This window comes from Microcoleus sp. Pol14D4 (assembly GCF_036701245.1).
Classification (GTDB): Bacteria; Cyanobacteriota; Cyanobacteriia; order Cyanobacteriales; family Microcoleaceae; genus Microcoleus.
Genome location: NZ_JAUBQM010000044.1, coordinates 1 through 52,517, shown reverse-complemented (window position 1 = coordinate 52,517; position 52,517 = coordinate 1). Strand labels below are relative to the sequence as shown.

General features: G+C 45.3%; 37 protein-coding genes and 3 pseudogenes. 21 read left to right on the top strand and 19 right to left on the bottom strand.

Annotation, left to right across the window (positions count from 1 at the left end; genetic code table 11):
* Positions 1–20: 20 nt before the first annotated feature.
* Positions 21–1,463 carry an AAA-like domain-containing protein gene (locus QUA33_RS16765; RefSeq protein WP_445243255.1) on the bottom strand — a complete coding sequence of 481 codons (1,443 nt, stop codon included), beginning with the start codon at positions 1,461–1,463 and terminating at the stop codon, positions 21–23.
* A gap of 35 nt (positions 1,464–1,498) precedes the next feature.
* Here QUA33_RS16765 and QUA33_RS28265 point away from each other — a divergent pair.
* Positions 1,499–1,954 (top strand): annotated as a pseudogene (locus tag QUA33_RS28265) (hypothetical protein); the annotation flags it as partial.
* A 155-nt stretch (positions 1,955–2,109) separates the two neighbouring features.
* Positions 2,110–3,024 carry an NF038130 family PEP-CTERM protein gene (locus tag QUA33_RS16760; protein WP_333099456.1) on the top strand — a complete coding sequence of 305 codons (915 nt, stop codon included), beginning with the start codon at positions 2,110–2,112 and terminating at the stop codon, positions 3,022–3,024.
* Between the two features lie 123 nt (positions 3,025–3,147).
* Here QUA33_RS16760 and QUA33_RS16755 read toward each other — a convergent pair.
* A pseudogene (locus QUA33_RS16755) lies at positions 3,148–3,741 on the bottom strand (AAA-like domain-containing protein); the annotation flags it as partial.
* A 27-nt stretch (positions 3,742–3,768) separates the two neighbouring features.
* Positions 3,769–7,356, bottom strand: a complete 3,588-nt coding sequence (locus QUA33_RS16750; protein WP_333149635.1) for a WD40 domain-containing protein — start codon at positions 7,354–7,356, stop codon at positions 3,769–3,771.
* A 166-nt stretch (positions 7,357–7,522) separates the two neighbouring features.
* Between QUA33_RS16750 and QUA33_RS16745 the strand changes: the two genes are divergently transcribed.
* Positions 7,523–8,149 carry a Uma2 family endonuclease gene (locus QUA33_RS16745; RefSeq protein ID WP_333149633.1) on the top strand — a complete coding sequence of 209 codons (627 nt, stop codon included), beginning with the start codon at positions 7,523–7,525 and terminating at the stop codon, positions 8,147–8,149.
* On the opposite strand, the gene QUA33_RS16740 is transcribed toward QUA33_RS16745, so the two are convergent.
* On the bottom strand, positions 8,150–9,439 hold the full coding sequence (locus QUA33_RS16740; RefSeq protein WP_333149631.1) for an AAA-like domain-containing protein: 1,290 nt from the start codon (positions 9,437–9,439) through the stop codon (positions 8,150–8,152).
* 684 nt (positions 9,440–10,123) lie between these two features.
* Between QUA33_RS16740 and QUA33_RS16735 the strand changes: the two genes are divergently transcribed.
* The 3 genes from QUA33_RS16735 (at position 10,124) to QUA33_RS16725 (ending at position 16,876) form a co-directional block, all read left to right on the top strand.
* The gene (locus tag QUA33_RS16735; protein WP_333149629.1) at positions 10,124–11,677 is read left to right on the top strand and encodes an ATP-binding protein; all 1,554 of its coding nucleotides are present in this window, start codon (positions 10,124–10,126) and stop codon (positions 11,675–11,677) included.
* Positions 11,678–11,782: 105 nt separating this feature from the next.
* The gene (locus QUA33_RS16730; RefSeq protein WP_333149627.1) at positions 11,783–15,463 is read left to right on the top strand and encodes a GAF domain-containing protein; all 3,681 of its coding nucleotides are present in this window, start codon (positions 11,783–11,785) and stop codon (positions 15,461–15,463) included.
* A 195-nt stretch (positions 15,464–15,658) separates the two neighbouring features.
* A complete protein-coding gene (locus tag QUA33_RS16725) occupies positions 15,659–16,876 on the top strand; it encodes an adenylate/guanylate cyclase domain-containing protein (RefSeq protein ID WP_333149639.1) in 1,218 nt (405 codons plus the stop codon).
* A 49-nt stretch (positions 16,877–16,925) separates the two neighbouring features.
* On the opposite strand, the gene QUA33_RS16720 is transcribed toward QUA33_RS16725, so the two are convergent.
* Both QUA33_RS16720 and QUA33_RS16715 read right to left on the bottom strand, forming a co-directional pair.
* A complete protein-coding gene (locus tag QUA33_RS16720) occupies positions 16,926–18,206 on the bottom strand; it encodes a recombinase family protein (RefSeq protein ID WP_333149625.1) in 1,281 nt (426 codons plus the stop codon).
* Positions 18,207–18,209: 3 nt separating this feature from the next.
* On the bottom strand, positions 18,210–18,569 hold the full coding sequence (locus QUA33_RS16715; protein ID WP_333149623.1) for a VOC family protein: 360 nt from the start codon (positions 18,567–18,569) through the stop codon (positions 18,210–18,212).
* Between the two features lie 175 nt (positions 18,570–18,744).
* On the opposite strand from QUA33_RS16715, the gene QUA33_RS16710 reads away from it, so the two are divergent.
* From QUA33_RS16710 to QUA33_RS16695, 4 genes are all read left to right on the top strand, one after another.
* On the top strand, positions 18,745–20,889 hold the full coding sequence (locus QUA33_RS16710) for a SpoIIE family protein phosphatase (protein WP_333149621.1): 2,145 nt from the start codon (positions 18,745–18,747) through the stop codon (positions 20,887–20,889).
* Between the two features lie 156 nt (positions 20,890–21,045).
* Complete coding sequence (locus QUA33_RS16705) at positions 21,046–22,281, top strand: adenylate/guanylate cyclase domain-containing protein (protein WP_333149619.1); 1,236 nt, start codon at positions 21,046–21,048, stop codon at positions 22,279–22,281.
* 31 nt (positions 22,282–22,312) lie between these two features.
* Entirely contained in the window at positions 22,313–22,921 is a 609-nt protein-coding gene (locus tag QUA33_RS16700) for a DUF6272 family protein (RefSeq protein WP_333076887.1), read from the top strand.
* Between the two features lie 66 nt (positions 22,922–22,987).
* Positions 22,988–23,341 carry a slr1659 superfamily regulator gene (locus tag QUA33_RS16695; RefSeq protein WP_333076885.1) on the top strand — a complete coding sequence of 118 codons (354 nt, stop codon included), beginning with the start codon at positions 22,988–22,990 and terminating at the stop codon, positions 23,339–23,341.
* 123 nt (positions 23,342–23,464) lie between these two features.
* Here the strand turns inward: QUA33_RS16695 and QUA33_RS16690 are convergent, their stop codons facing one another.
* The 4 genes from QUA33_RS16690 to QUA33_RS16675 form a co-directional block, all read right to left on the bottom strand.
* Complete coding sequence (locus QUA33_RS16690; protein WP_333183029.1) at positions 23,465–24,946, bottom strand: ATP-binding protein; 1,482 nt, start codon at positions 24,944–24,946, stop codon at positions 23,465–23,467.
* A gap of 244 nt (positions 24,947–25,190) precedes the next feature.
* Positions 25,191–25,442, bottom strand: a complete 252-nt coding sequence (locus QUA33_RS16685; protein ID WP_333149615.1) for a hypothetical protein — start codon at positions 25,440–25,442, stop codon at positions 25,191–25,193.
* A gap of 12 nt (positions 25,443–25,454) precedes the next feature.
* Positions 25,455–25,619, bottom strand: coding sequence for an alpha/beta fold hydrolase (locus QUA33_RS16680; protein WP_333149637.1), 165 nt, complete (start codon positions 25,617–25,619; stop codon positions 25,455–25,457).
* A gap of 75 nt (positions 25,620–25,694) precedes the next feature.
* Complete coding sequence (locus QUA33_RS16675; RefSeq protein WP_333149613.1) at positions 25,695–25,982, bottom strand: hypothetical protein; 288 nt, start codon at positions 25,980–25,982, stop codon at positions 25,695–25,697.
* Between the two features lie 82 nt (positions 25,983–26,064).
* On the opposite strand from QUA33_RS16675, the gene QUA33_RS16670 reads away from it, so the two are divergent.
* Together QUA33_RS16670 and QUA33_RS16665 are read left to right on the top strand one after the other, a co-directional pair.
* Positions 26,065–26,265 (top strand): hypothetical protein, encoded by a 201-nt coding sequence (locus QUA33_RS16670; RefSeq protein ID WP_006634481.1) that lies wholly within the window; start codon positions 26,065–26,067, stop codon positions 26,263–26,265.
* A gap of 152 nt (positions 26,266–26,417) precedes the next feature.
* On the top strand, positions 26,418–28,316 hold the full coding sequence (locus QUA33_RS16665) for a BamA/TamA family outer membrane protein (RefSeq protein ID WP_333149611.1): 1,899 nt from the start codon (positions 26,418–26,420) through the stop codon (positions 28,314–28,316).
* Positions 28,317–28,574: 258 nt separating this feature from the next.
* Here QUA33_RS16665 and QUA33_RS16660 read toward each other — a convergent pair whose 3' ends face one another.
* Together QUA33_RS16660 and QUA33_RS16655 are read right to left on the bottom strand one after the other, a co-directional pair.
* Positions 28,575–29,909 carry a HEAT repeat domain-containing protein gene (locus QUA33_RS16660; protein WP_333149610.1) on the bottom strand — a complete coding sequence of 445 codons (1,335 nt, stop codon included), beginning with the start codon at positions 29,907–29,909 and terminating at the stop codon, positions 28,575–28,577.
* A 45-nt stretch (positions 29,910–29,954) separates the two neighbouring features.
* Positions 29,955–30,530, bottom strand: coding sequence for a CPBP family glutamic-type intramembrane protease (locus QUA33_RS16655; RefSeq protein ID WP_333149608.1), 576 nt, complete (start codon positions 30,528–30,530; stop codon positions 29,955–29,957).
* A 59-nt stretch (positions 30,531–30,589) separates the two neighbouring features.
* Between QUA33_RS16655 and QUA33_RS16650 the strand changes: the two genes are divergently transcribed.
* A complete protein-coding gene (locus tag QUA33_RS16650) occupies positions 30,590–30,880 on the top strand; it encodes an acylphosphatase (protein ID WP_333059409.1) in 291 nt (96 codons plus the stop codon).
* A gap of 133 nt (positions 30,881–31,013) precedes the next feature.
* Here QUA33_RS16650 and QUA33_RS16645 read toward each other — a convergent pair whose 3' ends face one another.
* On the bottom strand, positions 31,014–31,661 hold the full coding sequence (locus QUA33_RS16645) for a phosphoribosylanthranilate isomerase (protein WP_333149606.1): 648 nt from the start codon (positions 31,659–31,661) through the stop codon (positions 31,014–31,016).
* A gap of 133 nt (positions 31,662–31,794) precedes the next feature.
* Here QUA33_RS16645 and psaK point away from each other — a divergent pair, with 133 nt between their 5' ends.
* From psaK to QUA33_RS16625, 4 genes are all read left to right on the top strand, one after another.
* On the top strand, positions 31,795–32,079 hold the full coding sequence (gene psaK, locus QUA33_RS16640) for a photosystem I reaction center subunit PsaK (protein ID WP_333040629.1): 285 nt from the start codon (positions 31,795–31,797) through the stop codon (positions 32,077–32,079).
* 80 nt (positions 32,080–32,159) lie between these two features.
* The gene (locus QUA33_RS16635; RefSeq protein ID WP_333149604.1) at positions 32,160–33,356 is read left to right on the top strand and encodes a site-2 protease family protein; all 1,197 of its coding nucleotides are present in this window, start codon (positions 32,160–32,162) and stop codon (positions 33,354–33,356) included.
* 62 nt (positions 33,357–33,418) lie between these two features.
* The gene (locus QUA33_RS16630) at positions 33,419–35,395 is read left to right on the top strand and encodes an adenylate/guanylate cyclase domain-containing protein (RefSeq protein ID WP_333149603.1); all 1,977 of its coding nucleotides are present in this window, start codon (positions 33,419–33,421) and stop codon (positions 35,393–35,395) included.
* Between the two features lie 17 nt (positions 35,396–35,412).
* Positions 35,413–36,213: a DUF928 domain-containing protein gene (locus QUA33_RS16625; RefSeq protein ID WP_333149601.1), complete on the top strand. Its 801-nt coding sequence runs from the start codon at positions 35,413–35,415 to the stop codon at positions 36,211–36,213.
* A gap of 50 nt (positions 36,214–36,263) precedes the next feature.
* Here QUA33_RS16625 and QUA33_RS16620 read toward each other — a convergent pair whose 3' ends face one another.
* Positions 36,264–37,043 carry a biotin/lipoate A/B protein ligase family protein gene (locus QUA33_RS16620; RefSeq protein ID WP_333149599.1) on the bottom strand — a complete coding sequence of 260 codons (780 nt, stop codon included), beginning with the start codon at positions 37,041–37,043 and terminating at the stop codon, positions 36,264–36,266.
* Positions 37,044–37,187: 144 nt separating this feature from the next.
* Between QUA33_RS16620 and QUA33_RS16615 the strand changes: the two genes are divergently transcribed.
* Together QUA33_RS16615 and QUA33_RS16610 are read left to right on the top strand one after the other, a co-directional pair.
* Entirely contained in the window at positions 37,188–37,514 is a 327-nt protein-coding gene (locus tag QUA33_RS16615) for a thioredoxin domain-containing protein (RefSeq protein WP_333149597.1), read from the top strand.
* A 229-nt stretch (positions 37,515–37,743) separates the two neighbouring features.
* Entirely contained in the window at positions 37,744–38,961 is a 1,218-nt protein-coding gene (locus QUA33_RS16610) for an LL-diaminopimelate aminotransferase (RefSeq protein WP_333149595.1), read from the top strand.
* A gap of 253 nt (positions 38,962–39,214) precedes the next feature.
* Here QUA33_RS16610 and QUA33_RS16605 read toward each other — a convergent pair whose 3' ends face one another.
* Positions 39,215–39,613: a hypothetical protein gene (locus QUA33_RS16605; RefSeq protein ID WP_333149594.1), complete on the bottom strand. Its 399-nt coding sequence runs from the start codon at positions 39,611–39,613 to the stop codon at positions 39,215–39,217.
* Positions 39,614–39,740: 127 nt separating this feature from the next.
* Entirely contained in the window at positions 39,741–40,547 is an 807-nt protein-coding gene (gene surE, locus QUA33_RS16600; RefSeq protein ID WP_333149593.1) for a 5'/3'-nucleotidase SurE, read from the bottom strand.
* 396 nt (positions 40,548–40,943) lie between these two features.
* On the opposite strand from surE, the gene pheS reads away from it, so the two are divergent.
* Positions 40,944–41,948: a phenylalanine--tRNA ligase subunit alpha gene (gene pheS, locus QUA33_RS16595; protein ID WP_333076865.1), complete on the top strand. Its 1,005-nt coding sequence runs from the start codon at positions 40,944–40,946 to the stop codon at positions 41,946–41,948.
* Between the two features lie 239 nt (positions 41,949–42,187).
* Here pheS and QUA33_RS16590 read toward each other — a convergent pair whose 3' ends face one another.
* Positions 42,188–42,634 (bottom strand): hypothetical protein, encoded by a 447-nt coding sequence (locus tag QUA33_RS16590; protein ID WP_333149592.1) that lies wholly within the window; start codon positions 42,632–42,634, stop codon positions 42,188–42,190.
* A 414-nt stretch (positions 42,635–43,048) separates the two neighbouring features.
* Entirely contained in the window at positions 43,049–46,573 is a 3,525-nt protein-coding gene (locus QUA33_RS16585; protein WP_333149591.1) for a response regulator, read from the bottom strand.
* Between the two features lie 1,719 nt (positions 46,574–48,292).
* Between QUA33_RS16585 and QUA33_RS16580 the strand changes: the two genes are divergently transcribed.
* Positions 48,293–48,916: a GNAT family N-acetyltransferase gene (locus QUA33_RS16580; RefSeq protein ID WP_333069860.1), complete on the top strand. Its 624-nt coding sequence runs from the start codon at positions 48,293–48,295 to the stop codon at positions 48,914–48,916.
* A gap of 648 nt (positions 48,917–49,564) precedes the next feature.
* On the opposite strand, the pseudogene QUA33_RS16575 reads toward QUA33_RS16580, so the two are convergent.
* Positions 49,565–52,517, bottom strand: a pseudogene (locus QUA33_RS16575) (DUF4347 domain-containing protein); the annotation flags it as partial.

Sequence of the window (52,517 nt, the reverse complement as noted above, 5' to 3'; positions counted from 1 at the left end):
AATTTAACCGGCTTCTCAATTCACTTATCATAGACCTTTAGTTTTGTCAAGTCCGAATACTGAACTGACGCCCTAGAACTTTTTTTCTCTACAGCTAGTCTTTTTTGTTCTTCTGTTAGTCTGGCTTCAATTTCTTTAGCCCGTTCTGCTTCCAATCCTACCTGCATTTCTCTTCGGTCTAATTCTTCAGAAGCGCCTAAAAACTGATAATCTAAGTCACTCAAACTTTTACCCTGGGCCCAAGCTTGAGCATTTTTCAATGCCTCTCCGCGCAACAGTCGGGATTTATCGGTCTGCTTGGAAGTTATCCAAGCATCAAAGGCTTGAGAGTATGGACGCAAGGAAGCGAGATGTTTTTCTACCCATTTTTTGTTAAATACTTCTTGATAAATCTGGTTTCTTACCTGTAAAAAACCCTGGTATTTTACTACCAAACCAGACAGCAATAGTTCTACCTGTTCTCGCGAGTCATCCGTTGGTACTTCCACTCCTTGTAAGATTTTTTGATAGATGCCTAGTAGTCTGCCAGCACGTTGCTCATTTCTCAGGATGCGATCGCGTATCGTTTTTAAATGCTCCGGTTCGTCTTGAGATTCCCAATTCTCGATGATGCGCGATCGCACGACCGATTCCACAAAAAATCCTTCTGTTCCAGGTGGAATCATCAGCAGGTCAGTGTGAGATTCTCGCGTCGCTCTTACTATCAATTGACACAGCTTTTGGCTCAAAAATGGTTGCCCAGAAGTCCAAGCTAATATTGATTTGATAATTGCCTCGGCATTACTAACTACACTCTCTAACCCTTGAGTTAAAGGAGAGGCTTCTTCTAAGGAAAAACCGGGCAAATCGATTGCTTGTCCGATATTAAAAGGTGTCCGCTTTTTATCGGCGATTAAATCGCTGGGCGTAGCTACTCCGAAAATCGCGAAGGTAATTCGGTTGTATTCTGGATTAATGGCTCGTTGGTTGTAACAATAACGAATCAAGGCGAAAAAGTCATCTACGGGAAAATCTAAGCTTAAAATACTATCAATCTCATCGACAAATATAAAAATTCGCTCTTCCGGAAATCTTGCTAATAATATCTCTTCAATAAATTGACTCAATCTTTGCAGGAGAGAAACTTCTTCTTGTTCTTGCCACCAGGTTTTTAAATTGACTTTTCCTACAAGATGGAAACTGCGCCACAAATCCCCAACGATTCCTTTGTACCACTGTAAGGGAGTAATGTTTTCGCTGCCGATGCGGGTCATGTCGATCGTGCTGCATTGAAATCCTTCGGCTTGCAGGCGGTGCAGGGTGCGAACGAGAAGGGAAGATTTGCCCATTTGTCGCGAATTGAGAACGTAGCAAAACTCGCCGAGTTTTAAGGCTTCATAAAGTTCGATATCTGCTTGTCGTTGGACATAGGTAGGCGCATCAGTTGTGAGACTGCCACCAATTTGGTAAGAGTAATCTTTCATAGTTGATATTTAATTGTTATCGTGTAAAATGAGCAGGAAAATATTACCATATAAGCACTTTGGAGATTGAATCTGAACGATCAATGACTCGCCTTAAATAAATTTAATTTATAAAGTTGTTTAGGAAAGACTTTAAAAAAGAAGACTATAGAAATTATATTTTAAATTATATTTTATATCGGCAATAGCCGTCCAACCTTAAAGAGAAAAGAGGCAAGTCGAAGTGAATTTATCACCATTCACGATGTTCATTGGGGCATTGAAACTTTCATATAGCCGTCAAACAAGTATGTGCAATTTGTCGGTTCATGGTGAGAGACACCTTCGCGATCGAGACTCACATATTTTCCTCACTTCACGCCTTTATCAAATTGGAGTTGATGCGCTCTAAAAAGATAATTAGCAATTGGTATGAAGTCCAAAGAAATCTGTTCACTTTAGTTGTCCGTGAGTATATTTTTGCGAACCTTAGCAGTGATGGCACGATGTAGAACGCATAGATAATGTTTTTTGTCAATCCTTAAGTCCTAGATTTACCTAATCTTTACATTTTCCCCACCAAAAATTAGCCCAACCTTTACATAATTACACCCAAAAGAGAGTTACAAATATAACAGACAAACAGTCATCCCTCGGAGGTATTATTATGGCAAAGGCAGCGTGGAAATTTTTAATGAGCACTTCATTAGTGGCTAGCATGAGCGCAATCACAGCGGCCTCATCTTTTGCTGCCTCTTTAACAAACCCTACTGTCTCTGGAACAGCCGGCACTGACTACTTGCTCTACAAACAAGTTGGTAATCAAACGGTTCGCGACGACTCAGCCTCTTTATCCACTGTATTAGAAGGTTCCGCGGCGAGCCCTGGTGGGAACGTCGAACTGTTTGCCAATAGCGAAACGAGCTTGTACACGACTCCCTTTTCTTCTGTCGGTCTTACCAATTTCAAGACAGCTCCCATTACGAGCTTGACTGGCTCCCTCTTCGGCATGAATCTTATCCTCAGCAGCCTGAATGGAGCAGACTGGTTTACAACCAAAAAAGGTACCTATGACACCAGTTATGGGGCAGATAACCTCGCTAACAGATGGTTTAAAGATGTCTTTGCTGCTAACGGGTTCAGCAGCGTGATTAGTCTATTCGGTTCAACCATCTACAATACCGGTTTAAATGCAGGCGTCTTCCAACGATTCAGTGACTCCAACGTTTCTTATGTGAATCAGGACACCGCTACCAGTGATATTAAGATTGGCTTAGCCGGTCACTTCGATGCAAAAACACTATTACTAAAATCCCTACCGTCTAGTGTCGTGGGGATATTGGGCACCAAACCGCTACAAGCGAGCGAAGTTATCAAAGTGACCTACGGCGGCGTGACTCAATACAAGTACAGTTTTAACGCCACTGGGTCGGGACTTACAGCAGCAGACGACGGAATTTCTCACAACGGCAACTACGAACTCACAGTCCAACCAGTACCAGAACCCACCACGATGTTAGGACTTGCTCTTGGCGCAAGTGGTTTGTTGGCGGCTAAGCGCAAGCGGACCAAAATCTCCTAAATTTTTTTTACTAAACTCCTTTTTGTTGTGAAACCGCAGTTCAACGCAGATTATGAACTTTTCATCTGCATTTACCTGCGGCTTTTTTATAGCAACCGCCTTGGCGGTTAAGCCATAGACTGAAGGAGTGCGATTTTTATCTACTATTAAATCGCGGGGCGTAGCTACCCCGAAAATCGCGAAGGTAATTCGATTGTATTCTGGATTAATGGCGCGTTGGTTGTAACAATAACAAATCAAGGCAAAAAAGTCATCAACTGGAAAATATAAACTTAAAATACTATCAATCTCATCGACAAATATAAAAATTCGCTCCTCCGGAAATCTCGCTGATAATATGTCTTCAATAAATTAACTCAATCTTTGCGGGAGAGAAACTTCTTCTTGTTCTTTCCACTAGGTTTTCAAGTTAAATTGCCCTAAAAGATGAAAGCCACGCCCTAAATCCCCAACGATTCCTTTATACCACTGTAAAGGAGTAATGTTTTCGCTACCGATAGGGGTCATGTCGATCGTACTGCATTGAAATCCCTCTGCTTGCAATCTATGGAAGGTGCGAACGAGAAGGGAATATTTGCCCATTGGTCGCGAATTGAGAACGTAGCAAAACTCGCCTCGTTTTAAGGCTTGATAAAGTTCGATATCTGCTTGTCGTGCGACATAGGTAGGCGCATCAGTGGTGAGACTGCCGCCAATGTGGTAAGAATAATCTCTCATAATTGATAGTTCATGGTTGCGGATAATTTAACGATCGCCCACTCGATCGCACAAATGTCTGTCCTCCTCCTTCACATCAGCATTTGTTCGCAAATAATCTCGCACGCGATCGCATCCAGAGGCTAGTACCCGATCTAACTCTACACTCTGCTCTAAATTCCAGAGAATTACTGTTTTATCCTCTGAAGCAGAAGCAAGAGTTTTACCATCAGAACTAAAAGCCAAAGACCCAACTCGTGCGCTATGTCCAATTAAAGTGGTAATCTCATTGCCGTCACGTTGCCAAAGTTTAATCATACCGTCACTACCCCCTGTAGCGATCGTTTTATTGTCAGGACTAAAAGCCACACTCCAAATTCCAGAAATATGTCCCTTGAGAGTGTGTAGCAACTTACCATCACGACTCCAAAGTTTAGCCGTTTTGTCATCACTCGCCGACACAATTACCTCACCATCAGGGCTAAAAGCTACGCCAAAAACTAAACTCTTGTGACCTTGAATGGTCTTAATTAACCTCCCATCAAGCCGCCGCCAAAGCTTAACAGTCTTATCTCCACTGGTTGAAGCAATAACCTCCCCGTCAGGACTAAAAGCTACCCCCCAAACCCCAGCTTTATGTCCTCTGAGGGTAGTCAATTCGGTTCCGTCTAACTGCCAAAGTTTGACTGTTCTATCCCCACTGGAAGAAGCTATGATTTTGCCGTCAGGACTAAAAACAACTCTCCTCATATCAACTCCTCCTGAGAGAGTCTTCAATAAGGTGCCATCAGCACTCCAAAGTTTAACAGATTTGTCTGCACTAGCTACAGCAATAATTTTGTTATCGGGACTGATGCCAACACCACTAAACGCAGAGTTACGCCCCTCAAATCGCCTCAGTAACTTACCGTTTCTGTGCCAAAGAAAAACCTCGTTTCCACTTGATGAAACAACTAATCCTTGATTTTTGCTTAAAGCTACTCCCCAAACGCCAGCAGTATGTCTCCGTAGAATTGTCAGCAAGGAGTTGCTTAATTTCCAAAGTTTAGCGGTGCCATCAAAAGATGTCGAGGCCAGATATTCGCCATTGCGACTAAATGAAAGATCGCTAATTGCGCTGTCATGTGCTTTGAGGGCGGTGAGCAAGGTGCCGTCAATGTTCCAGAGTTTGAGTATTTGGTTATCAGAACCAGAGGCGATAGTCTCTCCATCAGGGCTAAAAGCTAATGCCTGAATTCCTGCCTCATGGGCGGCAATAGTTCTTAACAAAGTGCCGTCACGGTTCCAGAGTTTAATAGTACCGTCTCCAGTGCCCGCAGCGATCGCATTACCATCAGGACTAAAGGCAATAGATAAGACTGGAGATTGAGGTTGTGAAAGCGTTTTCAGCAAGGTGCCATCACGTCGCCAAATTTTTACAGTGCTATCTTCAGAAGCGGAGGCAATTAACTTTCCATCGGGGCTAAAAACTGCTTTCCTGACTACGCCAAGATGCCCTGTTAATGTTTTGAATAATGTGCCATTGCGCCGCCACAGTTTCACCGTACTATCTTGGGAAGCTGAGACAATCAATTCTCCATCAGGGCTAAACTTGACGCTGTAAATTGGAGCTTTATGTCCTGTGAGAGTGTGTAAAGGTAGTGCTGCTTTATCTGTGCTACTGTTAAGCTGCCAGAGTTTAATTGTTAAGTCTCCACTCCCAGAAACAATAAGCTGACGATCGGGACTGATCGCAATTCCTATAACTGGTGCTATATGTGCTTTGAAAGTGCGAATTAATCTGCCATCTTGATGCCAAATTTGAACATTTCCGTCGCTTGTCCCCACAGCGACAATCTCATCATTAGGACTAATGGCTAAGGCATTCATCCAACCACTATTGCCTGAAAAACGGTTATATTCAATTGCTCCATAAATTGCTCGACGTAGCGCCGATTCAACCATGCCATTTGTCTGGCGATCTGTGCCTTTTAATAGTTGTAGTTCTTTTCGGGCTTTGAGGGCTTCTATTAAGGCATCTAACCGCTTATCTAAGGCAAATAGGGCTTCGGAATACCGCGTTATGCTTTGAATTTTACCAATTTTTTCGTTGCGTTGGCTTTGATTGGCTTGATGATATTGTGAAAAGGCGATCGCTCCCAATCCTAAAGCTAAGATTAATGCCATACTCAGTGTTACTATAAAGTGTTTTTGTCGTTTGGCATTTTTTTTCTGCTCGAACAGTCGTGCTTCAACTTCTGTTAGTCGTGCTGCTTCTAGTGCTTGTTGCACTTCGATTCGGTCTAATTCTTCACTTTGGGATAAAAACTGATAATCTAGGTCACTTAAACTTTTTCCTCGCGCCCAATTTTGAGCGTCTTTCAATGCTTGTCCCCGCAATAGGCGCGATTTATCTTGTTGTTTTGCCGCCCACCAGGCATCTAAGTTTTGCGAGTAAGGACGTAGTAATCCTAATTTGGTTTCGATCCATTCGCTGTCAAAAACTTTTTGATAAATTCGATTTTTTACTTTCAATAAACCTTGTCTTTTTTCTACCAAGCCACTGAGTAGCAATTCTATTTGTTCTCGACTGTCATCGGTTGGCACTGGCACACCTTGCCAAATCTTCTGGTAAATTCCCAGCCATCTACCCATGCGTTGCTCGTTTCGCAAGATGCGATCGCGGATTGTCTTTAAATGCTCGGGTTCATCTTGCGATTCCCAGTTATTGATGATGTTTTCTGTCACCACCGATTCCACAAAAAATTCCTCGGTTCCCGGTGGGATTTTTAAATCCCGGCTGTGGGATGCGCCCGCTATTCTTACCACTAATTCACATATTTTTTGAGTTAAAAATGGCTGCCCTTCCGTCCAAGCTAAGATTTCTTTGAGAACTGCTTGCGGATTGGCTATGACATTTTCTAACCCTTTCGCTAAGGGTTGCGCTTCTTCTAAGCTAAATCCTGACAAATCAATTGCTTGTCCGATATTAAAAGGTGTCCGATTTTTATCGGCGATTAAATCGCTGGGCGTAGCTACTCCAAAAATTGCGAATGTAATCCGATTGTAGTCGGGATTAATGGCGCGTTGGTTGTAACAATAACGGATCAAAGCAAAAAAGTCATCCACGGGAAAATCTAAACTTAAAATGCTATCAATCTCATCGACAAATATAAAAATTTGATTGGTAGCAAAGGTTTTTAATAAAATTTCTTCAACAAATTGACTCAATCTTTGCAGGAGAGAAACTTCTTCTTGTTCTTTCCACCAAGTTTTTAAATTAACTTTTCCTAACAAATTGAAGCTGCGCCACAAATCCCCAACGATTCCTTTATACCACTGTAAAGGAGTAATATTTTCGCTGCCGATGCGAGTCATGTCGATCGTGCTGCATTGAAATCCTTCTGCTTGCAATCTATGGAAGGTGCGAACGAGAAGGGAAGATTTGCCCATTTGTCGGGAGTTGAGGACGTAGCAAAACTCGCCTCGTTTTAAGGCTTCATAAAGTTCGGAATCGGCTTGTCGCACTACGTATGTAGGCGCATCACTGGCGAGACTGCCACCAATTTGGTATGTTACCTGGGTCATGCGGTTGATGGGTGGGTTGAAAGGTGAAAGTTTATAAAAAGAGGTAGTCCGATCCTTAATTTTTGTCACCCTCCCTACTTAATTATAATCCCTCCTTAAAATTTACGTTTTCAGAGTAGTTTGTTTAAAAATAATATTGACCCAGTAACGAGTGGAAGTTATTTTACAATATAAATCGCATAATGTTATTAATTTATATTAACATTGAAATTAACAGCAAACAAGGAGAATCAATATGCTCGTTCAAGAACAACCGACCCAGTATAAACAAATGACCCTAGACGAGTTTCTGGACTGGTATCCAGAGGGTGAAGGTCGCTTTGAACTACATGATGGAACTGTTATAGAAATCCAAGCAACTGGAACTCGCGAACAAGTAGGGGGCTTCCTCGCCCTTGAAGTGGGAGTAGAAATTAAACGTTTGGCTTTGCCCTATTTCATTCCCAGACAAGGAATTATTAAGGCTATTGATTCTGATAAGTCTGGCTACAGCCCAGATGTGATGGTATTAGATTGGCAACAAATCGAAACGGAACCAATGTGGAAAAAGCGCTCGACTATTACCAGAGGTGAAAATATCCGTTTAGTCATCGAAATCGTGAGTACGAATTGGCAAAATGACTACTTCATAAAGTTGGCAGAATATGAAAAATTGGCAATTCCTGAATACTGGATTGTCGATTATTTAGGTTTAGGTGGCAGAAGATATATTGGCAACCCCAAGCAACCAACTATTTCCGTAAACCAATTGGTTGATGGTGAGTATGTAGTTAATCAGTTTAGAGGTGATGAGATGTTGCGATCGCTCGCTTTCCCGGATTTAAACTTAACGGCAGAACAGATTTTTCAGGTGGGGCAATAACTAAATAAAGTTGTGCGAACCAAAATAGAGGCGGTACAACTCGCAGCTTAGCGTACAGCGGTTGTTATCGATATAAATCAGCCCCATACTAAATAATTTAGAAGCCACTATCGGATCTAATTCCACTCCGTGTTCCGATTTTACCACTTGTTTAAGTGCAACCCCAAGTTCGGGATACTCTTGCAATGTTGCCCAAAAACTCCGCAAGTAATCTTTATAAATTCCCGCTATTGTGGGAGCTTCTTGTAGTAGCTGATCTAGGGTTACATTGTTTTGACAGAGGTGGTAAAGAGCTAGCCGCACCAGATAAGGATGTCCCCCCACCATTGCCATGAGTCGATCGGCATCGGGGCTATCTGTCCAATCCAGTCCGTGACGCTGGGCTAAAGCAAGTATCTGCTCTTCTGTAAAATAGGGCAATTGCAGCGGTAAACCGACATTAAAAGGCGATTCAGTGAGCTTTAAAGGAATATAAATTTCTGTGGAGTGAAGAACGATTAACCGCAGTTTTCCCAAAGTTGCAATCCGCTTTGCTTCTTCATGCCAGCTTCGCAGCAGCGGCAAAAATTCTCGGGCAATTTTTGGATACTCAAAAATTCTATTTACTTCATTTAAAGCTAACACAAGAGGGGTACTCATTTCTGCTAAAATATATTGTTGCAAATAGATGGTGCAGCTTACTTTGCTACCCATGTCTTCATCCCAATAATCATCTAATAGAGGTGGTAATTCTAGGTGACGGCTGATGTTGGCACAAAACCAGCGTAAAAATTTATCGATATTGGCTAAGACAGCTTCCTCGGCTTGCTGAAAATCTAAACTTACAGTTCGATAGTCAAGAGAAGTCGCGCGCTCTAAAATCCGTAGCAGAAGGGAACTTTTTCCCATCTTCCTGGGAGCTTTAATCCGCAGCACACTTCCGGCTTTAGTAATCTCTCGATAGGCGAGTTCTTCAATTAGCGGGTGAGGGATATAAAATGGCGAATCTAGGGGCACGGGAGAGCCGGGAAATTCTAAAGGTGTTGCTAGGCATTTGCTGCGGGTGAATGCTTCAATTAATTCTCGTTCCTCTGTAGTCAGGGAACGTGATTCTACACAAGAGCGAAAATTTGATTTGCTAATAGATGTCTGCAAGATTTGAGAGAGAGATTGCCACAAGGATGAGGCGATGTTTCTCAGGTAATGCTCTCCGTAATGAGAGGCAGATGCGATACTTGTATAAGTCTTTCCTTCCCAAACTTGGCGGAGTATGATTTCTTGTACGGGATATAAATCTTTTTGTAATCGCACACGAGTTAGCTGTAGTACCTCATCTATCGTCATAACTGGCAATAACCATATAAGTGTATCGTTGATATTATCACTTATGATTGAGTGTAAAGCTCCGAGCGATCGCCTATTGGATTGCGACACGATCCTGTAGCGACATTGTTCGTGGGGTAATTGGTCAAATTGGTTAAATCTCCCCCGAAGAGTATCACTATCAATAAAGAATTCCCTCGCGGGGAGGGGGCGGGTGTATTTAACCTGCCTGCACTCTTCAAGGGTACAAGAGTAAACCCACCTCTACAGGTTTTTGATAAAGCTTCTCTTCATTAAGTTAAATCCGTGAAATCCGTTAAATCAGGTGATTACCCCGTTGCGTGACCGATCGCTGAGTGCTATAACCTAATTTCAATGGGCGCTGGCGCTCCTACTGGAAAGGGATTTGCGCTCAGTTTTTCTCGCTAGCTGGCGAAAATGTCATGCCGGTGTCACAGTTGGTAGTGAAGGCAGAATTAATAATGTGACAGTTGACTTTGCTAAAGCTGAGTCGATTGATGTTACTTTAATTAACAGTAGTTTCATCTTGCTGCATCTACTCATCACAAGTGTTAAGTCCGAAACTCTAATTCTTATTTTTCTGCCAGCCGTTTTTAAAATTATCCTGTAACCAGCTTTTAAAAAAAATTAGCAAATAACCGAGTTAATTTGATGCAAATGGTTGATGAAATGTTTTCAAACTATTTTATTCCTCACGGTCATTGCTACTTGTGGAAGCCGGGATTAGTGGGGCTACACGTTTTGTCCGATGGTTTGATAGCTGTCGCTTATTTTTTGATACCGATCGCGCTGATTTATATTGTCAAAAAGCGGCAAGACTTGCCTTTTGACTGGGTTTTTATGCTGTTTGGCTCTTTTATAATCTGCTGCGGGATTACCCATATTATGGAAATATGGACGCTGTGGCATCCTAATTATTGGTTCTCTGGTTTTCTTAAAGGGATTACAGCGCTGATTTCGCTATCTACAGCCGCAGTGCTAGTGGAACTAATCCCAAAAATCTTGGCTATCCCCAGTCCAGATCAATTAGCGGTGGCAAATTTGGCTTTACAAAAAGAAATTGGCGAGCGCAAACAAGCTCAAGAAGCACTCTCGGAATTAATGCTAGAATTGGAAAAACGGGTGATGGAGAGGACGATCGCTTTAGAATCCACCAATGAACTTTTGCTACAGGAAAATCGCGATCGCTCTTTGGCTGAAAATTTATTGCGGCAGTCGGAAGCTAAACTGCTAGAACAAACTCAGCATTTAGAGAACGCTCTGCAACAACTTAAAGGCGCTCAAACTCAACTCGTGCAAACTGAAAAAATGTCCTCTTTGGGTCAAATGGTAGCTGGCATTGCCCACGAAATAAATAACCCTGTCAACTTCATTTATGGCAATCTGATTCCGGCGGAGGAATACATTAAAGAGATTGTGGCATTGATTAAGGTTTATCAAATTTATTACCCCACTCCTGCGCCGGAAATTGCAGACAAGATTCACACTATCGAACTCGATTTTATTTTAAAAGACTTGCAAAAACTTTTTGGTTCGCTCAAAATTGGAGCAGAGCGAATTAGGGAGATTGTTAAATCTTTACGGACTTTCTCCCGACTAGACGAAGCTGACATGAAAAAGGTAAATATCCATGAAGGTCTCGATAGCACTTTAATGATTTTGCAGCACCGCTTGAAAGAACAACCAAACCGTCCTCCTATCCAAGTGATTAAAGAGTATGGAGATTTGCCACTATTAGAATGCTACGCGGGGCAGCTTAACCAAGTATTTATGAATATTTGTTCTAATGCTATTGATGCTTTAGAACAGATTGTACACCAGGGATATGCGACCAACGGCTATTGGGAAAATAATTGCTGTGACCACTTACAAAACATTTCTTGCCCACTGCTAAAAATTCGCATCCGCACTCTTTTAGTTGATGGCAAGTGGGTGCAGATTCACATTGCTGATAATGGCACTGGCATAGATTATGATGCGATCGCTAAAATTTACGATCCATTTTATACAACAAAACCTATCGGTGCTGGTACCGGGCTGGGTTTGGCGATTTCTTATCAGATTATTCAAGCCCATGAAGGTTATTTGCGTTGCACTTCCGAGGTTGGGAGAGGTACTGAGTTTATCATTGAAATTCCTTTGCGATCGCAATTTAGCGAGCGCCACCTAGTGGAGAAGCAAGCTGTTATGAACAAGCTGGGTTGAGGCGTTAATAAATAATGCTGAATCCAGCTACAATTTTCGGTTTCTTTTATTTTTTGCCTAACTTAACCATCATCAAATCCATATTATCTACCAATAACAAGTATTATGTGGGAAGCACTCAAAAATATCTTTTCCCCAACTCAGTATATGCCTCACGGTCATTGCTATCTTTGGCAAACGCCTTTAGTCTGGCTGCACGTAACTGGGGACTTTTTAATCGCGATCGCCTACTATTCAATTCCGGCGATGCTAATTTATTTTATTTTCAAGCGGCGCGATGTTCCTTTTTTAAGAATATTTGCTTTATTTGGTGCATTTATTATTCTGTGCGGCACGGGTCACTTGCTAGACATTTGGACGTTGTGGCATTCCGCTTATTGGCTGTCGGGGATTGAAAAAGGAATTACTGCACTGGTTTCCTGCTTCACCGCCGCCTCGATGGTAACACTATTGCCCCAGTTTTTGTCTTTAAAAACACCCCAAGAATTAGAGGTCATAAATCGCAAGTTGCAGACTGAGATTGGGGTGCGTGAAGATGCTGAATTAGCGTTGCGCCACGCTTATGATGATTTAGAAATTAAAGTCCAAGAGCGTACCGTACAGTTGACAGAAATTAATGGTTATTTAGAAGCAGAAATAAGAGAAAGAATAGCCGCTGAATCTGCTTTGCGCGAACGAGAAACTAGGTTAACTGAACAACAAAATGGTTTGCTAGAATTAGCAAAAAATTCTAGTATATACGAGGGAAATATCGGCGAGGCGTTGAGAGAGATTACGCAAATGGCAACCCGTACTCTGAATGTTGAGCGGGCAAGTATTTGGTTTTATCGGGAAGATAGAGCCGCAATGTGCTGTGCGGATCTTTACGAACTGACGCCCAATAAACACAGCGCGGGTGCAGAAATGAAAGTTGCTGACTATCCTAGCTATTTCCAAGCTTTGAATAAAGAACAGGCGATCGCAGCGGTTGATGCCAAAACCGATCCCCGCACCCTAGAATTTAGCGAATCTTATTTGAAGCCTTTAAACATCTCGTCGATGCTAGATGTTCCTATTACCCATAAAGGGCAAATTGCGGGTGTAATTTGTTTAGAACATCTAGGAACGACCAGGAATTGGACGCTCGACGAACAAAGCTTTGCTAGCTATGTGGCGCAGATCGCAGCTTTAGCAATGGAAGCTCGCGATCGCAAGCAAGCCGAGTTAAACTTGCGTTCTGTCACCGAACGCTTGCAATATTTGCTGGCGACTACTCCGGCGGTGATTTTTAGCTGCCAATTAGGGGGAAATTATGATGTAACATTTGTCAGCGATAATGTTGTTTCAATGATTGGTTACGAAGCGCGAGAATTGGTTGATGGTTCCCTTGATTGGCATAGCCTGGTTCATCCAGAAGATCGAGAGATTGTTGATACTTCATTCGCTCAGATATTGGAAAAAGAATCGATTTCCTACGAATACCGCGAACGGCACAAAGACGGTGGTTATCGCTGGATATACGATGAGGTTAAGTTAGTCAAAGATGCTGCTGGTATACCTGTGGAGTGCGTTGGTTATGGAGTAGATATTACTTCTCGCAAACAGGCGGAACTAGCCTTGCAGCAGCAAGTAAAAAGGGAGCGGCTCGTTAATTCCATTCAAGAGCGAATTCGTTCGTCTCTTAACCTAGAAGAAGTAATGACAATGGCTGTTGAAGAAGTCCGGCAGTTTTTGTCAACTGATAGAACAGTTATTTACCGCTTTAATCCAGATTGGAGTGGATTTATAGCCGTCGAGTCTGTAGCTGTCGGTACGATGTCGATTTTGGGAATAGACATTAATGACCCTTGTTTTCGAGAAGGCTACGTCTCTGTTTACCAGCAGGGACACCTGCGCGCGATCGACAATATTTATACGTCAGGTCTTTCAGAGTGCCACGTTAATTTACTGAGCGATTTGGAAATTAAAGCTAACCTCGTGGTTCCCATTTTGCAAGGTGAAAAACTATGGGGGCTACTAATTGCTCATCACTGCCGCAGTTACAGGCATTGGACCTCTTCTGAGATAGAATCTCTGCAGCAAATTTCCGTGCAGCTAGCAATTGCCCTCCAGCAATCCACCCTTTTTGAACAAGCCAAAACAGAACTTGCTGAACGTAAATTAGCAGAAAAAGCATTACAAAAAGCTGTCGTAGCTGCTGATACAGCTAACCGCGCCAAGAGCGAATTCCTTTCTTCTATGAGCCATGAATTGCGGACTCCTCTGAATGCCATTCTCGGATTTAGTCAGGTGATGGTGCGCGATTCATCTCTCAACAATCTACACCAGCAGCACCTAGAAATTATTAATCGTGCCGGTGAACACTTGCTTGCCCTAATTAATGACATTTTGGAAATGTCCAAAATTGAAGCCGGTCGAAGTCAGCTTAATGAAAGCAGTTTTAATTTAATGCGCTTGCTAAAAACCTTAGAAGAAATGTTTCGATTAAAAGCTAAATCTAAGAAATTGCAGCTAAATTTGGAAGTGGGTGACGGCGTACCACACTTTGTTACTGGAGATGAAGGTAAATTGCGGCAAATTTTGATTAATCTTGTAGGAAATGCCATCAAGTTTACAGAGAGGGGTAGCGTTACTTTGCGAGTGAAAAAGAAAGTCCAAGAAAGTTTGGGGGCTAAAACGGCAGAGTTTTCGGACACACAAACAAAACTTGCCGACGCGGGTTCTGAACATTCCGAAAGCTTAGCGGTTGAAACCACAGCTATACAAAGAAAACCCGGATGGTGCACTGGTTTTAATCAGTCCGAAAGCTTGGCAGACTGTGATTGTGTAGGCACGAATGACTTTCACCCGGAATTGTTACGCCTTCAGTTTGAAATTGAAGATACGGGTCTTGGCATTGCTGCAGAAGAAATGAATAAGTTATTTGAACCATTTGAGCAAACAAAAACAGGTCAAAAGTCTCAACAGGGGACTGGATTAGGTTTACCAATTAGCCGCAAATTTGTACAAATGATGGGAGGAGATATTACTGTCAGCAGTACACCTGAGTTGGGAAGTAAGTTTGCGTTTGATATTCACATCAGCCTTGCCACTCCCAGCGAGATTAAAATCCTTAAACCGCAGAAAAAAGTAATTGGTTTAGCACCGAATCAACCAGAATACCGGATTTTGGTTGTAGACGATCGCGCCGATAACTGCCTAGTAATAGAGAGATTATTGTCACCACTAGGCATCATCGTGCGAGCAGCTAGAGATGGTGAAGAAGCTATTGCTGTATGGGAGGATTGGCAACCGCACCTGATCTGGATGGATATGCAGATGCCTGTCATGGACGGCTATGAAGCCACCAGAAAAATTAAAGCTCATCCTCTCGGAAAACAAACTGTAATAGTTGCTCTTACTGCTAGCGCTTTTGAAGAGGAACGACAAACTATTTTAGGAGCAGGCTGCGATGATTTCATGCGTAAACCCTTCGATGCAAAGATATTATTTGCGAAAATGGAAGAACTTTTAGGAGTGCGTTACATTTATGAGGAATCTGTTGATGCACCACAAGAAAATGAAATCAAAATTAGCGGAGGGACTAGCAATCAATCGGTAGAGTCACAACTAGGTCAAATGCCTATTGAGTGGGTAGAAAAGATATCTCATGCTGCTCATGAATGTTGCGACGATAAAATTCTCAAGTTGATTGAGGAAATGCCGAGCGAATTTGATTTGGCAGCACAATATTTAACTACTTTGGTGCAGGATTTCCTATTTGACGACATTATAGATATAGCGCAGTCAGCAGTTGCAACGGTGTGAAAACACCTGTTTTCAACTAATCTAAAGTTAGGAGGCTATTTCATTTAAAAAAGACCTAACATTAAGCCGCAATAGCGTCTCCTTGCAATCTTTTTTTTAGGAGAGCAAATCGAAATTTATACTGCTTCCTGTTTTTGAGGTAAACTTCTTAAGTGTTAATATCTTTTATCTTGACAAACTACCGTGAGTGATCGCATGGACAGCCATCAATATCCTACAATCCAAGCCAACATTTTAGTAGTTGATGATAAGCCCGATAATGTGCGGCTTTTATCTACAATCTTGACCGAACAAGGGTATCAGGTTCGTAAAGCGCTGAACGGACAAAGGGCGATCGCTACAGTGCAAGAGTTTCCGCCGACCCTAATTTTGCTGGACGTGATGATGCCAGATATGAATGGATATGAGGTATGTGCAAATTTGAAAGCTTCACCAAAAACCAGTTCCATTCCCGTGATTTTCTTAAGCGCCTTAGATGACGTTGTAGATAAGGTGAAAGCCTTTGATGTGGGAGCAGTTGACTATATTACTAAACCTTTTCACGGTAAAGAAGTATTGGCACGAGTGGCAAATCAGTTAACTATTCAAACTCAACAACAGTTACTTCAACAGCAAACGAAGCAATTCCAAGAACTTGTCGATCGTTTGCAAAATGAAATTAAAGAGCGGCAGGGGGTGGAGCTAGCTTTACGGCTTGCTCAAACAAAGTCGGATCATTTATTGCTGAATATTTTACCAGCAGCGATTGTTGAAAATTTGAAAAAGGGCGAGGGTTCTCCTGCCCAGAGGTTTGATTCAGCAACAGTTCTTTTTGCCGATATTGTCGATTTTACGTCTATTGCTGCTAGAATGTTACCTCTAGAATTGGTAAATGTATTGAACCAAATTTTTTCCAGGTTTGACCAACTAACTGAAAAACACGGTTTGGAAAAAATTAAAACCATTGGAGATGCTTATATGGTAGCGGGGGGGTTGCCGGTGCCGAGGGCAGATCATGCAGAAGCGATCGCGAATATGGCCTTGGATATGCAGGAAGCGATCGCTGATTTTCAAAATGACAGAGGCGAACCATTTCAAATTCGGATTGGCATTCATACAGGGCCAGTAGTTGCTGGCGTAATTGGCACTAAAAAATTTATCTATGACTTGTGGGGAGATACTGTTAATGTTGCTTCTCGGATGGAATGTCAAGGATTACCGGGATATATTCAAGTTACTACGGCTATTTACGAACTGTTAAAAGATCGGTATTTATTGGAGGAAAGAGGTGCGATTACGATTAAAGGAAAAGGAGAGATGAGCGTCTATTGGCTAAAAGGTAAACAAGATAATCCAGCGGTAGAAACCGATGCTTGTCAAACGAAGTCCACTCCTAGCGAACTAATAGATTACCCAAATACCCCACTTATTTAAGAAGTTGGGCATCTAACCTAGGATCTATAAATAAACGTCGAGCTAATTCTTAAAAAATGAAAATAACTTGCAGTTTCCAATTTGTATTTTCCCGGACGATTTCAATGCGATCGATAAATTCTCGAAAGTAAAACCTGCGTTCTGATTCTGATAAATCGAGCCAAAATTGCGGCAGGGAAACAGTTTGGGCAGTTTCTCGCAAATTTACTGGGGGTAGTTGCGCTAATTTGCTTTGCAGTTCGGCAATTTCGGTGCGGATTTTGTAGGCTCTAAACTCTGCCGTTTCCGTGTCTAATATGCCCCTGTCAATCAGGGCGGGAAGTTGCTCTATAATTTCTTGTTTCGATGCGATCGCCCTGACAATTCCTGCTTTAATTCCATTCATATTCGGCATTTGCAACCCAGCAACAGCATCGGGTAAATCCCGACAAATACCGGCGATGGTTAATTGCAATACTTCATCGTAGGAAAGGCCGCTACATTTAGGTTGTTTTGGACAGTTAATCGGTCGCAAATAAAGGTATTCTTTTTCTTGGCGGTAGGAGGTGACTTTGGCAACTGTCATGGGCGATTTGCATTCTGCACAAATTGCTAAACCGGCGAGGGAACGTGGGGCGCTAGCGCTGCGAGGAGAAAGGCAGCGGTTGCGGCGCAGTAACCTGTCTATTTGGGCGGCTTCTTCTCTGGAAATAATCGGGACGTGGGTGTTAGAAATTACTTGGCTGCTTTGATATTCCAAATCGCCTCGGTAGGCGGGATTTGTCAGCCAGCGGCGGCCGGTGCTTACAGAGATTTTTTTGTTGTATTTCTTGGCTAAATACCGCACGGAACCTCGCAAGGAACCGTAAATTAAAAAGTGTTCAAAAAAGTCTTTGACGGTGGGGGCGGTGGTTTTATCGATCGTATAACAATCTTTGCCGCGCCGGTAGCCGTAGGGAGCCTTACCCGGTGGAATCCGGGACTTGATGCGGTTGCGGGCGTGTCCTTTGCGAATACTCCGGCTGTGTTGGCTGCGCTGGATTTCTGCAAGAATGTGCAGCAAGTTTTTGCGGTTTCGCGGTTCTGTTTCTGCTTGTACGATGATTTCGACGCCGAGGTTTTCGAGTTTGGCGAGGTGCGAACACACTTGCTGTACGGTGTCGCCGAGTTCTTCAAAACGCTGAATTAACAGGTATTTGACTGGTTCTGTTTCGCAGTCTTTTAGGAGTTGTTGCAGTTGTTGTCGCCCTCCTAAGTCTTGATAGGTGCGATCGACTTCTTGACCCCAAATTTCCGGTGCGGGTGCTGTTTCGAGTAGCGGTTCGGTGTAAGAATAAGCGATGATTTTCATCTGTTACTCGCTGAGTTCGATGATGTTGCCGTCGGGATCTTGGGTAAATAATGCCGATCGACCTGACGCGCTCATTTGAAACTGGCAATTGTGAGCGATTAACTGCTGTTTGGCTGCCTCTAAGTTAGCAACAGAAAACGCTAGATGTCGGTTGCGTCCCCATTTGGCATGGTCTACGGCATCTGGGATAATTGTTGCACCTAAAATTAGGTGGAGCTGGAAGTCTCCGATTTGATACCAGATTCCGGGAAATTTTAAGTCTCGATCGATTTTTTGCAGTCTTAGTACGGTGCTGTAAAAGTGTTGGGATTTTTCTAGGTTGGAGATGAGTAGGGCGCTGTGGAGGGAGTTAGTAATTTGCATTTTTTTGAGTATTTATTTTTTTATTGTAACTGCTGATGGAGGCAGATGAGCGCTGATGAACGCAGATTTTTTGATGTTGGTTGAGTTTTTGATATGATAACATTGTGAGTCGCTCTTAATATATCCATTATCAAGTCTTGTAACAAAAAACTGCCCGCTGGGAGTGTTTTTAACAATGGTTTCTCAAAAAAGTGCGATCGTCTCCAGATCGGGCAAATTCCGTCTCCGCAATGTCTTAGTAGTTCCCTTTGTTCTCCAAATTTTGGCTGCTGTTGGCTGCGTTGGCTATCTCTCTTACAGAAATGGAGAGCAGATAGTCAACGATATTGTTAGTCAGTTGCGGCACGAAGTGAGTGCGAGAGTTTACGAACGTGTTCAAACCTATCTGGAAGCTCCGCCATTGGTGAATCAGATCAATCAGGATGCTGTACCTTTGGGGGTGTTGAACTTTGACGATTTGGAGCAAGCACGACCCTATTTTTGGAAACAAGTTCTGCAATTTAATTCGATCGGTCACGCGGGAATTGCCAACGAAAAAGGTCAGTACCTGCGTGTGGGTTGGGTAAATCGGCTGGTTGGACTTGAACAACCTAAGCTTGCCCAGCAACTGATTCCGGGGGGCGGCGACTTGATATATTACAACCTTGACGATAATGGAAACCCGACAACAATCGACAAAAACACGCCCAATTATGACGTTCGCACGCGCCCTTTTTACAGAGTAGCTGTTGAGAAGAAACAGGCAGCTTGGAGTGAAGTTTATATTAATTTTGGTTACGGTACGCTGCAAATTAATGCGAGTCTACCCTATTATGATGGCGAAGGGAAACTAATTGGCGTGCTGACTTGCCAGATGGGACTCGATCAAATTCGTCACTTCCTGCAAACCTTAAGAGTGGGTAATTCCGGTCAAGTATTTATCATTGAACCCCAGGGTGAATTAATAGCCACCTCGCTTAAAGAACAGCCTCTGTCGGTGGGAAAAGGCAAAGATAAAAAGCGGATAAAAGCACAGGAAAGCAGCAATCCATTGATGCGTAAAAGTGTGGTTTATCTGTTCGATCGCTTCAAGCGTTTGGAAGACATCCATCAAACTGTTCAACTTGACTTTAAGCTAAACGGTGAGCGGCAATTTATCCAAGTTTCTCCGCTAACTGACAAGTACGGTCTCAATTGGCTGATTGTAGTAGTAGTTCCTGAAGCCGACTTTATGGCGCAAATTTATGCTAACACTCGCCAGACAATTTTGCTCTGTATGGTGGCTTTAATTGTCTCTGTTGGAGTGGGTATTTTCACCGCTAGCTGGATTACTCGCCCCCTGAATCAAATTGCTCGAGCTTCAGAATATCTAGCAGGTGGCGCTCTTAACCAGAACGTTGATTCCAGTCGAATTTGGGAAATTGAAACCTTAAGAAATTCCTTTAACAGCATGGCGAGACAACAGCAAGAATCCTTTGAAACGCTAGAAGATAAAGTCAAAGAACGTACCTCTGAACTCGCCACAGCCACTAAACAAATTGCCACTCTCAACCAGCGCCTGAAAGCGGAAAACCTCCGCATGAGCTCCGAACTCGATATGCTCAAACAAATGCAGCAGTTGATTCTGCCAAAACCTGCTGAACTCGCAGCGATTGAAAATTTAGATATTGCCGGATTTATGGAGCCAGCCTCGGAAGTAGGCGGTGATTACTACGACGTACTTTGTACTAACGGGGTTGTCACGATTTGCATTGGTGATGTCACCGGACACGGATTAGAAAGCGGCATTTTGATGGTGATGACTCAAGCTGCTGTCCGCACTCTTCAGGAAATGCAAGAATCCGATCCGGTGCGTTTTTTAGATACCCTCAACCGCACTATTTATAAAAATGTCCAGCGCATGAACTCCGACAAAAATATGACCCTAGCTTTGCTCAACTACGCCGATAGCACAATTAGTATCAGCGGTCAACACGAGGAAACTCTAGTGGTCAGGAAAGGTGGTCAAATCCAGCGGATAGACACCATAGATTTAGGATTTCCGCTCGCCTTAGATGAGGATATTTCTGATTGGATTAGCCATGTTTTAGTAGACTTAGAGCCGGGGGACGGCGTGGTGCTTTATACTGACGGCATCCCCGAAGCTAGAAACATACACAAAAAATTCTACGGTATCGAAAGACTCTGTGAAGTGGTTTCTCAAAACTGGCATTTGAGCGCCGAACAAATCAAGGAAGCCACCATCGCTGATTTGCGAAAATTTATTGGAGAACAAAAGGTATTTGATGACATTACTTTGCTAGTATTGAAGCAACAGGGAAATATTGTGCATAATTTATGATTGACGGTCGTCAACCCGGTTTCTACCAGGGGTCTTGGATTTAGTAATCAAGCATCGAAGCAGAAACAAGATTTCGAGTTCCGCGCCTGTAAGTTATAATAATTTACAGCGAGGAAGTCAAACAACTTTGCGCTTCCAGATTCAGAAGTATAAATTATGAAACCACAAATAAATTTAGCACCATCTAAATCTCCAGAAGAACTCCATAACCAGCTCCAGGAGTTGAGCGAAAAGCTTGAGGAAGTAGAGGATGAAAAAAACAGCTATGAAACCTTAGTAGAAATTATCACGCAACACTCCACGGATCTGGAAAACCAGATCCGTCATAAAAACCGAGAGATGCAGACTTACATCGAGCAGGTAAAAAAGGTTATAGATGCAGCTATTGCTGTAAAAAACAATAGTTTTCAACCCGATATATTGTCAGATGTGGCAGCGCGCAGTGATGCACTGGGAGAACTGGCACAGGTATTCTCGCATATGGTGCAAACGGTGAAAGCGCGGGAACAAGAATTAGAGAAACTTTTACAGGCTTACGGACGTTTTGTTCCCGATGAATTTCTCCAATTTCTCGGCAAGCAGAGCATGGTTGATTTCCAGCTTGGAGATCACGTGAGCAAAGAGATGGCAATTATGTTTTCCGATATGCGTTCGTTCACCACGATGGCGGAGCAAATGACTCCTCAAGAAAACTTTGACTTCATCAATAACTATTTACAGCAAATTAGTCCCGAAATTCGCAAGCACAACGGTTTTATTGTCAAGTATATTGGAGATGGAGTCATGGCAGTTTTTCCTGATGGCGTGGATGATGCTATTCAGGCAGGAATTGTGAAATTGGAGCAGTTGCACAAATACAATCAAAGCCGTAAAATAAATGGGGATATACCGCTGAAGATTGGCATTGGTATCCATGTGGGTGATACGATGGTTGGGATTATTGGAGACGCGAATCGGATGCAAGCAGATGCGCTCTCAGATCATGTCAATCTCACCGCTCGTCTGGAAGGTTTGACTAAGTATTATGGCGTATCTTTATTAATTTCTGGAGATGTGGTACAACGTTTGAGTCAACCTGAAAAGTATCATATCCGTTTTTTGGATCGGGCTATTGTCAAAGGTAGACAAGAAGCCATTACAGTTTGTGAGGTGTTAGATGTTGAAGTAGAACCAGTGCGATCGCTCAAAATTCAAACTTTGCCTATATTTGAGGAGGGACTCCAAGAATATTGTCAGGGAAATTTTGCTAAGGCCATAGTTTGTTTTGAACAGATAGTAGCCCTAAATCCAGATGACAAGCCCAGTCAACTTTACCTACAACGCCTCCAATCGCTGTTAAGAAATAGTATTCCTGCTAACTGGAATGGCGTGTGGAAATTCACCAAAAAGTGAGCTTAATACATCAATTGGAGCGAGAAAAATCATGACATCTGGAAGCTTAAAAACAATGACACAAATCTTTGGAGAATTCATTGAAGAATTTCCTCCTGAACACGACTCCCTAGAACTTACATTTACTCCGAGTTCTCGCCCCATTAAACAGCGCTGGCGCAACAACAGGCTTTCAGCTCATTTTGTAGCCGATTATTTGTCTAGCTTTCTACCGGTGGATGAGGAGGATGCTAGCAGCGAGAAACGGATCAAAGAAAGCAAGGGAGCTGTCAGCTACGTCGCCAACGAACTCCTAGAAAATGCGATAAAATTTAATAAAGATGATATCAATTACAAAGTCAAATTTGGCATACACTTTATTGGGGAAACAGAGGTAATAGCGGTAATTTTTGCCAGTAATAGTGTCAATCCAGAAGGGGCGAATAAGTTGAAGGAGTTTATTGAAGAAATTATGGATTCCGATCCAAATGAACTTTATTTGCAGCAGCTTGAAAAAAATGCGGAATCCGAAAGCGATACCTCGGGATTGGGCTTGCTGACGATGATTAATGACTATTCAGCTAAGATAGGTTGGAAATTCGAGCCCCGGCCAGATAGTGATACCATCATTGTTACGACTGTTGTTCAAATTAGGGTCTAGTTGCTAGCATTTCAATATTTACTATCTTGTGCGATCGCAATATTTTAGTCAGGAAACAAAATCACAATGGGCATTCATGAAATTAAAGGTGAAGATTACACCATTCAGTACGATCCAGAATCAGTCACTGTCACTTTCCAAGGCGAACTCAGCTTGAGCGGCCCGGCAGAGTATGCACCAATAGCCCAATTGTTAGATGAGGTCGCTAATGGCGAACCGCCTACTATTACCTTGAGCCTAAAACAATTGGAATTTGTTAACAGTTCTGGTATCAGTATGCTGTCTAAATTTGTGATTAGCGTCAGGAAAAAGAAAACGATTGAACTTGTGGTATTGGGTTCAAATGATATTCCTTGGCAACAGAAATCTCTCAGAAATTTAGAAAAGCTGTTGCCAACTTTGAAGCTCGAATTAGAGTAGGATATGTGTAAATTTTAATTACAGTTAACACAGGCGGGACGCCCGTGCCACACACAGTTAACACAGGCGGGACGCCCGTGCCACACACAGTTAACATAAATAAATTTGGATTTAGTAAATTGCTTAAGTTTGCTGGATCGGGAGTTCAATGATAAACTCGGTTCCCTTGGATGGTTCCGACTCGCACCGGAGCGATCCTCGGTGATTTTCTACTAAGATTTTGTAGACAATAGACAATCCTAAACCGGTACCTTTACCAATTTCCTTGGTGGTGAAAAACTGCTCGAACATTCGCTCTTTTATCTGTGGTGCCATTCCGGTTCCCGTGTCAGCAATCCGCACTCTCACGCGATCGGGCCCAGCTAATTCTGTGGCGATCAAAATTTTTAGCGCAGCATAGGGCTGATTTTGTGATATCTCGTCCAAAGCATCGATCGCGTTGGTAATTAGATTCATAAATACTTGATTTAGCTGTCCTGAATAACATTCTACAGGAGGCAATTTTCCATAATTTTTAATTACTTGAATGTCGCGACGGTCTATTTGAGAATTTAGACGGTTTCGCAAAATTAACACGGTGCTGTCAATGCTGTCGTGCAAATCGCACAAGGTCATGTTACTGTTATCGGTTCGCGAAAAGTTGCCCATAGATTTGACAATTTCGCGAATGCGATTGGAACCCATTTGCATGGAAGAGATAACTTTAGGCAAGTCTTCAACTAGAAAATCAAGATCTATCTCTTCGATTTTAGCTGTGATTTCGGGACAGGGATTGGGATAGCATTCTTGATAGAGACACAGCAGGTGCAGCAAATCTTGAGTATAAATTGCGGCATGGCTCAAGTTGCCGTAAATAAAACTAACTGGGTTATTAATTTCGTGGACGATACTAGCCATTAGCGCCCCCAGCGAAGACATTTTTTCGCTGTGCAGGAGTTGAGCTTGAGTTTGTTTTAGTTCGCATAGTGCGCGATCGAGCTGGGCTGCTTGAGCTTCCGCTTTCGAGGTAGCAGCACAACTTTCTTGATAAAGTTCAACCTGTTTAAGGTCGATTTCAAATTGTTCGATTTCGCTTTCTTGCTGGTATTGACTCACCACGGCATCGAAAGCTTCTAGCAAGTCGCCGCCCGCTGCTTCGATAATGTACAGCAGGTGGGGGTTTTCCAGCATGAGTTCGGCATCGGGAACTTGGACCAATGCTTTTATTCGATCGATATATGCGCGCACTTGTTTGTCTAAATACAGTGGCGGCTCAAAATACATTGCCTTGAGGGTGGCTGAAGGGGGACTACCTAAGTTGATGCTGCTGCCAATATTAATTAAGTCGCGGTGCGATTTTTCCATAAGCTCGATCGCCTCTAACAAATTTCCCCGCAGTTGGGCTTTTTCTAGGTCATTCTCAGAACAAACTAACCTCATGCAAAAAAAAGCCGTTCGTTGGGAAAGCATTCGCTGACGGCCGCTGATATTAATTACCGCAGCACTAATTTTTCTGGCTGTCGTAATTTCTTCCAGATTAAAATAGTTCCTCATTGCCGCCATTGGTGATATACCCGACTCAACTAAATGTCTGTAGCTCGTGCTGACACAAGATTTAAGAGCCATAAGAAAAAAGTGTACAAGACACTAATCAATATATTCTGTATTTTCTAATAAAGTAGTATACTAAAACACAATTATTTTCAATTGGTGGCATATCACAATTTTTATGATTCGGCTTATTGCACACTTTTTCTTAATTATTCAAAAATTTACAAATCAACTTCGCCATAATTTGAGCTTGAGTTTGTGGCAACCCGTGAGTAGAATTGGGAACAATTGCTAACTCTGCCCCCGGTATCTCGTTAGCCTAGGTTTCACACTGCCATAGAGGAATTGTTTCGTCACTATCTGCGGCGATTACTAAGGTACGAATTTGCAATTTGTAAATTTCTTTTTCTACTGTATCAACTGCATCTTCCGGCCGCATCCGGCTCCTTAAAAATGACCTGGCTACTGGTTGAGACATTAACTCCTTGCGCCACCCTGAAATTTGCTGCAATTTCTCACTTTTTCCCGCTAAACTAGCAAAAGGTTTTGCCAACTGCAAGACCCAATCCACGGCTGGGGTTTCCTACAACAGCAGCCCCAAAGCATCGTATTGACCGCAACAACTATCGTCCAGAATTCCCGCTGGCGCTGCTAACACTAAACTGCTAACAGAATTAGGATATTTGAGGGAATATGCAGATGCTACCCAACCGCCAAAAGAATGTCCGATGATGCAGCATGGTTCGATATGTAGTTGTTCTACAACTTGCCGGACAAAATCAACTTCTACAGCTACGTCATAGCCGATTTCTGGTTTGGTGGATTATGCAAAACCTAACATATCTAAACTGATGCACCGAAACTGAGATTGCAATAACTCAATTAATGGCAGCCAGCAAGTCTTTTCTCCAAAGAAACCGTGCAGCATCAATAAGGGTCGGCCGCACCCGATGTCGAGGTAGGCTGCTGTTTGGGTGGTGCTATTGACAAATGTACTTGAATGTGATTTGGTCTTAGAAATGCTTGAGACTGCATGGGGATCGACTCCTGAGATGTAAGAAATCTTTGTAAACAATTGTAACAAAACAGCAGTCCAAAGGTTAAACTTCATTACGGAGTACACACTTAGAAATAGACCGTGATATTCTCTATGATTATTAGAAAATTCTACAAACTCAAAGCAGGAGAACACTTTGAACTCTACTTTAAAACAGTACCCGGCTTGCTCTCTTCGCGAAGATGTCAGTGAGTACGTAGCACACCTACAGCTTCACATGACGTTACAAGCTCGCAACTTGCTCCCTACCATTACCACCGCTAAGGATAGTCGCGAACAACTTTTGCAGCAGACTCAGGCTCATTTTGAGAAACGTGTTTCTCGCCAAGCTATTTAAACAAATTTAACGATCGCCCGCGATCGAACTTTCCCACATTTCAGCATCCCAGAAACCCGGTAGCCTCAAAAATACCGGGTTTCTTTTCGGCTAATTATGCAGGGGGCCCGGTTTTGGGTAATATGCGTTGGGTGTGCTTGAATTTTATTTTTATGCGAATTTCGATTATTGCATTTTTGACTTTGGCGGCGCTGGGTGGCGGTGAATTGGCAGCGCGGGCGATCGATCCGAGTGCCGCACCGACTGAGGCGGAGTTGAGAGAGGGAACCGCAGAGGCGCAGAGGGCGCAGAGAGAGGAGAATGAGGTCATTGGTGACAACTTAACGTCAAACCGACCGTCTCTGTTGTTTGTAGCGAAGTCTAGATCCCCCCTAACCCCCCTTAATAAGCGGGGGACAAGAAATATGCTCAAAGTCCCCCTTATTAACGGGGATTTAGGGGGATCTAGACTCGAGGACAAGCGACATTTGTTATCGGTTCCAGTCTTAAATAGTCACCAATCGGATGAGGTGAACCCAACTGTGCAGGATTTGCCGGCATCCGATGAGATCGTAACTTCTCCAGAAGTACGCGCAGCGCAGCTATCCCCTAGGGAATCGCCCTCACTCAAGTCCAGCCACAATAAAGATTTTACATCTCTGTTAAAAACTCCGGCGACGCTGGCGGCACAAGCCGAAACCCCCGAAGCAGTAAACAGCAACGCCCGACAGCTAGGCGGTACTCTACAAATCAGTCAAGCGGGCAATGCTGAGGGCGTTTACGTTGCAGAGGTGAAAATTCGCTTTGTCAATTCCAGAGGTGAAGCTGTTGATAAAAAAGGGAATCCAATTGAGGGCAGAATTTCGGAAGATTTTATCCGAGGTGAGCTCAAACTCAAGGCGGGGGATAACTACAGCCGGGAAGTTGTACGATCGGATTTACAGCAGTTGCAGCAATTGGGGTTGTTTGACAAAGTGACGGTTTCGATTGAAGAAGTTGGCACGGATGTTAATGTAATCTACAACGTTCAAGAGCGATCGGCTCGCTCTTTTAGCGTGAGTGCCAGTCTTAGTGATGACGTTGGCGTTGCTGTTCCTCTTTCCTATACCGATCGAACTTTCGGCACCAACCCCCAGCGGCTGGCGGTGGAACTTGAACCCAGCCTCCGAGGTATCCAGTACGATGTCGAGTTTGTCAGCCCTTACGTTGCCGCCGAAGACCGTTTGGGATACAGTGTGAGAGCTTTTGGCGATCGCAGAATATCGGAAATTTTCAACAAAGATATTGATTTGACCAACGGGAACCGAGTTCGGGAAATTCGGATTGGGGGAAATCTCAGGTTGACCAGACCTTTGGGCGATTGGCAATCGACTTTGGGACTGAATTATACAAATATCAGTACGCGCGATCGCAACTTAAATATCGCCCGCCGCGACGAACTCGGCAATCCTCTCTCATTCAGCGGCAGCGGCGTTGACGAGTTATACACTGTTTCTTTTGGTGCGGTGCTCGATCGGCGGGACAATCCCTTCAGCCCAATCCGAGGCTCGATTCTCAGCCTCAGCACCGAGCAGTCAATACCTCTGGGGCGAGGAAACATTGTGAGTAACAGGCTGTTAGCGAATTATATACAGTATGTGCCAGTAAGTTTGTTGGGCATCAGCGAGTCCGAAGCCTTGCCCGAAATGCTGGCTTTTAACTTGCAAGCGGGGACGGTAATCGGGGATTTGCCACCAACGGAAGCTTTTCGCCTCGGCGGTCGCAATTCTGTGCGGGGTTACGATGGCGGGGATATTGGCAGCGGCCGGAGTTATTTTTTGGCTTCCGGTGAATATCGGTTTCCTGTGGGTCAGGATGTGGGCGGCGTAATATTTGTTGATTTTGCGTCGGATTTGGGAACGGGAGATAGCGTACTCGGAAAACCGGCGGTAGTCAGGGACAAACCGGGGACGGGGGCAGGTGTTGGCGTGGGTGTGAGGGTGCGATCGCGCTTTGGATTAATTCGCTTAGATGTGGGTGTTAGCGACTCTGGCGATCTCAAATTTATACTCGGTACAAAACAACGATTTTAACAGTAGTACAACAGATCGGTTAAACCGCAATCTTAAACAGATTTTGCGCGACTCAATTGCCGCCAAAGCCGTTGGCAGGGTATCATCAAATCTACCGGCCTCGGCTGGCGGGGTGTCGGTAATTGCTGCTAAGGATTGGGCGAGTTGTCGATCGAAATTGAGTGAAATACAGCACCTCGGTAAGGACACAACAATGTTGTATCCCTACTGTGTTGTAGGCAATTGACAATTGCTATATTTATTTAGGCTCGTAAATGCTTAACGCTTTGGTTTCTTCACATCAACAGTTTTCGGCTTAGCCGCCGGAGTGCGCGGATAAAACTTAAACTTATTGAGCGCAGCACTTGCCGATTTAGCCACACCGCTATCTATATCTCGCAAAGCTTTTTGTAGCAGCGGAATCACTTTTTCCGACTTAATCATTGCTAGTGCTTCCACAGCAGCTTCACGCACCTCCGGGTGAAGATCTTGAGCTAACTTTCCCAAGGTTTCTATTGCTCGCTGACCTTCGGCTCTCAGAGCATTAGCAGCAGCCATTTTACCTAAAGCAGACGCTGCAAACTTGCGGGTTTCTTTGTCCTGACTTTGAACACATCCCATCAACTGCGGTAGGGAATAGCTTGGTGCTTGTCTGGTAATTGGAAGCTGTTGTTCGACTTCTGGTTGATGTAAATCAATTGGTTGTGGTTCCGAAAAATCTGTGTAATTTAACTCTTCTTCAACTTCTGTTTGATTTAACTCACTTGACTGTTCCTGCCAAACTTCTTGTTGTGGTAAATTTTCGCGAAATTCTGTTGAATTTAACTGACTGAATTCCTCTTCCGGGACTTCTTGTGGTTGTACATTACTCTCGTACTGCTCTTGCAAAGACCTGATAGTAGCTTGCATCTGAGCTTCGTGCTCTCTCAACTGCTCGTGAGCCGCTTGCAACTGACTCTCGTATTGCTCTTGCAAAGCCTCCATATTTAACTGCATCTCAACCTCGCGGTTCTCATATTCCTCGGCAATTTGCCTCAAGCGAATTTCGTGTTCATTTTGCAAGCTTTGCAAATGTTGCTCCATCTGAGCTTGATAATTTAGATGCAATTCGTCAGCAACTCTGAGTAAATGATGTTCGTGTTCTGCTTGCAAAGATTGGATATTTTGCTGCATCCTAGCATTGTTAGCGGCTTCTATTTCCTCGCTGATTTGTCGCCGCAGCTCGTGTTCATCTACGCTGGTAAGTGGTTGGAGCTGACTGTCGCGTTCTGCCAAAACTTGTTGGAGCTGACTGTCGCGTTCTGCCCGAACTTGTTGGAGCTGATTTTCGTATTGAGCCGCAACTTGTTGGAGCTGATTTTCGTATTGCGTAGTAACTTGTCTGAGTAAATTTTCGTGTTCGACAGTCGCTTTTCTAAGCTGATTTTCCCGTTCTCCTTGCTGAGATTCGACAGCTTGTTGCACCCGAGACATCTGAGCTAATTCTATTTCCTCACTAATTCTGCGAGTTTGCTGCAAGTATTCTTGCTTTTGCTTCTTTAAGCGCTTTTCCACTAACCAGTAAGCAACTGCTACCCCTGCCAAAAAACCTACGATCGCTCCTATGATACCCACAACTGAGATCCTCCCGACAAAATAGTGATGCTGGACTTTTTACATTTAACCATACAGCCTCCTGTAACCGCCCAGTAGCAACAGCCAGGCTGTCACTGCCAGCCAGTGAACTGCCACCGCAGGCCAGATAGAACCGCTTTGCAGGTATGCGATAGAGCACGCAACTCCCAAAATTGCCGCCAGCAGCAAAAATACTGGATTCATAAAGGTCGATCGACCAACCGGATAAAAAGTCAGCGCGTTCAGCGGGTGGTAAACTACAAAAGTCGCCAAACTGGCGCATCCCCAAAACCACAGCATTAAGCCAGAAGCCTTCTCGAACGGGTGTGGCAGCATTAACACCCGGAACAATAATTCCTCGGTGATGCCCGGACTTAACAAACAGCCAATGAGCACTCCCACAATTGTACGCCGAGAGGTTTGCACGTCTACTTTTAGAAATCCCGACCAAAAACCGACGGAAAGAGCGATTGAAGTGTAAACCAGCGCGAGCATAGCTGCAACCAGCCAATCAGTGAAATCGGGAATAGTTGAAAAAGCCAGGGTAACGCGGCGTATCAAAAATCCCGGCAGCGCGTGAAGCGGAGCTATCCCGAAGGGAATCGCACTAAAATTTAACATAATCAAACTGATCCTTAAAATTTTCAAACAGATGTTAGTAGTAAGTTGAGCCGTTTATTATGCAAAACCAATCATTGCCGCCCGTCAGAGTCCGCGTTTTTGTTTCCGGATTAGTCCAAGGAGTAGGATACCGATATTCAACGAGGAATCAAGCAAAGTATTTCGGCCTGGGCGGCTGGGTAAGAAATCTCCCCGATGGGCGCGTCGAGGCTGTCTTTGAAGGCTCCAAACAAGCTGTGGAAGGAATGATTAGTTGGTGCCGCCGCGGCCCCACCGGTGCTACGGTTAGTGAGTTGGTTTTGGAATACGAAGACCCGGAGGGCGAGCGCACTTTTGAGATCCGCCGATAAAACAATAAAGGAAATAAACTGCGGTTGAAACCGCTACTATACAAACGAAGTCTGCCTAGTCTGCGGCAGGCTTCGCCCAAGCAGACTAAAGAATAAATCCGATAAAAAGCGCGAACTTGGTATTGCCAATTTATCAATGATGAGCAAGTTGACTTAAATTAGCAAACAACTGAGCAACTTTGGTCAAATCTTTATCTCCCGGCGCTATTTCTACGCCGCTAGAAAGGTCAACACCGCTGAAGTTATTGCCGCTCGCCCTATCAATTGCATTTAAAATATTATCGGGTGTTAAACCGCCCGCCAACAGCCAAGGACACTGCGGTCTAAACTCTGATAACATCATCCAGTCGATCGTTTTACCAGTACCGCCCAATTGCTGTGGATGGTAAGCATCCAGCAGTAAAGTATCGACACGAACAGCATAAATAGTCGCCGTCTCTAGAGTTTCAGGAGTCTTAATTCTCAGGGCTTTGATAATTTCAATTCCCGGCAAAAACTCCCGCAGTCGATCGCAATATTCCGCTGTTTCATCTCCGTGTAACTGCACCCCGCTTAAATTTGACTCTGCCGCTACTTGACAGATATTTTCTATTGTGGTGTTGGCAAAAACGCCGATGCGATCGACATTTTCCGGCAACTGCTCGACAATCAGGCGAATTGTTTCTGGGCTGACATAGCGGGGGGAAGCCGGCACACAGATAAACCCTAAAGCCTGGGCTCCCAAACGGGCGATCGCAATTCCTTGGTCTAATTTAGTGATTCCGCAAATTTTAACCCGCACTCTTCCTCCTCGGTTCCGCAGTTGTATCAAAATATCAACGAATTGTTAACTATTAAAACAAATCTTAGTTTAATGCAAACCGCTTTTTATAATCTTGGAAATCAATTTATCTGTGAAATCAGGAGATAAGAACATGATCACCTCATCTTTGCTGTTAGCCGTACAATCTACCGCTCCCTCAACACCCGAGTGGTCGCCACTGGTAGGACTGACAATGATTTTATGTAATTTGCTGGCGATTACGATCGGCTACTACGGCATCTCCAAGCAAAACCGAGGCAAGGGCCCAGCTTTACCCGTTGCACTCCCTGGAATGTTCAAAGGCTTCGGCGTACCAGAATTGCTGGCAACAGCCAGCTTCGGTCACTTGCTCGGAGCCGGAGTAATCTTGGGCTTGGGTAACGCTGGAGTTCTGTAATAAATCAGGGAAAGGCAAAGGCAAGGGGTAGAAAAGATATAATAGAAACTCTTTCTTGCTCTCCTTTCCCAGGAAACTTCATGCAGACAGGTTGGCGAATCGGCTCTTTATTTGGCATCCCCCTACTTATAGATTATTCGTGGTTTATAATTTTAGCCTTAGCAACCCGCGAATACGCCAGCAGTTACCGCGTGTGGGGGCCTGCGCTCTCCTGGAGTGCGGGGTTAGCAATAGCTCTGCTACTGTTTGCTTCCGTGCTGTTGCACGAACTCGGACACAGCTTGGCGGCGATATCGCAAGGCATTAAAGTTAATTCTATTACCTTATTCTTATTTGGCGGGGTAGCTTCGATCGACTCGGAATCAAAAACTCCCGGTCAAGCTTTTCAAGTAGCAATTGCCGGCCCTCTAGTCAGCTTTGCGCTGTTTGTAATCCTCGGTTTGGGTTCTCAAGTTCTTCCCCCGAAAAGTTTGCTAGCAATTGTCACCGAAAGGGTAGCACTAATCAATCTCGTTTTGGGATTATTTAACTTAATTCCCGGTCTGCCTTTGGATGGAGGACAAGTTTTAAAAGCAGCAATTTGGAAAATCACCGGCTCTCGATTTACCGGCGTTCGCTGGGCGGCAAAAACAGGACAAGTTTTAGGTTGGCTGGCTGTTGCTTTGGGTCTGAGTTTATGCTTTTTAGCGCGCGAGTACGGCGGCTTGTGGATTGCGCTGATCGGCTGGTTTGGCATTCGCAATGCCACTGCTTATAGCCAAGTTACTTCGCTGCAAGAAGCCCTGCTCAAAATTAAAGCCAGCGATGCGATGAGTCGCGAGTTTCGAGTTGTAGATGCAGATTTGACTCTGCGAGAATTTGCCGATCGATATTTGTTAGAAGTCAATCCGTTTCCATTTTACATTGCTGCGACCAACGGCCGGGATCTGGGCTTAGTGTCGATCGACGATATCCGCTTCACAGAACGCAGTCAATGGCAAGTTCAGACTTTGCACAACATTTTGAAACCCCTGGGAAAAACCCCCACAGTTTCCGAAAAAGCATCCATCGCAGAAGTAATTAACAGCATGGAAGCGCGTCAACTCCCCCGAATCATCGTCCTCTCGCCGATTGGTTCAGTAGCGGGGACGATCGATCGGGGCGACGTGGTTAAAGTTTTGGCAAAATACCTCAAACCCCAGATTTCAATGGCCGACATCCAGCGCAGCAAAGAAGAAAACAGTTATCCGCAGGGATTGCAGTTAAGTGCGATCGCCAAAACCGCACAGGAAAATTAAAAATTTGGCAATTTAAGATGGGGTGCATTTTTTCAAGGAGAGTTGAAAAAATAATTATCAATATGCCCAAATTTTTTCATCAATTTCATCGTCAGTTGAAGGATAGAGGCTGGAGTTGGAAAAACTTAACTCATTCCTTCCCCTTCCCTGACTTGCAACCTCTTGCTATTATCTGGATTGTCGTGACGGGAACTCTATTAGGAGTGCGGCATTTAGGCGGGTTGCAGCCACTAGAATTAAATGCTTTCGACCTCATGGTGCAGTTGCGCCCCGATCCAGGTGCTGACCCTAGGTTGCTGGTAGTAACAATCACAGATCGGGACATTAATACTATTAAAAAATGGCCAATTTCAGATCGCACTTTAGCAAAAGCGATCGCCCAAATAGCGCGTCTTGAACCCACAGCTATTGGCATAGATATAATTCGCGCGACTCCCTACGAACCGGGGAATGCAGAATTAGCAACTCAACTGAAAAACCCCAAAGTATTTCCCATTACCTTCATCGGCAACTCAGAGTACGATCGAGCTCCGCCACCTCCCAACATACCAAAAGAACGGATAGGAATTAACGATTTAGTCCTCGATCCTGATGGTAAAGTGCGTCGAAATTTGATGTTTGCTGGCGATGGTAAAACGACACATACTTCATTTTCAATGCGGCTAGCTTTTGCCTATTTGGATAGCCAAAAAATAGCTTCTAAATTGACAGAAAAACAAGAAATTCAGGCTGATAAAACAGTATTTTCCAAATTGCGCTCTAACTCAGGAGGTTATCAAAACATTAATGCCCGAGGCTATCAAGTCTTACTCAATTACCGCTCTGCTGAAAATATAGCAAAAACAGTGACACTAACTCAAGTTTTGGAGCAAAAAGTCGATCCTAAATTGGTGAAGGGTAAAATAGTCCTAATAGGCGTTACAGCCATAAGTGTCAACGATTTATATTTCACCCCTTACAGCGCTACTGCAAGCGGAAACCAGCCGATGCCTGGGGTATTAATTCACGCAACAGCTACCAGCCAAATTCTGAGTGCAGTTTTAGACGGCAAAGGGCTATTTTGGTATTGGGACGAATGGCAAGAAATTGTCTGGGTCGCTGTTTGGGGCGCAGTAGGCGGCTGTTTAGCTTGGCGGCTAGAAAAATCGCTGAGTTTGATGGGAAGTGCGATCGCAGCTTGCGGCTCATTATTCGGATTCACCTTTTTCCTATTCATCCAACAGGGGTGGATTCCTCTAATTCCCCCTGCTCTGGCACTTTTAATCACCGCAGCAGTTGCAGTCACCTATAAGTACGAGCAGTCGAGGCAACAGGAAGGGATTGTGATGAAATTATTAGGACAACAAACTTCACCCGCGATCGCAAATGCCCTGTGGAAAGAGCGCGTCCATCTGCTCGAATCAGGGTTATTGCCAGGGCAAAAAGTTACTGCTACCATCATCCTCACCGACTTGCAGGGTTTTAGTACAATCTCCGAAAAACTACCGCCAGAAGTGGTAATGAGTTGGTTAAATGAGTATTTATCAGCAATGGCGCAAGAAGTCCAAGTACATCAAGGCGTGATTAATAAATTTACCGGAGATGGAATGCTGGCAGTATTTGGCGTACCCATTCCGCGCACCACTCCAGAAGAAATTGCGGAAGATGCTCGCCTCGCCGTATCTTGCGCTTTAGCCATCAGTTCCTGCTTGCCACAAATGAATCAAAATTGGAGCGATCGCGGTTTACCGGCCGTAAAAATGCGAGTAGGCATCTTTACAGGGCCTGTTATGGTGGGTAGTCTGGGAGGCGCAACCCGTTTAGAATATGGAGTGATCGGCGACAGCGTAAATATTGCCTCTCGGCTCGAAAGCTGCGAAAAAGATCGGCAAGAGGACACTTGCCGGATATTGATTGCAGAAGAAACCTTGCTGCATCTGGCAGACAAATTTGAGGTAGAATCTTGGGGAGCTTTGCTTTTAAAAGGCAGGGAGCAAAAAGTTAATGTCTACCGGATTTTGGGAAGGAAAAACAAAGAAAAAGAGAGAATCTATCCCTAAAAAATCATAGATTTCATATGAAAAAAACTACTAAGTTTCTCATCAATCTGACATCTGTTGCCTCAATAGTATTGATAGCAACACTTAATGCTTCCCAATTAGCAGTTGTGGGACAGCCGACTCCAAACAACGTAGATGGCGGGCCACCCACTCGATCGGGAGGGCCGCGCTTCATTCAGCCTACTGAAGATCCTCTGACACCGAGCAATCCAGGGCCACCGAGAAGTTCACCGGGACCGACGCGCCGAGCAAGTCAATGCGTCAAGGGTAAGATAAAGCTAACAGCCTTAGTACCACCAAATAAAATCGGACGCACTGTTTCAGAATATCCTCTATTCTTTTTCTACTTACCTCAAACAGACGCGCCACTAGCCGAGTTTGTCCTCCAAGATGAAAACGGAAAACAGATTTATCAAACAACCCTCAAAATTAACAATTCATCAGGAGTCATCGGCGTTAGTATGCCCGCCAATCAAAATGTGTCGCCATTGGAAGCAGGGAAAAATTACCGTTGGTCTGTGGCATTGATTTGTGAGACTGAAGACAGATCTGCAGATGTGTCGGAAACAGGTATTGTGCGTCGAGTTGAACTGAGTGCAGATATCCGCAGTCAATTAGAGAAGGCAGATCCGCGCCAGAAAACCGTTATTTACGCTCAGAATGGGATTTGGCAAGATGCCCTCAGCACTTTAGCTGCCGCTCGTCGCGCTAATCCTAACGATGCAGAATTAGCTGCTGATTGGGAAAGCTTGCTGGATTCAGTGACATTGGGCGAGATTGCCAAAGAGCCGATAGTTGAAATTGAGCAGCAGCCATAGATGAGTTTTCCGATTTTAGATTGGCGATTTTAGCGAGATACCCGACTTCTTCAAGAAGTTAGGTATCTAGTATCTAATATATTTTCCTTCTTCCATCTTCCTTCAATATCTGCTATATCCTGCCATTCCAGATCCGAAAGCGGCTGCACTTCCAAATCAATTTCAAAACAGCGACAAGCGGCTGCACTCAAAACATCAATTACAGTTGCAATCAAATCATTCCCATCTGAAAATAGAGGTAATTTCACAGGAATTAATTCCTCCCCAAACACTTGAGAAAACAATTTAACATCTGGCTGCAAACGCATCGAACCGTGCTGCAAAATAGCATCACCCCGTCGCAATTGGGCGCTACCAATTAACTTGCAGCCATCAAGTGTAATTAAATCCGCACCAGTCGCAGTACCAAAACAATTCGGATTGTGGATGTAACCCCTTCCAGCTTCCCCGTATTGCAAATCCAAACCCATCGCCCTCCAACCCTCAATCAAAAACTCGCAAATAGTCTGATAAGCTTTGATACGGCTGCTTCCAAATCCCGACGCCACAACTGCATAAGTTAAATCCCCTTGATGCAACACTGCGCGCCCGCCGCTGGGCCTCCTCACCAACTCCACAGGCATTCCCTGCCAAGACAACTGCTGCCAAAACTCCGGCCACCTGCGCTGGTGGTAGCCCAAGGAAATCGCCGCCGGTTGCCAAGTGTAAAATCGCAGAGTTGGCGGATTTTTGCCCGCTAGATGCTGTTCCAGCAGCCATTGGTCGATCGCCATCTGCACGCTACCAGACGCCGACAACAGTGGAATTAAACGCCATACAGAATTAGCCATCAGTCCCCAGTCCTGAGTTTGCACTCAATAATTCGCAGAATGTTTTAAAATTAGTAACAGTTTTTTGGGCCTGTCTTCTAAGTTGGTGCAAGTTTCACGCCCGCCGGTGCTTTAGAAATAAATAGAAAAAATAATCGCAGAACCATGAGCAACAGTGTAATTGTCATTAACGACGAAAAATTTGAAACAGAAGTCCTGAAAGCAGAGCAACCAGTGCTTGCCTATTTTTGGGCTAGTTGGTGCGGGCCTTGCAAACTGATCGCGCCTTCGGTAGACTGGGTGGCGGCCAACTACAGCGATCGGCTGAAAGTGGTTAAAATGGAAATTGACCCCAATCCTAATACTGTCAAGCAGTATAAAGTAGAAGGAGTCCCAGCTCTCAGGCTGTTTAAAAATGCCGAAGTAGTGCTTTCTCACGAAGGAGCTATTACTAAACAAACTTTGGTCAGTTTGCTCGACGCCCACTTATAAAGTTTGGAAATGATTCGGGAGTTTCCAACTCCCAAGTCACAATTATAGCAATCGCATTTTTTTTAAATCTCTCTATTTTCTCCTCGATATTCCTCTCTGACTCTGCGCCCTCTGCGCTCTCTGTGGTTAAAAAAAATCACCAATCAAATAAGAATGCAAGAACAAAATAAATAATAATAATTTATTAATATAAAAATATTCCTTAAACTTCCAAAAAGCTACAAAAAATATGCAATTTGCTAAACGTTTAGAGCCACTGAAATTTAATGTATTTGCCGATATGGATCGGGCAAAAGCTCAAGCTAGAGCAGCGGGGCAAAATGTGATTGACTTGTCTCTGGGTTCTTCGGATTTGCCGGCGGCTGCTCACATTACAGATGCGATCGCACATTCTCTGTCAGACACCAGCACCCACGGCTATTTGCTATTTAACGGCACAAGAGATTTTCGGGAAGCAGCAGCTATTTGGTACGAGCAAAAATTTGGGATTGCAGTCAATCCAGAAACAGAAGTGCTGCCGTTAATTGGCTCCCAAGAAGGCACGGCGCATATGCCTTTAGCTGTACTCAATCCGGGAGATTTTGCTTTGCTGCTCGATCCGGGCTATCCTTCCCACGCGGGCGGCGTGCATTTGGCCGGCGGTCAAATTTATCCGATGCCGATATTAGCAGAAAATGCGTTTTTGCCGATATTTGAAGATATTCCGACAGCAGTGCTGGCTCAGTCGAAGATGATGGTTTTGAGCTATCCTCACAATCCTACAACTGCGATCGCCCCGGTTGCTTTTTTTGAGAAAGCTGTGGCTTTTTGTCGAGAACATCAACTTGTTTTAGTTCACGATTTCCCTTATGTGGATTTGGTGTTTGACGATCGCAATTCTCTCATAGAGGCAGAGTCTGGTAACGAGGAAGAATATCGAAAATTGATGGCACCGTCAATTTTTCAGGCCGATCGAGATAAGAGTGTGGCGATCGAGTTTTTTACACTATCCAAATCCTACAGTATGGGAGGTTTTCGAGTCGGATATGCGATCGGCAATTCCGAACTAATTGCAGCGCTGCGCCAGGTAAAAGCCGCAGTGGACTTCAACCAATACCGAGGGATTTTGAACGGAGCGATCTCCGCATTAACCGGCCCCCAAGATACCGTCAGAACCAGCGTAGAAACCTTCAGAAAACGGCGGGATGCCTTTGTAAACGCGCTACAGGGCATCGGCTGGCAAGTACCCGTACCCCCCGCCACCATGTACGTCTGGGCGAAACTGCCGGAACCTTGGGCCCAAGATTCCGTAAAATTTTGCACTCAGCTAGTACAGAGTACAGGAGTCGCAGCTTCCCCCGGTGCCGGTTTCGGAAAATCAGGAGAAGGCTACGTGCGATTTGCCTTAGTCGAGTCGCCAGCAATTTTGGAAACAGCAGTTAGAAAAATTGCTGAGTTTCTAAATTGAGCGATGCAATCTGTGTCAACTTAACCTCAAACACCCTTGTGATACTTAAGCCCACCAGACTCGATCTTTGAGGCAGGGGTTAAAACCCCTGCCTCGCTGGGGGTTTTGAGATTTTTGGACATAGGATGAAAGACACGGCGTCTAAGTGCTTACCCGTAGCTCAAGATGGATGCAATTGCTAAAATAGTGTGATTTCTACCTAAAGGAATAGATATTTGCACGCAGTATCTGTCACAATCTCTTTTAAGAAATGTTAACGTGAGACATCTTGGGAATTACCAATTCCGCTCACCCACTCTAAAAATCCTTGAAGTGAATTCTGTCGGGGTAACGATTGTTCCGTAGCGGCGAGCGCACACCCGAAAAAGACCACACTGCCCAAAATTGCAATCAGCGGAAAAGGCTTGCCCAGCCCAAAGTCCCGCTGAAGGCGAGCTAACGGTCTGCTCTCGCGCCTGAGCATTTTTCCCACCGTCAGTTGTTTGAGACTAAAAGGATCGCGCACAAAATGACCGCTCCAGCTAATTACCATATGAGAATGGCAGTGGGGACAAGTGAATAGTCCACTGACCATCCCGACTGGGCCTACGACGCTAGAACGGTTGCAGATCGGGCAAGTGACAGAATGAGTGTTATAGGTGGGAGCGTTCATAACTGTTTTTCTTGATTAAAAAAAACTAACAAGTAATTGGTAGCCTGTGTTAACGCTTAAGGTATAGACCTTGAGAGGCACTTTTCCTTAATTCCTAGTTTACCGCTCCGATCGGGTCGATCGGAGCTCACTGCTTGGGAAAACCTTCAAAATGCCAACCCCCCAACGAGTGCAAGTCTGAAGCACAGGTGAGATTATATTGCAAGGGAGTTACGGTTATTCTGTTGTCGCGAATAGCTTGTACGTCTGTAGGAATATCATGCGGCACCGCCGAATCAGCGATTTCTTCTACATCTTCTAACAATTCCCCAGCCAGCCAATAATAAGTTTTGCCGCGCGGATCTGTGCGCTTTTGAAATATGTCGAAATAGCGGCGAATGCCTTGACGGGCGATCGCAACTCCGGTAATTTCTGCTTGCGTGACTGCTGGTATGTTGACATTCAACAGCACCGGTTTGGGCAGTGGCTGTTTTTCCAACTGCGACAGCAAGGTGACAGCGAAATCCACCGCCGGGCCAAATTCCTGGGAAGTATAGCTCGCGAGGCTGAAAGCAATGCTGGGAATGCCTTCCATAATTCCTTCCATTGCGGCCGAAACCGTGCCCGAACAGATGATATCCGTGCCTAAATTGGGCCCGTGGTTGATGCCGGAAAGCACAAAATCCGGCGGTTTGTCAAGTAAAGCCCACAAAGCAAGTTTCACGCAGTCGGCGGGAGTTCCCGAACAGGCCCAAGCTTGGACTGCTGGATCAAAAATAGATTCGACAATTTCGGCGCGGATGGGTTGGTGCAAGGTAAGGCCGTGGCCGGTAGCGGACCGCTCTCTGTCGGGACAAACAACGCTCACGTCGTGACCTGCGGCGGCGAGAGCGTTGGCGAGGCTGCGGATGCCTTGTGCAAAGATGCCGTCGTCGTTGCTAATTAAAAGTTTCATTGAAATTTTTATAGGCCTTATAACAATCTTAAACTAGATTCAACTAGGCAGATCGCTCTAACATCCAATTACCTATTACAAATTATCCGTAACTGCCATCAATCTAAAATCTAAAATCTAAAATCTAAAATCAACAAGCTGTCGAACCCAAATTGCGCTAAACTCAACTTGGCCCAAAACTGCCATCAATCTAAAATCTAAAATCTAAAATCTAAAATCTAAAATCAACAAGCTGTCGAGCCCAAATTGCGCTAAACTCAACTTGGATCAAAACTGCCATCAATCTAAAATCTAAAATCTAAAATCAACAAGCTGTCGAACCCAAATTGCGCTAAACTCAACTTGGCCCAAAACTGCCATCAATCTAAAATCTAAAATCTAAAATCTAAAATCAAAATGACTGTCCAGCTAAGCGACATTGAAACTCAACTAGAAATTCTCGGTCAAGAGTCCAAAAGTGCGATCGCCACTGCCAATACCCTCGAACAACTCGAACAGTTGCGCGTCGGCTACCTCGGCAAAAAAGGCCAACTCTCTCAAATTTTAGGGATGATGGGCAAACTGTCGCCAGACCAGCGGCCCAAAGTAGGTGCGATCGCCAATACAGTCAAAGAAGCCCTGCAAGCCGATTTAGAGGACAAGCGCGCCGCCCTCCAAACCGCCCAAATTCAAGCCAAATTAGCCTCAGAAACCATCGATGTCACCATGCCGGGGATTTTTCGCCCCCAAGGCCGCGTTCACCCCTTAAACGCCGTCATAGACCGCGCTCTCGATATCTTTGTCGGCCTCGGCTACACCGTCGCCAACGGCCCGGAAATGGAAACAGATTATTACAACTTTGAGGCGCTCAACACCCCGCCCGACCACCCAGCGCGGGATATGCAAGATACGTTTTACCTACCAGGCGGCGACTTGCTGCGGACTCAGACATCATCGGTGCAAATTCGCTACATGGAACAGCACAAACCACCGATTCGGATTGTCTCTCCCGGCCGCGTTTACCGCCGCGATACTGTCGATGCTACTCACGCAGCAGTCTTCCACCAAATTGAACTTTTAGCAATTGATGAAGGTCTGACATTTACTGACTTGAAAGGCACAATTAAAGAGTTTTTGCGGCAAATGTTCGGGCAAGATTTGCCGATCCGTTTCCGCACGAGTTACTTTCCCTTTACCGAACCTTCTGCCGAAGTTGATTTGCAGTGGAACGGCAAATGGCTGGAAGTTTTGGGCTGCGGAACTGTCGATCCGAATGTTCTTAAAGGAGTCGGTTTAGATCCAGAAAAATATACTGGGTTTGCGGCCGGTTTTGGTGTCGAGCGGTTCGCAATGGTACTTTATGAAATCGACGACATTCGCCGGGTTTATGCTAGCGACTTGCGCTTTTTGCGGCAATTTTAAAGAATAGTTTGGGGTATGTTCTACAAACCCTCTAGAGATTTTGCTTGACCTACATCAATTTTGCAGTTTCAAGTAAGCAGACAAGAGCGACATAACCATAAGATATGGTGGGCGGGTGAGTACAAGTAACTCTTGCTATCCGACTTCTTTCAGGTCAAAACCCGCCCCCTCACATCAGTTTATTCATGCCCGCTTACTTAAGTAGACAAGGGCTTTGCACTTACCTACTTATTGATGGTCTAATTGCTAAAAACATCCTTGATGCTGTCAACAGCGCGCTCTACAGCATTCTTGGTATTATCTACTGCTTCCTGAGTCCGAGCTGAATCTTCCGATGCTCTTTTCTCAATTGTGGCCGCATCTTTCTTAGCTTTGCGCTCTACGACACTACCATCCTCCGATGCTCGATCGACTTTAGCAGCATTTGTTTTGGCAGTTTCCTTAACCTTCTCTTCTGTATCTCGGATGAAGTTCTTGGCTCGTCCAGCATCTTTGCTGGCTTTTTCTTGAACCGCATCGCCCGCATCTGCTGCTGCGATCGAGTTTACAGCAGGATATGCCATTGCTGCGGTGTTGGAGAAGAACGCACCAGACCACACGAAGGCCATCGCTGACACGCAAAGCGCAGTTGTTGCCATCCAGCGCGCCACAGTCGAAAGCCGTTTCGTAAAAGAATTCAGTTTCATACAATACACAATCAGATATGACATTCTATTTCTACTCGATCGGAGCGATCGGCTGAACCGTTCTCTAGAGAGAGGTTATCCGTCAACGAACGGTTAAAAAATTTCCCTCTTTTGATAGATGGAAGCAACGAAGGTCAGTCAATTTTAGATTTTAGATTTTAGATTTTAGATTTTAGATTTTACTCCCCAGCCGCCATTTGGAATCTTGAACTTTGGTGAGCCGATTGTAAATTTTAGATTAAAAATTAAACAATTGATATCGATTCCGGTGCAACCGGAATCGATATGAAACCGCCTTGGGGCGGGTGGCGTGAATGTAGTTCACTCAGTTGAAATATGCTGTATTTACGAATAGGTTGTTTCCGAGATTGTGTGTGGGATATCAACATATAATACTTAACAAACAACTAATGACTAATCACAATTTAGTAAAAAAGTCAATACAGTTTCATCGATTCCCTTTAGTTTCAAAGGCTTATATTTAACAATGCGATTTTCCTCAACATAGTCTGCAACCGCCGCCGAAATTAGCACCGTGTTGGGTTGCGCCACCTCTTGCAAGCGGGCGGCAATATTTACGCTCGGCCCGATCGCAGTATAATCCGATCGGTCGGGGCCGCCAAACATCCCCACCACCGCAGTACCCTGGTGAATTCCGCAGCGAAACCGCACCGGAGGCATCCCATTTTCCCCAACAATTCCCTGCTCCAACCAGCCCTGGTTAAGCTCCTTGAGAGCTCGCAGCATTTGCCCAGCAGCAGCTATAGCGCGGCGTACTTGCTCGTTAGGCGTTAGTTCCTCCGGCGCGCCAAAGAAAGCCATTACCGCATCTCCAACAAACTTGTCCACCGTACCGCCACTGTCAAAAATAGCCTTAGTCATTGCTGCCAAATATTCATTCAAAAGCTCAGCTACCCGGCGCGATCGCAGGGTATTTGCCATTTCAGTAAAACCGACAATATCGCTAAACAAAATAGTAATCAATCGCGGTTCGGGGCGCAAATCCAGCGCCAAATCTCCAGCGGCTGCGGCCTTCACCATCGACGGCGGCAAAAATCGGCGCAGCACCGATTCAGTTAAATAACTGTTCAACTGCTGCACTCGGCGCTCGTTTTGTTTGAGGGCGATCAAATTCCGCACTTCTGCCAACAATTCTCGATCGTTAAAAGGCTTGGACAAATAAGCATCCGCACCCCTTTCTACTCCTTCAATTCGAGTATCTTCATCGGCTTTAGCAGTCAGCAAAATTGCCGGAGTTCCCTGCAATTCCTCATCCTCTCGAATCATCTTAATCAAATCCAATCCCGAAATCAAAGGCATCATCAAATCAGTTATAATTAAATTAGGGTGACGTTTTTTAGCCACGGCAAATCCTTCTTCTCCGTTGCGCGCCAGCAAAACTGCAAAGCCGGAATCTCGGAGAATTGCCGATACATAAAAGCGCAAATCCGGATTGTCGTCAACCACCAAAACCGTTCCCACTGCTGTTTCCGATCTGAGCGATTGGAGCGCCTCAAAGTTATAATTTTCAACCTCATTTTCCGATAAATCCGCCTCAACATCTGCCAGTTCCACCGCAGCTTTGGATGAGTGAAACTCCGCAGGTATTTCTAGTACCTGTTCCGGGGGCAAGTGAGTCGAACCGAAGTGCAGCCAAACGGTAAAAGTAGTACCTTCACCGTAAACTGACTCAACTGAGATTTGACCGCCGTGGAGTTCGACTAATTCTTTTACAAGTGCCAAACCTAAGCCGCTGCCTTCGTAGGAACGGCTAGCTGAACCTTCGGCTTGATGAAACCGCTCGAATAAATAGGGAATTTGTTCCGTGCGAATGCCGATACCCGTGTCTTTTACTTGCAACAAGCAGTGAGCGCCGGCAGATTCAACTTTGAGAGTGATAGTTCCACCTTCTGGGGTAAATTTGACAGCATTTGACAGCAGGTTGTAAATAACTTTGTCAAATCTTTCCAAGTCCAAATAAAGTAAAGGACATTCTTGCAGTTGGGTAATTAAGTGCAGTCCTTTTTTCTCGCAGTAGGCGCGGAACGACTCTGCGGTAGAGTAACAGAAACCGACTAAATCGCAGGGGCGGAAACTCGGCTGCATCCGTCCGGCATCGAGCCGCTGCAAGTCCAGCAGTTGATTTACCAAGCGCAGGAGGCGGCGGGAATTGCGCAAAGCGATTACGGCTTGTTCGTAGGGCAAGTCTTCTTGGCGCCTGCAAGCTGATTCTAGAGGGCCGATAGTTAGAGTTAGAGGCGTGCGGAACTCGTGGGAGATATTTTGGAAAAATTCGGTTTTGAGCCGATCGGCTTCCAGAAGCCGTTCTGCCTGCTGTCTGGTAGTCTGGTAGAGGCGCGACTGCTGCACGGCTAGAGCAGCTTGAGTTGCGACTATTTGAGCCAGGTCAATGTCTGAGATGTTCCAGCGGCGGATGCTGTGATTTTGGCGCAGGGAAATGCTGCCGATGATTTTGCCTTCTGAGAGTAAGGGAACGACTAACAGGGCGCGGGCTGGCGATCGAACTTGCAGTTCTGTAACATTTAATTCGGGGTGTTCGTGGAGATCTTCGATCGCCACCGGTTCTTTTGATACCATAACTTGCAATAACACCGGATTGCCCCGAATCGGCACCAAAGACTGTGGCAAAGAAGGATGGGCAAAAACCCAGGCGCGAGTGTTATCAGCAGCATCACCCGAAGCCGTGTCGTAGCCCAGAGGGTTGGCAACTACCTCTGGATTGTCAATAAAACCCGGTTCTACAGCAACGGTATCCCTATGCGTGTCGTATAGCCCCACGCATTGGACGTATTCATCATCTTCTGTCCACAGAGATAGGGCGCAGCCGTCAACTTGCAAAGCTTGGCCGAGTTGTTGAGTAATCGCTGCAAAAATATTTTGGGGATCGAGACTCGATCGAATTGCCGTAGTAATAGTATTGACTAATGCCTCGCGCTTGGCCAGCGCCCGCACCCGTTCGTAAGCCCGGGCTTGAGAAAGCGCCAAAGCCGCTTGGTCTGCCACCGTAATTACCAACTGTACCTCGTGGTCTTGCCAGTGGCGCGGTTGCTCGAACTGGTGCAGCGCCAAGACTGCCATCAGTTCCATTTTGTAAAACAGCGGTACGATCAAGCTCGATCGAATATTCGCAGCTTCGTAAGCCTGCTGTCGTTGCTGATTATCCCAGTTTAAAACTCGATCGTCAGTTTGGGCATCTTGAATCACCTCCACATCCAGAGTTTCCCAAACCAAATCCGGCAGCAAATCTGGGGAGAGTTCTGCTGCACAAGCATCTCCGGGCGTGACTTCCTCATCGCCCCCCAAACCTTTAGTTCCGGCTTTCTGGTAAACGAACCACTCATCAGCCACCCGGCCGTCTTGGAACGGCCGCAGCAGACAGCAACTCACCTCAAACATCTGCCCGACAGTTTCCACAATTCTTTGCAGCATTTGCTGGTAATTGGGAGCCGATCGGATAGTATTGGTAACGGCATAAAGCAGCGATTCTTGGCTCAAAGCACGGCGCAGTTCATTGGTGCGCGTTTTCAGAAGATTGTGAGTCTCAACAGCTTGACTGACAAGATTTATCAGCTCTTGAGCATCCCAAGGCTTGGTAACGTATTTGAATACTTTGCCAGCGTTAATAGCTTCAACTAAATCTTCAACATCCGTATAGCCAGTTAAAATAATTCGGATCACGTCGGGGTACTGAGCCGCCGTCAGGCTGAGAAACTCCGTACCGCTCATTTTTGGCATTCGCTGGTCGGAGATGATCACCGCAACTTCTCCCTCTTTTGCCAAAATTTCGAGAGCAGCGGGACCAGATTCGGCTCTGAGCACTTTGTAGTCTCGATGGAAGGTGCGGTAAAGCAAGTCGAGGTTATCCGGTTCGTCATCGACGATCAGAATTTTTAGCTTAGGATTTTCTTGGGAATTCATGCACCGTTCTCCTGTGCCCCAGGGCTGTTCGATTTAATAAGTCTGATTAAAGGAAGAATTCGCCGATTTAAATTGCTGAAGTCATACCATTTTCGATTTTCGATTTTCGATTTTCGATTGCGATTGACTGATGACATAAGGGTTGGTATTTTGCCTAGAGTGCCATTATTTTTGGAAAATGGTATCACAATAATTCGTGGACATGAAGTTGTTGTGAGTATGCGAGGCAAGCATCAACCTTGATTTTTGATGTCTGGGTTTTCAATTCGGAATTCTTCTGAGCCACAGTTATCTGTCGTGCACCCCAATTTTATTATTTAATGATATTCACATAAACTCGTCTCCCGATAATTTTCTTTCACCCGTTATCTTTATGCAGCAGGAGAGCAAACACAAATCTGGGCATTTTAACTGCCGTCTGGATATCTCAGAATACATAGGAATAACCGTCCTGATTGTGAGTTGATTTGCCAAATTTATGTTTGAGCCTGGCTCCTGGGACTATTTTATTTGGTATGTGAAAGCTGCCCGCAGCAAGATACAATAGACAACCAACATCTTCGCCTGTGTTTTTTCCCACAAGTAACAGCAACTTTAACAGTCAGCCAATGATACCGACCACAATCCGGCGTCGATCCCCTGACTGATATTTCGGGGTGGCCCACAGACCACAGAGGTGTCTGTGGGAGTGACGCAATTGCTGTACCATTTTAGTTAGACTTGCACTTTTTTCCCCGATCTCGGAATTTTTTCTGCCTCCTGCAGACCAACGCCCAAGCCAATTACTGTGGCGAAACACCGCAAGAGCGAGCATCCATCTGTTAATCTTAGCTAGGGATGTACTCTGTGGAAACCTATCAGTCGATTTTAGATTTTAGATTTTAGATTTACTCCACAGATGAATCGCGGAGCTTGAACTAGGGTCTAAAATTTTGATCTCTCCACGACCAGTGTCGGTGGCGTATATCATCGGTTTTTGGGCGGGGTCAATCAGCTCGATCGAGGTTTTGAAGGTCTCGCTCGCGCGCAGCAGAGTATCGAACCGACGGGGAAAACCCCTGCAGACTGTTTTCAGGCATCCAAATTTAAATTAGGAGGTAGGAAAAGTACCCCCTAGCTCAACAGGTAAAGCCGGTTCGATCGAGGACGGGCGATGGATTGCCCAGAACTGCTGAAAGCTGGGGTGCCAGGCAGGGGGGCGGCGGGTAACATCCGACACGCCAGCGCGCCCGGTGTTAGTCTGATAAGTCGTTGAGTTTTTCAACTACCGCTTGACGGATAAATTATATTCGATCGGGTATTTCCGTAAGCAGAGAGCGGTAGGATTCCGAGAACCTGACCTTAAAACCTTTGTGATTGTTTTTAATACCTTGCCCCCTAAGCTGTCGCGAATTTAATTTGTAAGCTACTGTTTACTGAAACTCTTGTGCTGCCGGTCCAAAGCGAGAGATTAAGCTTCAAGTTAAAGCCCAAATAGCTGATCCACAAATCTAGTATTATCGGATGAGTTTGATTCTTTCAGAACTAGAGTATTAAAGGCTCAAAATTTTCCATTTACCTCAAATACTACTTAAAGTCAAACACAAAAAAATGTAATTTAATCTGGATAATAAACTATGCCTATAAGTTACGTTATAAGATTCAGTATAACATCAGTAAATTTTCTAAGAGGGTAGCTTAGAAACCAGCGTAAAAAAATTAATATAGTGGCCTGGCATTGTGAATCCTTCATTTTTTTCCTCACCATCTCACCAACAACAAACTCCCGGACTTTCTGGTTTTTCGATCCGGGTGGCTGCGCCCAACGACTTAACGCAGCTAGCTGATATTTTAGCCATGAGCTTTCACTCCCGCGAGGGGTTTGTAGAATGGGTGTATCCAGTGTTACGTTTGGGCATTTACGAAGATTTAAAAAATCGACTGCGTTCTAAGGCCGAACATTACATTTGTCTGGTTGCTGAGCTAGTCTCGCGCGACGAGGGAACGCAGAATTATCGATCGCACCGAGCTCAGCGCATGGCAGGAACAGTAGAAATGGCTCTGCGTTCTCGCTTTCCTTGGCAAATCCCTAATTCTGACTATCCTTATTTGTCGAATTTAGCCGTTCACCCCGACTATCGGCGGCAGGGGGTTGCTCAACAATTGCTCAGCAACTGCGAGGAGACAGCCAGAGAATGGGGATTTTCTGAGATTTACCTCCACGTTCTGGAAAATAATCACGCGGCGCGACAGTTGTACTATCAGGCCGGCTATCGCTTGCAACAGGTGGATTGGAATTGGACTGGTTGGCTGTTCGGCCAGCCGCGCCGCCTGTTTTTACGCAAGCAGATTTCGCTATCTTAAAGTAAGTATTGGAATTGATCGTGGGGAATTGGGACGAAGCAGGAAAAAGGAAAAACTAGCTATCCGTGTATCTTTGACTTCCGAATTGTGAATCAATGGAATGGGTATGAGGAATTAGTGATGAATTTTAGTTTGCTCTTAAGCGCGATCGCACAACACACTAAAATTATTTGGTAGTAAACACTTGAGCTACTAACCTTTGTGTACCTGGGAACACCTGAAAAACCCCATACAAAGTTAGATCGACTCCGGTAGCCTTGTCTGCAGTAAAAGCTCGTCAATAATCATAGAGAGTGCAACAGAAATTTATCTAATTTATCTGCGTTAATCTGTGTTTATCTGCCCTCATCTGCGGTTGAAAAAAGATAATTTATCCAACCGCACATGACAAGGGATTGACGCCGCTAAAGATAATAGACTTATCAATAATTCCGAGGCTAACAAATTTGATATTATACCAAATCCGGCTTGAATACACCTTAATTTTTTAGCATTTTAGAAAGGGACAAAAGGCAACTGTAATAGCGATGTCAAGGGCAGAGTGCTACACAGTTTCTAACCCAGATTGAGTCTTGTGAGGAACGCCACAGAAGTTCTGATCTGCTGTGGCGTTTTGTTTGTCAAAACAGGAGACTTTCGCCACCAATTCTAGAACTCAGAGAGATTTGGTAGGAAATCCGATGAGCCGATCGCCCCCTGAACCCCAACCAGATTCGCTAAAACCCGATCGGTGCCTGCTACTTGCAGCAACGTACCGTTCGGAGTGGCGCTAAATTGCAACTGCTGGAAACTCAGCCCGTCGGTCAAAACAAACTTATCGACGCCTACCTCGAAGTTAATCACAGTATCAGTGCCGCCCTCACCATTCAACAAAAATCGATCGCTCCCAACACCTCCAATTAAAGTATCGTCGCCCAAGTCGCCAAACAGCCAGTCATCTCCAGCGCCCCCATTGAGCAGGTCGTTATCTTTACCCCCAATTAGGGTATCGCTGCCAGCATCTCCGTTGATAGTATCTTGACCTTCGTTGCCGTAAAGCAAGTCATCGCCATCACCGCCGTTGATGCAGTCTTGCTGGTCGTTTGCCCCCACCGAGACACCCCGGTTATCAGCACGATCGCCATAGATGGTATCGCTGCCCTCGCCACCGCAGAGTTCATCGCTGCCGTCACCGCCGTAAATCAAGTCGTCGCCCCGATCTCCCTGTATGAGGTCGTTAGCTTTGCCGCCGTAAATCAAGTCGTTGTCTTGACCGCCACTGATGGTATCTTCAGCTTCATCGCCGAACAGCACATCAGCACCGATGCCACCAAAGAGCAAGTCCTCGCCGCCAACATCTTTAGCTCGACTGCGAGCACCGCCGTACATGGTGTCGTCGCCGCTGTCGCCGACAAGGGTATCAGAGCCGAGTTCGCCCCAAATCAGGTCATTATCTTTGCCACCCCAAACACAATCATTGCCTTTACCTGCTTGCACGGTATCATTACCGTGGCCGCCACCGATGATGTCGTTGCCACTGCCACCAAACAGGAAGTCTTGTTCCCCGATATCCCCGATTGACTGGGAACTGCCACTGTCGCCGAGCAGAGTATCGGCTCCTTCGCCGCCGTAGAGGGTATCGGAGCCTAATTGACCGTAGATGATGTCATTGCCTTTACCTCCGTAAGCGCGATCGTTATCTTTGCCTGCAACCAGCGTATCGTTGGCTTGTTGACCGTTGAGGAAGTCGTTACCGAAGCCTCCGTACAGCAAGTCGCGTCCCTGGGAGTCGCTGGCTCTTCGATCGCGGATGCCCCCAAACAAGCTGTCGGAGCCGATGCCCCCAAACAACGTATCGGAGCCGAGTTCGCCCCAAATCAGGTCATTTTCTTTACCTCCAAGGGCAATATCGTCACCTTTGCCGCTATGGATGGTATCGTCGCCCTCGTTGCCGTTAATGATGTCTGCACCCTCGCCTCCAAAAATCAAATCGCGAGCATCGTCAGGACTCTGGGAGTTGTTCTGCCCGGTGTCTCCGAGAATCGTATCCGCACCTCGATCTCCAAATAGGTTGTCAGAGCCTAAGTCCCCGGCAATCCAGTCATTCTGTTTGCCTGCGAATACGATATCGTTGCCCTCGTCTCCGTAAACAATATCGGTGTCAATGCCACCAAAAATCCTGTCATTGTCTTCGTTGCCGTAAATTTCGTCCGCGCCATCTTCACCTAAAAGCAGGTCGTTGCCTTCAAAACCGACAATTTTTTGGTTGCCTTTGGTGTCTACGATGAAGTCATCGCCGTCGGTTCCTTTGGTGGTTTTTCCCTCTGAAAATTGTGAAATAGGCCGGACAAATCCAACTGCGGGTGGTTGCTGCGGGGGCGCAAAGGTAATTCCCGGTTTTTCAATAATGGGCTGACACAAACAGTCGGTATCTGGTTCCCCGATCGGATTTGAGATGATCGGCGATGCCGGCGTTGGTGTGGGGCTTGGCGCCACCGGCCGCAAGATAGCGACAACAGTAGCGACAGCGGGACTGGAGGCGCCACTGTTGTCTGTGGCGCTGTAGGTGAAATTGGCTCCTGTAAAGTTGCCAGTTGTTTGGAAAAATAGTTGCTGCAACTGTTCTGGCGTCAGAACTTGACCTGCTGTCACCGGTACACCGCCGTTGGCTGGGTCTCCTAAAAACAGCACGGCTTGGTCTGGTGAGGGCAGGGTGTTGATGGTGTAAGAGACGATCGACCCGTCGGGGTCGCTGCCTCCCAATCCGGTGACTAACTGGCTGCTGTTGGGTCCGAGGTTGGAGTTGGCATTGTTGGCAACTGGTGGTTGGTTGTCAGTTGGAAGTATGGCCGCCACCGTAGCGGCTGCAGGACTGGATGCGCCGCTGTTGTCTGTGGCGCTGTAGGTGAAATTGGCTCCTGTAAAGTTGCCAGTTGTTTGGAAAAATAGTTGCTGCAACTGTTCTGGCGTCAGGACTTGACCTGCTGTCACCGGTACACCGCCGTTGGCTGGATCTCCTAAAAACAGCACGGCTTGGTCTGCTGGAGGCAGGGTGTTGATGGTGTAAGAGACGATCGACCCGTCGGGGTCGCTGCCGCCCAATCCCGTGACTAACTGGCTGCTGTTGGGCCCGAGTCTGGAGTTGGCATTGTTGGCAACTGGTGGTTGGTTGTCAGTTGGTGTGGGAGTTGGAGTTGTGGGAGTTGGTGTGGGAGTTGGAGTTGTGGGAGTTGGTGTGGGAGTTGGAGTTGTGGGAGTTGGTGTGGGAGTTGGTGTGGGAGTTGGTGTGGGAGTTGGTGTGGGAGTTGGCACTATCAGTCCATTCACACTAGCGGTAGCGGGTGGACTGATAGCACCGCTGTTGTCTCTGGCGCTATAAGTGAAATTGGTTCCTGTAAAGTTGCCCGTTGTGAAGAAAAATAGTTGCTGTAACTGTTCTGGCGTCAGGACTTGGCCTGCTGTCACCGGTACGCCGCCGTTGGCTGGGTCTCCTAAAAACAGGACGGCTTGGTCTGCTGGGGGCAGGGTGTTGATGGTGTAAGAGACGATCGACCCGTCGGGGTCGCTGCCGCCCAATCCCGTGACTAACTGGCTGCTGTTGGGCCCGAGGCTGGAGTTGGCA

Bases quoted from the DNA above. Each gene is read 5' to 3' on its own strand.
- QUA33_RS16635 (WP_333149604.1), top strand. From the start codon at position 32,160: ATGCAGACAGGTTGGCGAATCGGCTCTTTATTTGGCATCCCCCTACTT.
- QUA33_RS16625 (WP_333149601.1), top strand. From the start codon at position 35,413: ATGAAAAAAACTACTAAGTTTCTCATCAATCTGACATCTGTTGCCTCA.
- QUA33_RS16765 (WP_445243255.1), bottom strand. From the start codon at position 1,463: ATGAAAGATTACTCTTACCAAATTGGTGGCAGTCTCACAACTGATGCG.
- QUA33_RS16720 (WP_333149625.1), bottom strand. From the start codon at position 18,206: ATGAAAATCATCGCTTATTCTTACACCGAACCGCTACTCGAAACAGCA.
- QUA33_RS16760 (WP_333099456.1), top strand. From the start codon at position 2,110: ATGGCAAAGGCAGCGTGGAAATTTTTAATGAGCACTTCATTAGTGGCT.
- QUA33_RS16655 (WP_333149608.1), bottom strand. From the start codon at position 30,530: ATGTTAAATTTTAGTGCGATTCCCTTCGGGATAGCTCCGCTTCACGCG.
- QUA33_RS16590 (WP_333149592.1), bottom strand. From the start codon at position 42,634: ATGAAACTGAATTCTTTTACGAAACGGCTTTCGACTGTGGCGCGCTGG.
- QUA33_RS16585 (WP_333149591.1), bottom strand. From the start codon at position 46,573: ATGAATTCCCAAGAAAATCCTAAGCTAAAAATTCTGATCGTCGATGAC.
- QUA33_RS16705 (WP_333149619.1), top strand. From the start codon at position 21,046: ATGAAACCACAAATAAATTTAGCACCATCTAAATCTCCAGAAGAACTC.
- QUA33_RS16725 (WP_333149639.1), top strand. From the start codon at position 15,659: ATGGACAGCCATCAATATCCTACAATCCAAGCCAACATTTTAGTAGTT.
- QUA33_RS16630 (WP_333149603.1), top strand. From the start codon at position 33,419: ATGCCCAAATTTTTTCATCAATTTCATCGTCAGTTGAAGGATAGAGGC.
- QUA33_RS16735 (WP_333149629.1), top strand. From the start codon at position 10,124: ATGCAAATGGTTGATGAAATGTTTTCAAACTATTTTATTCCTCACGGT.
- QUA33_RS16710 (WP_333149621.1), top strand. From the start codon at position 18,745: ATGGTTTCTCAAAAAAGTGCGATCGTCTCCAGATCGGGCAAATTCCGT.
- QUA33_RS16650 (WP_333059409.1), top strand. From the start codon at position 30,590: ATGCAAAACCAATCATTGCCGCCCGTCAGAGTCCGCGTTTTTGTTTCC.
- QUA33_RS16690 (WP_333183029.1), bottom strand. From the start codon at position 24,946: ATGGCTCTTAAATCTTGTGTCAGCACGAGCTACAGACATTTAGTTGAG.
- QUA33_RS16700 (WP_333076887.1), top strand. From the start codon at position 22,313: ATGACATCTGGAAGCTTAAAAACAATGACACAAATCTTTGGAGAATTC.
- QUA33_RS16665 (WP_333149611.1), top strand. From the start codon at position 26,418: ATGCGAATTTCGATTATTGCATTTTTGACTTTGGCGGCGCTGGGTGGC.
- QUA33_RS16605 (WP_333149594.1), bottom strand. From the start codon at position 39,613: ATGAACGCTCCCACCTATAACACTCATTCTGTCACTTGCCCGATCTGC.
- QUA33_RS16715 (WP_333149623.1), bottom strand. From the start codon at position 18,569: ATGCAAATTACTAACTCCCTCCACAGCGCCCTACTCATCTCCAACCTA.
- QUA33_RS16610 (WP_333149595.1), top strand. From the start codon at position 37,744: ATGCAATTTGCTAAACGTTTAGAGCCACTGAAATTTAATGTATTTGCC.
- surE (WP_333149593.1), bottom strand. From the start codon at position 40,547: ATGAAACTTTTAATTAGCAACGACGACGGCATCTTTGCACAAGGCATC.
- QUA33_RS16675 (WP_333149613.1), bottom strand. From the start codon at position 25,982: ATGAAGTTTAACCTTTGGACTGCTGTTTTGTTACAATTGTTTACAAAG.
- QUA33_RS16615 (WP_333149597.1), top strand. From the start codon at position 37,188: ATGAGCAACAGTGTAATTGTCATTAACGACGAAAAATTTGAAACAGAA.
- QUA33_RS16730 (WP_333149627.1), top strand. From the start codon at position 11,783: ATGTGGGAAGCACTCAAAAATATCTTTTCCCCAACTCAGTATATGCCT.
- QUA33_RS16745 (WP_333149633.1), top strand. From the start codon at position 7,523: ATGCTCGTTCAAGAACAACCGACCCAGTATAAACAAATGACCCTAGAC.
- QUA33_RS16695 (WP_333076885.1), top strand. From the start codon at position 22,988: ATGGGCATTCATGAAATTAAAGGTGAAGATTACACCATTCAGTACGAT.
- QUA33_RS16620 (WP_333149599.1), bottom strand. From the start codon at position 37,043: ATGGCTAATTCTGTATGGCGTTTAATTCCACTGTTGTCGGCGTCTGGT.
- psaK (WP_333040629.1), top strand. From the start codon at position 31,795: ATGATCACCTCATCTTTGCTGTTAGCCGTACAATCTACCGCTCCCTCA.
- pheS (WP_333076865.1), top strand. From the start codon at position 40,944: ATGACTGTCCAGCTAAGCGACATTGAAACTCAACTAGAAATTCTCGGT.